The sequence below is a fragment of the Pseudonocardia lutea genome, assembly GCF_042658055.1.
Taxonomy (GTDB): Bacteria; Actinomycetota; Actinomycetes; order Mycobacteriales; family Pseudonocardiaceae; genus Pseudonocardia; species Pseudonocardia lutea.
Genome location: NZ_JBHSQK010000032.1, coordinates 54459 through 109904, shown reverse-complemented (window position 1 = coordinate 109904; position 55446 = coordinate 54459). Strand labels below are relative to the sequence as shown.

51 protein-coding genes (2 of these 51 running past the window's edge) are annotated in these 55446 nt (G+C 74.8%); 24 read left to right on the top strand and 27 right to left on the bottom strand.

Going from position 1 to position 55446, the window contains the following annotated elements:
* The 3 genes in view from folP to ftsH are tightly spaced (each overlapping or abutting the next) and all read right to left on the bottom strand, a layout consistent with a single transcriptional unit that may run on beyond the window.
* Positions 1-343: the 5' end (the start) of a dihydropteroate synthase gene (folP, locus tag ACFQH9_RS14230; protein WP_379566534.1), read on the bottom strand. 548 nt of this gene lie to the left of the window's left edge; only the first 343 of its 891 coding nucleotides appear in the window; its start codon is at positions 341-343; the stop codon falls past the left edge of the window.
* A complete protein-coding gene (folE, locus tag ACFQH9_RS14225; RefSeq protein ID WP_379566594.1) occupies positions 343-975 on the bottom strand; it encodes a GTP cyclohydrolase I FolE in 633 nt (210 codons plus the stop codon). Before folE ends, folP begins: the two co-directional genes overlap by 1 nt.
* Complete coding sequence (gene ftsH / locus ACFQH9_RS14220; RefSeq protein WP_379566533.1) at positions 972-3476, bottom strand: ATP-dependent zinc metalloprotease FtsH; 2505 nt, start codon at positions 3474-3476, stop codon at positions 972-974. Before ftsH ends, folE begins: the two co-directional genes overlap by 4 nt.
* 397 nt (positions 3477-3873) lie before the next feature.
* Between ftsH and ACFQH9_RS14215 the strand changes: the two genes are divergently transcribed.
* A complete protein-coding gene (locus ACFQH9_RS14215) occupies positions 3874-4845 on the top strand; it encodes a serine protease (protein ID WP_379566592.1) in 972 nt (323 codons plus the stop codon).
* Positions 4846-4858: 13 nt separating this feature from the next.
* On the opposite strand, the gene hpt is transcribed toward ACFQH9_RS14215, so the two are convergent.
* From hpt to dacB, 4 genes are all read right to left on the bottom strand, one after another.
* Positions 4859-5422, bottom strand: a complete 564-nt coding sequence (gene hpt / locus ACFQH9_RS14210) for a hypoxanthine phosphoribosyltransferase (RefSeq protein ID WP_379566532.1) — start codon at positions 5420-5422, stop codon at positions 4859-4861.
* Between the two features lie 48 nt (positions 5423-5470).
* Positions 5471-6418 (bottom strand): tRNA lysidine(34) synthetase TilS, encoded by a 948-nt coding sequence (tilS, locus tag ACFQH9_RS14205; RefSeq protein ID WP_379566531.1) that lies wholly within the window; start codon positions 6416-6418, stop codon positions 5471-5473.
* Positions 6419-6518: 100 nt separating this feature from the next.
* Entirely contained in the window at positions 6519-7517 is a 999-nt protein-coding gene (locus ACFQH9_RS14200; protein ID WP_379566591.1) for a zinc-dependent metalloprotease, read from the bottom strand.
* A gap of 105 nt (positions 7518-7622) precedes the next feature.
* Positions 7623-9074: a D-alanyl-D-alanine carboxypeptidase/D-alanyl-D-alanine endopeptidase gene (gene dacB / locus ACFQH9_RS14195; protein WP_379566530.1), complete on the bottom strand. Its 1452-nt coding sequence runs from the start codon at positions 9072-9074 to the stop codon at positions 7623-7625.
* A gap of 174 nt (positions 9075-9248) precedes the next feature.
* Between dacB and ACFQH9_RS14190 the strand changes: the two genes are divergently transcribed.
* Positions 9249-9767: an inorganic diphosphatase gene (locus ACFQH9_RS14190; RefSeq protein ID WP_379566529.1), complete on the top strand. Its 519-nt coding sequence runs from the start codon at positions 9249-9251 to the stop codon at positions 9765-9767.
* Positions 9768-9792: 25 nt separating this feature from the next.
* Here ACFQH9_RS14190 and ACFQH9_RS14185 read toward each other — a convergent pair whose 3' ends face one another.
* The 4 genes from ACFQH9_RS14185 to ACFQH9_RS14170 all read right to left on the bottom strand — a co-directional run bounded on the left by ACFQH9_RS14185 (position 9793) and on the right by ACFQH9_RS14170 (position 12695).
* Complete coding sequence (locus ACFQH9_RS14185; RefSeq protein ID WP_379566528.1) at positions 9793-10257, bottom strand: MarR family winged helix-turn-helix transcriptional regulator; 465 nt, start codon at positions 10255-10257, stop codon at positions 9793-9795.
* Between the two features lie 7 nt (positions 10258-10264).
* Positions 10265-11476: an acetyl-CoA C-acetyltransferase gene (locus tag ACFQH9_RS14180; protein ID WP_379566527.1), complete on the bottom strand. Its 1212-nt coding sequence runs from the start codon at positions 11474-11476 to the stop codon at positions 10265-10267.
* Between the two features lie 82 nt (positions 11477-11558).
* Positions 11559-12014, bottom strand: a complete 456-nt coding sequence (locus tag ACFQH9_RS14175; protein ID WP_379566526.1) for a MaoC family dehydratase — start codon at positions 12012-12014, stop codon at positions 11559-11561.
* A 126-nt stretch (positions 12015-12140) separates the two neighbouring features.
* Positions 12141-12695 (bottom strand): hypothetical protein, encoded by a 555-nt coding sequence (locus tag ACFQH9_RS14170; RefSeq protein WP_379566525.1) that lies wholly within the window; start codon positions 12693-12695, stop codon positions 12141-12143.
* A 493-nt stretch (positions 12696-13188) separates the two neighbouring features.
* Here ACFQH9_RS14170 and ACFQH9_RS14165 point away from each other — a divergent pair, with 493 nt between their 5' ends.
* The 3 genes from ACFQH9_RS14165 to surE are packed head-to-tail and all read left to right on the top strand — an operon-like array spanning position 13189 to position 15724.
* Positions 13189-14148, top strand: a complete 960-nt coding sequence (locus tag ACFQH9_RS14165; RefSeq protein WP_379566524.1) for an ATP-binding protein — start codon at positions 13189-13191, stop codon at positions 14146-14148.
* Between the two features lie 21 nt (positions 14149-14169).
* Complete coding sequence (locus ACFQH9_RS14160; protein WP_379566523.1) at positions 14170-14934, top strand: SirB1 family protein; 765 nt, start codon at positions 14170-14172, stop codon at positions 14932-14934.
* 22 nt (positions 14935-14956) lie between these two features.
* Positions 14957-15724: a 5'/3'-nucleotidase SurE gene (gene surE / locus ACFQH9_RS14155; protein ID WP_379566522.1), complete on the top strand. Its 768-nt coding sequence runs from the start codon at positions 14957-14959 to the stop codon at positions 15722-15724.
* Positions 15725-15837: 113 nt separating this feature from the next.
* Here the strand turns inward: surE and ACFQH9_RS14150 are convergent, their stop codons facing one another.
* The 4 genes from ACFQH9_RS14150 to ACFQH9_RS14135 form a co-directional block, all read right to left on the bottom strand.
* Entirely contained in the window at positions 15838-16227 is a 390-nt protein-coding gene (locus ACFQH9_RS14150; protein WP_379566521.1) for a hypothetical protein, read from the bottom strand.
* Between the two features lie 77 nt (positions 16228-16304).
* Complete coding sequence (locus ACFQH9_RS14145) at positions 16305-17450, bottom strand: acyl-CoA dehydrogenase family protein (protein WP_379566520.1); 1146 nt, start codon at positions 17448-17450, stop codon at positions 16305-16307.
* Entirely contained in the window at positions 17440-19446 is a 2007-nt protein-coding gene (locus ACFQH9_RS14140; protein ID WP_379566519.1) for an acetyl/propionyl/methylcrotonyl-CoA carboxylase subunit alpha, read from the bottom strand. Before ACFQH9_RS14140 ends, ACFQH9_RS14145 begins: the two co-directional genes overlap by 11 nt.
* Before the next feature lie 5 nt (positions 19447-19451).
* Positions 19452-21089 carry a carboxyl transferase domain-containing protein gene (locus ACFQH9_RS14135; protein ID WP_379566517.1) on the bottom strand — a complete coding sequence of 546 codons (1638 nt, stop codon included), beginning with the start codon at positions 21087-21089 and terminating at the stop codon, positions 19452-19454.
* Positions 21090-21211: 122 nt separating this feature from the next.
* Here ACFQH9_RS14135 and ACFQH9_RS14130 point away from each other — a divergent pair, with 122 nt between their 5' ends.
* Entirely contained in the window at positions 21212-21886 is a 675-nt protein-coding gene (locus ACFQH9_RS14130; protein ID WP_379566516.1) for a response regulator transcription factor, read from the top strand.
* A 12-nt stretch (positions 21887-21898) separates the two neighbouring features.
* Here ACFQH9_RS14130 and ACFQH9_RS14125 read toward each other — a convergent pair whose 3' ends face one another.
* A complete protein-coding gene (locus ACFQH9_RS14125; protein ID WP_379566515.1) occupies positions 21899-23773 on the bottom strand; it encodes an ATP-binding protein in 1875 nt (624 codons plus the stop codon).
* A 99-nt stretch (positions 23774-23872) separates the two neighbouring features.
* Between ACFQH9_RS14125 and ACFQH9_RS14120 the strand changes: the two genes are divergently transcribed.
* The gene (locus ACFQH9_RS14120; RefSeq protein ID WP_379566514.1) at positions 23873-24445 is read left to right on the top strand and encodes an SACE_7040 family transcriptional regulator; all 573 of its coding nucleotides are present in this window, start codon (positions 23873-23875) and stop codon (positions 24443-24445) included.
* On the opposite strand, the gene ACFQH9_RS14115 is transcribed toward ACFQH9_RS14120, so the two are convergent.
* Entirely contained in the window at positions 24374-26320 is a 1947-nt protein-coding gene (locus ACFQH9_RS14115) for a heavy metal translocating P-type ATPase (protein WP_379566513.1), read from the bottom strand. The two genes, ACFQH9_RS14120 and ACFQH9_RS14115, sit on opposite strands and share 72 nt — an antisense overlap.
* Positions 26321-26418: 98 nt before the next feature.
* On the opposite strand from ACFQH9_RS14115, the gene ACFQH9_RS14110 reads away from it, so the two are divergent.
* Positions 26419-26736, top strand: coding sequence for an ArsR/SmtB family transcription factor (locus ACFQH9_RS14110; RefSeq protein ID WP_379566512.1), 318 nt, complete (start codon positions 26419-26421; stop codon positions 26734-26736).
* Positions 26737-27344: 608 nt separating this feature from the next.
* On the top strand, positions 27345-27650 hold the full coding sequence (locus ACFQH9_RS14105; RefSeq protein ID WP_379566511.1) for a WhiB family transcriptional regulator: 306 nt from the start codon (positions 27345-27347) through the stop codon (positions 27648-27650).
* A gap of 147 nt (positions 27651-27797) precedes the next feature.
* Here the strand turns inward: ACFQH9_RS14105 and ACFQH9_RS14100 are convergent, their stop codons facing one another.
* Positions 27798-29435, bottom strand: coding sequence for a phosphoenolpyruvate--protein phosphotransferase (locus tag ACFQH9_RS14100; RefSeq protein WP_379566509.1), 1638 nt, complete (start codon positions 29433-29435; stop codon positions 27798-27800).
* Between the two features lie 119 nt (positions 29436-29554).
* Here ACFQH9_RS14100 and ACFQH9_RS14095 point away from each other — a divergent pair, with 119 nt between their 5' ends.
* From ACFQH9_RS14095 to ppc, 6 genes are all read left to right on the top strand, one after another.
* The gene (locus ACFQH9_RS14095) at positions 29555-30316 is read left to right on the top strand and encodes a DeoR/GlpR family DNA-binding transcription regulator (protein ID WP_379566508.1); all 762 of its coding nucleotides are present in this window, start codon (positions 29555-29557) and stop codon (positions 30314-30316) included.
* A gap of 42 nt (positions 30317-30358) precedes the next feature.
* A complete protein-coding gene (pfkB, locus tag ACFQH9_RS14090; protein WP_379566507.1) occupies positions 30359-31294 on the top strand; it encodes a 1-phosphofructokinase in 936 nt (311 codons plus the stop codon).
* Positions 31291-31743 carry a PTS sugar transporter subunit IIA gene (locus tag ACFQH9_RS14085; protein WP_379566506.1) on the top strand — a complete coding sequence of 151 codons (453 nt, stop codon included), beginning with the start codon at positions 31291-31293 and terminating at the stop codon, positions 31741-31743. Before pfkB ends, ACFQH9_RS14085 begins: the two co-directional genes overlap by 4 nt.
* On the top strand, positions 31740-33206 hold the full coding sequence (locus ACFQH9_RS14080) for a PTS fructose transporter subunit IIC (RefSeq protein WP_379566505.1): 1467 nt from the start codon (positions 31740-31742) through the stop codon (positions 33204-33206). The genes ACFQH9_RS14085 and ACFQH9_RS14080 overlap by 4 nt, the downstream gene beginning before the upstream one ends.
* A gap of 23 nt (positions 33207-33229) precedes the next feature.
* Positions 33230-33508 (top strand): HPr family phosphocarrier protein, encoded by a 279-nt coding sequence (locus ACFQH9_RS14075; protein ID WP_379566503.1) that lies wholly within the window; start codon positions 33230-33232, stop codon positions 33506-33508.
* A 206-nt stretch (positions 33509-33714) separates the two neighbouring features.
* Complete coding sequence (gene ppc, locus ACFQH9_RS14070; RefSeq protein WP_379566501.1) at positions 33715-36498, top strand: phosphoenolpyruvate carboxylase; 2784 nt, start codon at positions 33715-33717, stop codon at positions 36496-36498.
* A 36-nt stretch (positions 36499-36534) separates the two neighbouring features.
* Here ppc and ACFQH9_RS14065 read toward each other — a convergent pair whose 3' ends face one another.
* The 4 genes from ACFQH9_RS14065 to ACFQH9_RS14050 form a co-directional block, all read right to left on the bottom strand.
* Positions 36535-38070, bottom strand: a complete 1536-nt coding sequence (locus ACFQH9_RS14065; RefSeq protein ID WP_379566499.1) for an adenylate/guanylate cyclase domain-containing protein — start codon at positions 38068-38070, stop codon at positions 36535-36537.
* Between the two features lie 31 nt (positions 38071-38101).
* Positions 38102-38920, bottom strand: a complete 819-nt coding sequence (locus ACFQH9_RS14060; RefSeq protein ID WP_379566590.1) for a MaoC family dehydratase — start codon at positions 38918-38920, stop codon at positions 38102-38104.
* Complete coding sequence (locus ACFQH9_RS14055; RefSeq protein ID WP_379566497.1) at positions 38920-40284, bottom strand: 3-oxoacyl-ACP reductase; 1365 nt, start codon at positions 40282-40284, stop codon at positions 38920-38922. Before ACFQH9_RS14055 ends, ACFQH9_RS14060 begins: the two co-directional genes overlap by 1 nt.
* A gap of 106 nt (positions 40285-40390) precedes the next feature.
* Complete coding sequence (locus tag ACFQH9_RS14050; protein WP_379566496.1) at positions 40391-41731, bottom strand: acetyl-CoA C-acetyltransferase; 1341 nt, start codon at positions 41729-41731, stop codon at positions 40391-40393.
* A gap of 90 nt (positions 41732-41821) precedes the next feature.
* Between ACFQH9_RS14050 and ACFQH9_RS14045 the strand changes: the two genes are divergently transcribed.
* The 4 genes from ACFQH9_RS14045 (at position 41822) to ACFQH9_RS14030 (ending at position 46587) form a co-directional block, all read left to right on the top strand.
* Positions 41822-42562: a TetR/AcrR family transcriptional regulator gene (locus tag ACFQH9_RS14045; RefSeq protein WP_379566495.1), complete on the top strand. Its 741-nt coding sequence runs from the start codon at positions 41822-41824 to the stop codon at positions 42560-42562.
* The gene (locus ACFQH9_RS14040) at positions 42559-44508 is read left to right on the top strand and encodes an acyl-CoA dehydrogenase family protein (protein ID WP_379566494.1); all 1950 of its coding nucleotides are present in this window, start codon (positions 42559-42561) and stop codon (positions 44506-44508) included. Before ACFQH9_RS14045 ends, ACFQH9_RS14040 begins: the two co-directional genes overlap by 4 nt.
* A gap of 172 nt (positions 44509-44680) precedes the next feature.
* Positions 44681-45646, top strand: coding sequence for a glycoside hydrolase family 18 protein (locus ACFQH9_RS14035; protein ID WP_379566493.1), 966 nt, complete (start codon positions 44681-44683; stop codon positions 45644-45646).
* Positions 45643-46587, top strand: a complete 945-nt coding sequence (locus ACFQH9_RS14030) for a hypothetical protein (RefSeq protein WP_379566492.1) — start codon at positions 45643-45645, stop codon at positions 46585-46587. The genes ACFQH9_RS14035 and ACFQH9_RS14030 overlap by 4 nt, the downstream gene beginning before the upstream one ends.
* A 141-nt stretch (positions 46588-46728) precedes the next feature.
* Here ACFQH9_RS14030 and ACFQH9_RS14025 read toward each other — a convergent pair whose 3' ends face one another.
* Positions 46729-47082, bottom strand: a complete 354-nt coding sequence (locus ACFQH9_RS14025; RefSeq protein ID WP_379566491.1) for a tetratricopeptide repeat protein — start codon at positions 47080-47082, stop codon at positions 46729-46731.
* Between the two features lie 903 nt (positions 47083-47985).
* On the opposite strand from ACFQH9_RS14025, the gene ACFQH9_RS14020 reads away from it, so the two are divergent.
* Positions 47986-48639, top strand: a complete 654-nt coding sequence (locus ACFQH9_RS14020; protein ID WP_379566490.1) for an HAD-IA family hydrolase — start codon at positions 47986-47988, stop codon at positions 48637-48639.
* A gap of 103 nt (positions 48640-48742) precedes the next feature.
* Here the strand turns inward: ACFQH9_RS14020 and ACFQH9_RS14015 are convergent, their stop codons facing one another.
* The 3 genes from ACFQH9_RS14015 to ACFQH9_RS14005 all read right to left on the bottom strand — a co-directional run bounded on the left by ACFQH9_RS14015 (position 48743) and on the right by ACFQH9_RS14005 (position 52756).
* Positions 48743-50281 (bottom strand): acyl-CoA synthetase, encoded by a 1539-nt coding sequence (locus tag ACFQH9_RS14015; protein WP_379566488.1) that lies wholly within the window; start codon positions 50279-50281, stop codon positions 48743-48745.
* Positions 50282-50359: 78 nt separating this feature from the next.
* Positions 50360-51967, bottom strand: a complete 1608-nt coding sequence (locus ACFQH9_RS14010) for an acyl-CoA synthetase (protein ID WP_379566487.1) — start codon at positions 51965-51967, stop codon at positions 50360-50362.
* Between the two features lie 144 nt (positions 51968-52111).
* Complete coding sequence (locus ACFQH9_RS14005) at positions 52112-52756, bottom strand: TetR/AcrR family transcriptional regulator (protein ID WP_379566486.1); 645 nt, start codon at positions 52754-52756, stop codon at positions 52112-52114.
* Between the two features lie 58 nt (positions 52757-52814).
* Here ACFQH9_RS14005 and ACFQH9_RS14000 point away from each other — a divergent pair, with 58 nt between their 5' ends.
* On the top strand, positions 52815-53231 hold the full coding sequence (locus ACFQH9_RS14000) for a hypothetical protein (RefSeq protein WP_379566485.1): 417 nt from the start codon (positions 52815-52817) through the stop codon (positions 53229-53231).
* 97 nt (positions 53232-53328) lie between these two features.
* Here ACFQH9_RS14000 and map read toward each other — a convergent pair whose 3' ends face one another.
* Positions 53329-54096 (bottom strand): type I methionyl aminopeptidase, encoded by a 768-nt coding sequence (gene map, locus ACFQH9_RS13995; RefSeq protein ID WP_379566484.1) that lies wholly within the window; start codon positions 54094-54096, stop codon positions 53329-53331.
* Positions 54097-54128: 32 nt separating this feature from the next.
* On the opposite strand from map, the gene ACFQH9_RS13990 reads away from it, so the two are divergent.
* From ACFQH9_RS13990 to ACFQH9_RS13980, 3 genes are all read left to right on the top strand, one after another.
* Complete coding sequence (locus ACFQH9_RS13990; protein WP_379566483.1) at positions 54129-54395, top strand: helix-turn-helix domain-containing protein; 267 nt, start codon at positions 54129-54131, stop codon at positions 54393-54395.
* 5 nt (positions 54396-54400) lie between these two features.
* Complete coding sequence (locus tag ACFQH9_RS13985) at positions 54401-54853, top strand: hypothetical protein (RefSeq protein ID WP_379566481.1); 453 nt, start codon at positions 54401-54403, stop codon at positions 54851-54853.
* A 63-nt stretch (positions 54854-54916) separates the two neighbouring features.
* Positions 54917-55446: the 5' portion of an FdhF/YdeP family oxidoreductase gene (locus ACFQH9_RS13980; RefSeq protein WP_379566480.1), read on the top strand. The gene runs 1765 nt beyond the window's last position; only the first 530 of its 2295 coding nucleotides appear in the window; it begins with the start codon at positions 54917-54919; its stop codon lies off the right edge, out of view.

The following is a 55446-nucleotide window of genomic DNA, read 5'->3' as shown; positions in this document are numbered from 1 at the left end:
CGTTGACGACCTCGGCGCCGGCCTCGACCGCCGCCTCGGCCACCTCGGCGCGAGTGGTGTCGACGCTGACCCGCACGCCCTCGGCGACCAGCTCGCGGATCACCGGGACCACGCGCTCGCGCTCGGTGGGCGCGTCCACCCGGCCGGCGCCCGGCCGCGTGGACTCGCCCCCGACGTCGACGAGGTCGGCCCCGGCCTCCCGCATGGCGACCCCGTGCGCGACCGCGTGCTCCCGGTCGACGTACCGGCCGCCGTCGGAGAACGAGTCCGGGGTGACGTTGAGGATGCCCATCACGACGCAGCGGCCGGGGTGCGGGACGCGCGCCTCCGCCGGGCCGGCCATCACGTGCCCCGGATCAGCGACAGCGCCTCCGCGCGCGAGGACGGGGAGGTCTGGAAGAGCCCCCGGACGGCGGAGGTGGTCGTGCGCGAGCCCGGCTTGCGGATGCCGCGCATCGCCATGCACAGGTGCTCGGCGTCGATCACGACGATCACGCCGCGCGGTTCCAGCTTGCGGACCAGCGCGTCGGCCACCTGCCCGGTCAGCCGCTCCTGCACCTGCGGGCGCTTCGCGTAGAGGTCGACCACGCGGGCGATCTTCGACAAGCCGGTGACCCGGCCCTCGACGGACGGGATGTAGCCGACGTGCGCGACCCCGTGGAAGGGGACGAGGTGGTGCTCGCAGGTGCTGTACAGCGGGATGTCCTTGACCAGTACGAGCTCGCCGTGGCCCTCGTCGAACGTCCGCTCGAGGACCGTCGCCGGGTCGACGTACAGCCCGGCGAAGATCTCCTCGTAGGCACGCGCGACGCGGCCGGGGGTGTCCCGCAGGCCCTCGCGGTCGGGGTCCTCCCCGAGCGCGATCAACAGCTCGCGGATCGCGGCCTCGGCGCGCGCGTGGTCGACGCCCGCCGCGGCCCTCCGCTCCGCCGTCGTGTAGGCCGGTGCCTCGCCGTCGGTGGTTCCGGTGCTCAGTTCCTGCTCCCTGCGTCGGGGCCCTGCGTGCCCGGCGCGTCCGGGCCCTCGGGGGCGGGGCGCGGCGCGGGCGGTTCCTGCCCGAGCTGCTGGGTCGGCTGCTCGGCGGAGGCCTGGTAGCCCTGCTCCCGACCGTAGCCCTGCTGCGCCTGGGCCGCCGGGTCGCCCTGGTGCGGCGCCCAGTTCGGCGGCGGCCAGGTCTGCCCGGCCGGGGTGGTCGCGGGCCGCCAGTCCGGCGGCGCGCCGTAGTTCGGCGCGACGGCGTACGGCGGCTGCGGGGCCGCGTGTCCGCCGGCCGGCTGCGGGCCCTGGCCGTGGCGGCCGTTGGCGGCACCGTTGGTCGGGGCACCGCCGCCCTGCACTCCGCCCTGGACCCCGCCCTGGACCCCGCCCTGGCCGTGTCCGACGCCGTTGCCCGGGGCGGACTCGGCCGGGAACCCGCCCGGGTAGCCGCCGCCGTTGGGGCCGGGGTTGGGCAGCGGGCCGGGGCCGCCGTTCGGGCCCGGCGTCGGGACGCCGTTGCCGCCGCCCGGGTACGACCCGACCGGGGCCGGCTCGCGCTCGGTCTCCGGCGGCCAGGTCTCGCCGCGCTCCCGGGCCAGCTCGGCCCGCGTCTTGATCGGCGGCTTGTCCGACGGGGTGCGCTCGCCGAAGTCGTTGAACGCGGTGATCCGCGGCCGCTTCTCGACGTCGCCGAAGATCCGCTCCAGGTCCCGGCGGGTGAGCGTCTCCTTGTCCAGGAGCTCGACGACCAGGTTGTCCAGGACGTCCCGGTAGGTGTTGAGGATCTCCCACGCCTCGGTGTGCGCCGCCTCGATGAGCTTGCGCACCTCCTCGTCGATCTCGTGGGCGACCTCCAGCGAGTAGTCCGCCTGGTTGCCCATCGAGCGGCCGAGGAACGGGTCGCCCTGCTCGCGGCCGTAGCGGACCGCGCCGAGCCGGGCGCTCATGCCGTACTCGGTCACCATCGCGCGGGCGATCTTCGTGGCCTGGTCGATGTCCGACGACGCGCCGGTGGTCGGCTCGTGGAACACGAGCTCCTCCGCCGACCGGCCGCCCATCGCGAACACCAGCCGCGCGATCATCTCGGAGCGGGTCATCAGGCCCTTGTCGTCCTCGGGAACGACGAGCGCGTGGCCGCCGGTGCGCCCGCGCGGCAGGATCGTGAGCTTGTAGACCGGCTCGAGGTCCGGCATCGCCCACGCGGCCAGCGCGTGCCCGCCCTCGTGGTAGGCGGTGATCTTCTTCTCCTGCTCGGAGATGATCTTGCCCTTGCGGCGCGGGCCGCCGACGACGCGGTCGACCGACTCCTCGAGCGCGGCGCCGTTGATCAGCGACCCGTTCTCGCGGGCGGTGAGCAGCGCGGCCTCGTTGATGACGTTGGCCAGGTCGGCGCCGGACATCCCGACGGTCCGCTTGGCCAGCCCGTCGAAGTCGACGTCCGTGGCGAACGGCTTGCCCTTGGCGTGCACCGCCAGGATCGCGCGGCGGCCGGCGAGGTCCGGCGCGCCGACCGGGATCTGCCGGTCGAAGCGGCCCGGGCGCAGCAGCGCCGGGTCGAGGATGTCCGGCCGGTTGGTGGCCGCGATCAGGATGATGCCGCCGCGGGCGTCGAACCCGTCCATCTCGACGAGGAGCTGGTTCAGCGTCTGCTCGCGCTCGTCGTGCCCGCCGCCGAGGCCGGCACCGCGCTGGCGGCCGACCGCGTCGATCTCGTCGACGAAGATGATGCACGGCGAGTTCTGCTTGGCCTGCTCGAACAGGTCCCGCACCCGGGACGCGCCGACGCCGACGAACATCTCGACGAAGTCCGAGCCGGAGATCGTGTAGAACGGCACGCCCGCCTCGCCCGCGACCGCGCGGGCCAGCAGCGTCTTACCGGTGCCGGGCGGGCCGTAGAGCAGCACGCCCTTGGGGATCTTCGCGCCGAGCGCCTGGTAGCGGCCCGGGTTCTGCAGGAAGTCCTTGATCTCGTAGAGCTCCTCGACCGCCTCGTCCGCGCCGGCGACGTCGGCGAAGGTGGTCTTGGGCATGTCCTTGGACAGCTGCTTGGCCTTCGACTTGCCGAAGGACATGACCCGGTTCCCGCCGCCCTGGGCGTTGTTCATCATCCAGAACAGGACGAGGAGCACCAGGCCCAGCGGGATCAGGTAGATCAGCATCGTGGTCAGGAACGAGTCCTGCCGCACGATCGTGTTGTAGTTCGCGACCCCGGCGTCCTGGAGCTTCGTGAAGATCGCGTTCGACGACGCCGCCGGGTACTGCGTGATGATCTTGGTGCTGCCGTCGACCGGGTTGGTCAGGTCGAGGCGGAGCCGCTGCTCCTTGTCCTCGATCGTGGCGTCCGCCACGTTCCGGGCGTCGATCTGCTGCAGTGCCGTGGAGGTCGGGACCTGCGTGTAGCCGCGGGTGTCGTCGAAGAGCACGGAGAACGCGAAATAGACCAGGACCACGACGAGGATCCAGATCAAGGGGTTGCGGAGCAGGCGCTTGCGGTCCATGCAGCTTCGGCCCTGGTGGCCTTCACCTTCCCGAGTGTGCTTTCCGGTCCCGCGCTGGCGGCGACGCGCCGACCGGCCTGATCCGCCAGGATAGCTTCCGCGGGCCGGGCACGCGCCACCGCGCCGGTCGCGGACCGGCGGTGATCGTGTCCGTACAACGATCGACGGCCGGGCGGTGTTCCCGGGATCCGTGCAGGCCGCACGCGGGTGCCGCCCCGCGGGATCCGGGGCGGGCGCGGGAGCGTCTCGGACCGGCACCCGGCTCGTCCCGGATGTTCACGTGATGGTGGGGTATCCGCGCGGGCCAGGTGTCGTTGGACCCTGGCGTCGGGTACTCGCGGGGCCGAATCGTGGCGGGCGGACGTCGCGACGGGTGGGGAAGCAGGGGGACGTGCGGATGCAGGTGCGGTCGGGTGGTGGCGGTCGGGGACCGGGTTCGTGGGCCCGGCGGACGGCGGTCGCCGCCGCGGTGGCGGGTGTGGCCGCGGCCGCGGTGCTCCTGCCCTCGACGGCGAGCGCCCGCCCGGCCCGGAGCGCCCCGGCGGCCGCCCCCGCGCCGTCCTGGGCCGCCCGGGACGCCGCCGCGGTGCACCCCGGCGTGGGCACCACCACGCAGGGCGGCGGCACCTGCACCAGCAACTTCGTCTTCCGCGGCGGCGACGGCACGGTCTACCTCGGACAGGCGGCACACTGCGCGGGCACCGGGCAGTCCACCGAGACCGACGGGTGCACCTCGGCCACCATGCCCGTCGGTACGGCGGTGACCGTCCGCGGTGAGCGCGGCTTCACGGTGACCGGGACGATGGCCTACAGCTCCTGGGTCACCATGCAGCGCCGCGGCGAGACCGACCCCGACACCTGCGCCTACAACGACTTCGCGCTGGTGAAACTGCCGCCGGAGGCGGTGGCCGCGACCAACCCGACCGTGCCGTGGTTCGGCGGCCCCACCGGCGTCTCGACCTCCGGGCTGCCGGAGGGCGCGCAGGTTTTCGGGTACGGCAACTCGCCGGTCCGCGGCGGTGTGAGCGCGCTGAGCCCGAAGGCGGGCGTGAGCGCCGGCGACGTCGGCGACGGCTGGGGACACACCGTCTACACGGTCAGCCCGGGCGTGCCCGGCGACTCGGGCAGCGGGTTCCTCGACTCCTCCGGCCGGGCGATCGGCCTGCTGTCCACGCTGAACCTGGCCCCGCTGCCGGTCAGCAACGGCGTCTCCGACCTGTCCAGGGCGCTGGCGTACGCCGACACCCACGGCGAGCTGGGCGACCTCGCGCTGGTCGACGGCACGGCGCCGTTCACGTCGACCCCGCCCGGGGTGCCGGCGGAGGACCTCGCCCCGCCGGCCGGCCCGCCGGTGGGCGCGGCCTCCTGAGCGCGGGCGCCGTTCAGGCGTAGACGGCGGGGTCGAGCGTGCCGATGTAGGGCAGGTCCCGGTAGCGCTCGCCGTAGTCCAGCCCGTAGCCCACGACGAACTCGTTGGGGATGTCGAAGCCCACGTACCTCACGGGCACCTCGACCCGCACCGCGTCGGGCTTGCGCAGCAGCGTGACGACCTCGAGCGAGGCCGGCTGCCGCGACTCCAGGTTCTTGAGCAGCCAGGAGAGCGTGAGCCCGGAGTCGATGATGTCCTCGACGATCAGCACGTGCCGGCCCGCGATGTCGCGGTCGAGGTCCTTGAGGATCCGCACCACGCCCGAGGACGAGGTCGACGAGCCGTAGGAGCTGACCGCCATGAACTCCAGCTGCACGGGCAGCGGCACGGCCCGGGCGAAGTCGGTCATGAACATCACAGCGCCCTTGAGGACGCCGACCAGCAGGAGGTCGGAGTCGCGGCCACCGGGAGCGCAGAGATCGGCGTAGTCCTTGCCGATCTGCTCGGCGAGCTCGGCGGTCTTCTCGCCGATCTGCTGCTCGGTGACCAGGACGGACGCGATGTCCTCGTCGTACACGGGGTGGGACCTCTCGCTCGGCGATCGTTCTGCGGGCGCGGGCCGCACTCATCCCGGCCGTGCCGCCACGAGCCTTCCATGCTCGCGGACGACGTCCAACCCGCCGGGTAGCCGCGGGCCGCCCTGCCCGCGCCACGCACCGACGAGGGCGTCGGCGGCGCGCAGGTGGGCGTCGGTGACGGCGGTCGCACCGGACCCGAGGAGCCACTCGCGCAGCACCCGCCGCCGGACCGCGGCGGGCACCCCGTGCAGGACGTCCACCCGCAGGGCGTTCCCGTCCCGCGCCTCGGCACTCACCCGGTCCGCCCACACGGCGAGCGCCTCCTCGTCCTCCCGGAGCTGTGCGGCCGTCCGGGCGAGGGCCTCGGCGACCCCGCCGGCCAGCACGTCGTCGAGCAGCGGGAGGACCTCGCCCCGCAGCCGCGCGCGGACGAACCGCCGATCGGTGTTGTGCGGGTCCTCCCAGGGCACCGGGCCGTCGGCGCAGGCCTCCCGGACCCGGGCCCGGCGCAGGCCGAGCAGCGGACGCAGCCACGGCTCGTCCCACTCCCGCATCCCGGCGAGCGAGCGCGCCCCGGAGCCCCGGCCGAGCCCGAGCAGCACGGTCTCGGCCTGGTCGTCGAGGGTGTGGCCGAGCAGGACCGGGGAGCAGGGGTGCGGCCGGGCCGCGGCCAGGGCGGCGTAGCGGGCCCGGCGCGCGGCGGCCTCGGTACCGCCCGGACCGTCGACGGTCACGGGGTGCACCCGGGCCTCGATCCCCCGCGCGCGCAGCGCCTCGGCGAGGGCGTGCGAGCGCTCCCCGGACCCCTCCTGCAACCGGTGGTCGACGATCGCGGCGCAGACCTCGCCGGGCCGCTCGGCCTGCGCGGCGAGCAGCAGGGCCAGCGAGTCCGCCCCGCCGGAGCACCCGACGACGAGCGGGGCGCGGCGGACCTCGTCGGGCAGCCGCGCGAGCGCCCCCCGCACCGCCCGCCGCACCGCGCCCGGCGCCTGCACTAGGGAGCCATGACGCGGTCAGCAGGCCGACGACGTCGCATCATGGTTCCACGACGCGCACACTCCGGGCCGAGTTGCGCATCGTGGTTCCGAAGTGCGGTCATGCCACGCGGGCGAGCCACTGGTCCGGGGCGGCGAGCTCGGCCCGGGTGGGCAGCGTGTTCGGCGAGTTCCACACCTTGTTGAACCCGGCCATGCCCGCCTCGCCGACCACGTGCTTGGTGAAGGCCGAGCCCACGGCGTACTGCTTGACCTTGGCCTCGACGCCGAGCAGCGCGCGCAGCACCCGGTCGACGATCCCGCCGCCGCGGCGGCGCACGGTGAACCGCGCCCGGATCGTCTCGACGGTGGGGACGACCTCGGGGCCGGCCGCGTCCATGACGTGGTCCGCGTGCCCCTCCAGCAGCGTGGTCAGCGCGATCAGCCGGTCCAGCACCGCGCGCTGCTCCGGACCCTGCAGCAGCTCGACGAGCGCCAGCGAGTCCCCCTTGGCCTCCTTGAAGGCCCGCACCGCCTCGGGCAGCCGCTCGAGCATCGCGGAGCCGTTGCCCGTGCTGATGGACAGGAACCGGCCGACCTCGGCGGCGAAGTGGTCGCGCAGCCAGGGCACGGCGGTGAACTGCAGCCGATGGGTGGCCTCGTGCAGGCAGACCCACAGGCCGAAGTCCTCGGACGGGACCTCCAGCGCCTGCTGGGCGGCGTAGACGTTGGGCGCGACGAGCAGCAGCCGGCCGTCCTTCGCCGGCCCGCCGAAGGGGTCGTACTGGCCCAGCACGCGGGCCCCGACGAAGGCGAGCACCCCGCCGATCTGCAGGCCTGAGGTGGTGGCGGTGACCGCGCGGGCGGCGCGGGCGGTGCGCGGCAGCCGGGCGCCGGCGGTGAGCTCGGCCATCCCGTCGACGGCCGCGGCGGCCCAGGCCGGCCGGTCGACGACGTCCGCGGGCAGCAGCGGCAGCCCCTCGCCCAGCCCGGTCACGGCGCGGACGTGCCCCTCGGCGACCGCCGCGTCCTTGCGCAGCCGCTCGACCAGCTCGGTGGCGACCGCGCTGCTCACCGGCGGCCCGGCCGGGACCAGGCGCGCGGCCGTGCGCCGGGCCAGGCCCCAGTTGACGGGGAGGCCGAGGACGGTGTCGGGGGCGGCCGACGTGTCGGGGCCGGGGGCGGACCCGGTGGGCGCGTTCACCTTCGCCACGCTACGCGGGAGTCAGCGGCACCCGCAGCGGCTCAGGGTGGCCGCGATGGTGTCCAGCCGCGGCCGCACCGTGGCCGGGGACTGCCCGTTGGACATCAACGCGAACACCAGCAGCCGGCCGTCGACGTCCGTGACCACGCCGGCCAGCGCGCTCACCCCGGTGAGGGTGCCGGTCTTGGCCCGCACCACGCCCCGGCCCGCGGACGCGGTGCCGCTGGCGAAGCGGTCGTCGAGCGTGCCGTCGCCGCCCGCGACCGGCAGCCCGGAGACGATGGGGCGCAGGAACTCGGTGCCCTCGCCCGGGCCCGTGGGTGCGGCGGCCGCGGCCAGCAGCGCCCCGAGCAGCCGGGGCGGGACGCGGTCCTCGGTGGAGAGGCCGCTGCCGTCGACCATGTGCGCGCCGGTGACGTCGAAGCCGGACTGCGCCAGCGCGGCCAGCACCTGCTCGGAGGCCCCGGCGAACGAGGGATCGCCCTTGCGGCTCAGCGCGACGTCCCGGGCGAGGCTCTCGGCGAGGACGTTGTCCGACGTGGTCATCAGGTGCTCGACCAGCGACGACACCGGCGCCGAGTAGACCTGGCCGAGCGGCTTCGCGTTCGCCGGGGCGGTGCCCTCGGTGACCGCCGACGACGGCACGCCGAGCTTCTTCGCGAAGGCCTCGCCCGCGTCGACCGCCGGCGTGGTGCTGCGCGGGCCGTCCTGCAGCGACGGGTCGAGCCGGCCGCCGTCGAGCATCAGCGGCACGATCGGGGTGACGTTGCCGGCCGGGACGTCCGCCGGGTCCCAGCCGGGCGCGAGCACCGGCCCGGTCCACGCACTCGTGTCGATCACCACGGAGGTGACCTTCTGCCCGTTCACGGCCTTCTGCACCGCGGCCACCAGGTCGTCGAGCCGGGCGGGCTCGGGGTAGGTGCCGGTGCGGCCCTCGGGCAGCGCGGTCAGCGTGGGGTCGCCCCCGCCGACGAGCACGACCTGTCCCGGTTCGGCGCCCGCGACCGCGCGGGTGACGAGCCGGTCCGTGGGGTCGAGGGTCAGCAGGGTGGCCGCGGCCGTGAGGAGCTTGCCGGTACTGCCCGGAACGAGAGGCTCCTCCGGTGATTGCTGCCACAGCGGCGCGGACGGGGCCCCGGCGGCGGGCTGCGCGGCCGGGTCGAGGACGACGCCGGCGAAGTCCCCGAGAGCGCTGGACCCGGCGAGCGGGTCGAGCACCGAGGCGAGCCCGGCGGCGCTCGGGACGGGGGCGTCCGCACGCAGCCCGGTCAGCTCGGGGACGGGGGCGGGTAGGTCCTCGTCGGACCGTGCGGCGCTGACGAGCCCCAGGTCGGACAGCACGTTCGGGGCCTGGACGGCGATCGCGCCGCCCGCGCCGGCGGCGAGCGCCAGGACGACGAGGACCACCAGGACGATGCGCCCCGGCTTGGTCGGCAACCTCAGGGTGTCGCCGATCCGGCGGCCGAGTCCCACCTGCCCACCGCTCCCTCCGCGCGCTGACACCGACGGCGTCGACACCGGTTCCGGCCCCGGCCGGTCACGACCGGCCCGACGCGGTCCCCCACACTAGAGGTAGACGCCGCGCCGGCACCGGCGCGGCCTGCACGAGCACGACCGACACGCACGACCGACCACAAGGAGCATCCCGTGGACTTCGACGTTCTCATCGAGATCCCGAAGGGCGGCCGGAACAAGTACGAGGTGGACCACAAGACCGGCCGGCTCCGCCTCGACCGGACGCTGTTCACCGCCACCCAGTACCCGGCGGACTACGGCTTCATCGAGGACACCCTCGGCGAGGACGGGGACCCGCTCGACGCGCTGGTCCTCGTGCAGGAGCCGACCTTCCCGGGCTGCCTCATCCGGTCGCGCGCGATCGGCATGTTCCGGATGAAGGACGAGAAGGGCGGCGACGACAAGGTCCTCTGCGTCCCGGCCGACGACCCGCGCCAGGAGCACCTGCGCGACATCCACCACCTGCCCGAGTTCGACCGGGCGGAGATCCAGCACTTCTTCGAGATCTACAAGACCCTCGAGCCGGGCAAGAGCGTCGAGGGCGCCTCGTGGGTCGGCCGGGCCGACGCCGAGCGCGAGATCAAGGCCTCGTGGGAGCGGGCGCGGCAGGCCGCCGAGGCCGAGGCCGAGGGCGAGTCGGCCGAGCACTGAGCGGGGACCGGGAGGGTCGCGGCCGCTACGGCCGCGACCACTGCTCCTCCATGCCGGTGGTGAAGCGGCCGAGCAGCCGGGTGAGGGTGCTCCGCTCCTCCGGTGTCCAGTCGGCCATGATCGCCGCGATCCGCTCGTTGCGGAGCCGCCGGTTCTCCGCGAACACCCGCTCGCCCTCCTCCGTCGCGGCGACGAGGAAGGCGCGCCCGTCCTCCGGGTCCGGGGTGCGCGCCACGTAGCCCAGCCGGACGAGCTGCGCGACCTGCCGGCTCACCGTGGAGGGGTCGGAGTGCACCGCCTCGGCGAGCGCGCCGGTCCGCCGCGGCCCGCCCTTCACCAGGTGCACCAGCAGCAGGTACGCCGCGCGGTCGACGGCCGCGGGGTTGGCCGCCTGGTGCTGCGCCTGGGCGCGGTCGACCAGCCGGATGAGGCGGACGAGCTGGGTGCCCAGCTCGTCCGCCTCGTCGACCTCGTGGGGGTCGAGACCCACCGGCGTCTCAGACCCGCTCGAACAGCGCGGCGAGGCCCTGCCCGCCGCCGATGCACATCGTCTCCAGGCCGAAGCGGGCGTCGCGACGGACCATCTCCCGGGCCAGCGTGGCCAGGATCCGCCCGCCGGTCGCGCCGACCGGGTGGCCCAGTGAGATGCCCGAGCCGTTGACGTTCATCCGGTCGAAGTCCGACGGGGTGAACCCCCACTCCCGGGTGCACGCGAGCACCTGGGCGGCGAACGCCTCGTTCAGCTCGATCAGGTCGACGTCCTTGAGCGCGACCTCGGCCTGGTCGAGGGCCTTGGCCACGGCCGGGACCGGGCCGATGCCCATGGTCTTGGGCTGCACGCCGCCCACGCCCCAGGAGACCAGCCTGACCAGCGGGCGCAGGCCCAGTTCGGCGGCCTTCTCGGGGCTGGTGACGATGCAGATCGCGGCGCCGTCGTTCTGCCCCGACGCGTTGCCCGCGGTCACCGTGGCCTCGGCGTCCTGCTTGCCCATGATCGGGCGCAGCTTCGCCAGCGTCTCCACGCTCGAGTCGGGCCGGATGTGCTCGTCGGCCTCGACCACGGTGTCGCCCTTGCGGCCCTTCACCGTGACCGGGACGATCTCCTCGGCGAAGCGGCCCTCGGCCTGCGCCGCCGCCGCCCGCTGGTGGGACCTGACCGCGAACTCGTCCTGCTCCTCGCGCGGGATCGAGTACTCCTTGCGCAGGTTCTCCGCGGTCTCGATCATTCCGCCGGGCACCGGGTAGTTGTCCCCACCCGCCGTGACCCGGCCGCGGGCCAGCGAGTCGTGCAGCATCACGCCCGGCCCGCCCTTGGCGCCCCACCGCATCGCCGTGGAGTAGAACGACGCGTTGGACATCGACTCCGCGCCGCCGGCCAGCACCACCTCCGACGCCCCGGTCTGCACCTGCATCGCGGCGTAGAGCACCGCCTGCAGCCCCGACCCGCAGCGCCGGTCGATCTGCAGCCCCGACGCCGTGACCGGCAACCCCGCGTCCAGCGCGGCCACGCGGCCCAGCGCGGGCGAGTCCATCGTCGGGTAGCAGTTGCCCAGCAGCACGTCGTCCACCGACTCCGGCGGCAGCCCCGTGCGCTCCATCAGCGCCGCGATCACGGTCGACGCCAACGTCTTCACCGGCACGTCGCGCAGCGACCCCCCGAAACCCCCCACCGGGGTCCGCAACGGCTCGCAGATCACCGCGTCGCGCATGATGTCCCTCCTCTCCCGGCCGCCCGGCTCAGCGCCCGGTGTTCGCTCCGCGAGCTCCGCTCGGTACGGACGCTCGCTCCGCTCAGACGTACTGGCGGGTCAGCCACTCGGCGACGACCGCCGGACGGTCCGAGCCCTCCAGCTCGACCGTGACCTTGGTGGTCAGCTGGACGGCGCCGTCCTTGGTGTCCTCGACGTCGACGAGCTCGACGACCCCGCGGACCTTGCTGTCCACGGGCACCGGGGCGGTGAACCGCACCTTGTTCAGGCCGTAGTTGATGCCCATCCGGACGCCCTCGATCGAGTACACGTCCTTCACCAGCACCGGCAGCAGCGACAGGGTGAGGAAACCGTGCGCGATGGTCTTGCCGAACGGGCCCTCCGCGGCCTTCGCCGCGTCCACGTGGATCCACTGGTGGTCGCCCGTGGCCTCGGCGAACCGGTCGATGTGCTGCTGCTCGACCGTGACCCACTCGGACTCCCCGAGCCGGGTGCCCTTGGCCTCGCGGACCTCGTCCACACCGTTGAAGACGCGCATCGAACCACCTCGTGAAGTGCGTGCAGTACCTGCCTGGTTACCGCCGCAACCCTGCCACATCGGAGAGGGCACGGAGCGCGTCCGTGGCCGACCCCACGGCCCTCCCGCGGTGGCCCCGTGCAGGTGTCAGCGCGCGAACGTGCCGCGCAGCTCGAGACGGGCCGGCGCCCCCGTACCGGGCTCCACGCCGCCGGCCGGGGCGAGGGCCGCGGCCAACCGGATCTCGACCCTCCGGCCGGGCAGCGGCCGCACGCGGAACACGCCCTGCACCCGGTGCGCCGCACCCTCCGGCGGGGGCGCCGGCTCGCCGGGCGCGGCCAGCGCGGTCCCGGCGCGCAGCAGCCCGCGGACGGCCACGACGTCGTGCCGGACCCGGCGCAGGTCGGCGCAGGCGAGCCAGCGGGGGCCGGGCGGGGCCTCGTCCGGCGGGGCCGTCCCGGTGCTCCCCGGTCCCGGGTTCCCGGGCTCGACGTCCTCCTCCCGGTGACCGGTGAACTCGACGCTCAGCTCGGGATCGGCGCCGAAGACCGGCAGCACCAGCACCCCCCACCCGACGGCGGCGGGCAGGTCCCCGGCGCCCGGGCGGCGGATCAGGGCGGAGGCGGAGGCGACGTCGAGCAGGTGCACCGCGGACGCGCCGGGGTCGGGCGAGCGCGCGGGATCGGTGAGCTCGGCCGTCATGCGGCCACCTCCTCGCCACCCGTACGGATCGCCTTCCCCGCCGGGCGACGGGCCGATCGCACTCCCGGGCGGACAACGACGGTGCGGGGCCGAGGATTTCCTCCGGAATCGACGGGAAAGGGCGTCTCCTCGCATTCCGTGACCGTTCTCCGACGGAATCGCACCCGATCGTGCGGCGCGGCCGCGCCACGGCCGCGTCCTCGCCACCTGCGCCTCCGCCGGCACGGCCGCGTCACCCACCCGACCGAGCCATGACCGCCCCGCTTTCGAGTCACGCCCGGCGCCGGTGACTTCTCCGGCGGCGGCGGCGATCTCGGGAGTGCGTGGCCGGAAACACGAGCTCGTCCATTCTCCGCGGTTCCCGCGGCCGCGCGCACGCGCCCGGTGGCTCCGTCACGCACACGCTCCGCACACGGGTGTGCTCCGTTCGGCGTGCCCGCCTGGTCCGCACTACTCTGCGCTCCGTACCGTTCGACCGGGGGTGGGGCAGGGCATGGACCAGCAGACGGTCCAGGGCGCGGCCCGGCAGCAGCCCGACGGCATGGTCCACGAGGGCGTTCCCTACCGCGAGCCGGCGCTCCTGGCGCGCGAGCTGCGCGCGCCCGTCGACCGGGCCCTCCGCGAGGGCGGCCGGGTCGTCGCCGTGCTCGACGACCCGAACCGCCACGCGCTCGAGGACCTCCTGGGATCCGCCGCCGAGGCGATCGAGTGGCGGGACCCCGCGGAGGTGCACCGGGTGCCGGCGTTCACCGTCGCGACCCGCTGGGCCCGGCTGACCCGCCGCAACCCCCGCCCCGAGGCCCGCACCACGGTGATCGCGCAGCACCTGGACCTGCCCGGCGTCGACCTGGCGCACTGGATCCGGCTCGACGCGGCCCTGAACGTGGCGCTCGACGGCCTCCCGGTGACCATGCTCTGTCCCTGCCGGGCCGACGCCGACCTCGAGCTCCTCCTCCGGGTCTCGCACCCCGCGCTGCGGGTCGACGGGCAGAGCCTGCCGACGGGCACCCTGCGCGACCCGACGGAGCTCGTCGCCGAGTACCCCCCGCCCCCGCCCGCGGACCTCGGCCCGCCGGTCGCCGAGCTGGCCGTCGCGCTCGACACGCTCCCGGCCGTCCGCCACCTGGTGGCCGAGACCGCGCCCCGGGCCGGCCTGGACCCCGAGCGCACCGCGGACCTGGTCCTCGCGGTCAACGAGATCGCCACGAACAGCGTCGAGCACGGCCCCGGGCACGGGCGACTGCGGCTGTGGACCCGGGACGGGCTGGTGGCGGAGGTGTACGACGTCGGCCGGATGGCCGTGCCCTTCCCGGGCATCGTGGCGCCCCCGGCGGCGGGTGCGCGCGGGCGCGGGCTGTGGCTCGCCTCCGAGCTCAGCGACGTGCTGCAGGTGTGGAGCGACGAGTCCGGCACGACCGTCCGGCTGCTGGCCGAGGCCGGCAGGGCGGGCTGAGCGGTGGAGCGGGACGGGCCGGTGGCCCGGTTCGTGGCCCTCGTCAGCGGGCCCGAGCCGCCACTCGACGAGGCGGCCCTGGCCCTGGCCGCCGGGGCCGACCCCGGGCTCGACCCGGCGCCCTGGCTCGCGGAGCTGGACCGGTTGGCCGAGGGCGTCGACTCCGTTCCCGCGCTCGTGCGGCGGCTCTTCGTGGAGGAGGGCTTCACCGGCAACAGCACCGACTACACCGACCCGCGCAACTCGCTGCTGCCGCAGGTGCTCACCCGCCGCACCGGCATCCCGATCACGCTCGCGGTGGTCGCGATCGAGGTGGCGCGGCGCGCCGGGATCCGGCTGGAGGGCGTCGGTATGCCGGGGCACTTCCTGGTGCGGGTGGCCGACACCGAGCAGTACCTCGACGTGTTCGACGGCGGCCGGCGGCTGGACCGCGCGGGTTGCGAGGAGCGTTTCCGGGCGGTGACGGGGTCGGCCGCCCCCTTCGGCCCGGACCTGCTGCCCCGCACCTCGACCCGCGACATCCTGGTGCGGATGCTGGAGAACCTGCGCGCGGTCTACCGCACCCGCGGCGGCCCGGCGGACCGCGAGTGGGTGCTGCGGATGCGGCTGGCGGTGCGCCCGGACGAGGACCCGCTCGTGGAGCTCGGTGAGGTCCTGGGGGCGCAGGCGCGCTGGGACGAGGGCGCGCGGCTGATCACCGCCTACCTGGCGAGCGGCACGCACCCGCCGGAGCGCACCGACCGGCTGCGCCGCACCGCGCGGTCCCTGCTCGCGCACCTGAACTAGCGGCTCAACTACCGTCGACGACGTGCGCGCCCTGATCACGAACGACGACGGCATCGCCTCCCCCGGCCTCCACGCCCTCGCCCGCGGCGCGCTGGCGGCGGGCTTCGACGTGACGATCGCCGCGCCGCACGTCGACTCGACCGGGGTGGGCGCCTCCGTCCACGCCGTGGCCGAGGACCGGCGGGTGAAGGTGCACCCGCAGGTGCTGCCCGGGCTCGAGCAGGTCCCGGCCTTCTCGGTCGAGGCGCACCCCGCGTTCATCGTGCACGCCGCCGGCGACGGCTGGTTCGACCCGCGGCCGGACCTCGTGTTGTCGGGCATCAATGTCGGCGCCAACGTCGGGCACGCGGTGATCCACTCCGGGACGGTCGGGGCGGTGCTCACCGGCGCCCTCAAGGGGTGGTCGGGGCTCGCGACGTCGCTGGACTGCGGGCTGCGGGGCCGGGACGGCGCGCACTGGGAGTCCGTCGTGGAGCTCCTGCCGGAGGTGCTCGAGGTGCTGCTCGCGCGCCCGCGCGGGACGGTGCTCTCGCTGAACGTGCCGGACCGGCCGTCGGCGGAGATCGGCCCGCTGCGGGAGGCGGAGCTGGCGGACTTCGGCGCGGTGCAGGTGCGGGTGGAGCACGAGTCGGGCGTCGACGGGGCGCCGGGCACGCTGCGGACCACCCTCTCCGAGCCCGACGAGGTCGCCCCCGAGGGCACGGACGTCGCCCTGCTCGCCCAGGGGCACCCGACCCTCAGCGAGCTGCGGTCGATCTCCTCGGTGCCCGGCCTGCTGTCCGGCCGCTGAGCACGCTCCGTCACGGCCGAGCGGCGCCCTCGCCTGGGCCGAGGCCGATCAGCTCCTGGCCCGGCCGCGCATCGTCGTCGAGCAGGCGCTCGAACCGCAGCCGGTCGGCTGACTCAGTTCTCGTCCCGCCCGGTCAGCAGCTCCTCGAGCTGGTCCGCGACCTGCACGACGAGCCGGAAGGGCCGGTCGAAGGCCGTGACCTCGCCCTCGTGCAGCGGGATGGAGTGCCGGAACACCACCACGCCCTCCTGGGCCGCCACGCCGCCGACCACCGACTCGCCCGCCTTCTGCAGCAGGGTGGGCAGGTCGAGGTCGCCGAGCTTGCCCACCGGGGACGCGATCTGCGCCCACGGGTGGTCGTCCTCGCCCGTCACGCTGCGGACGACCACCAGCTGTGTGCGCTCGTCCGTGGTCGGCAGGTTGAACCACAGCTCGGTGTCGGTCGAGCGCATCACCTCGTACCGCACCCGCACGTAGGACACCAGATCGGTCCAGCTGGCCACGTCGGCTCCTCCCCCGCTCCGCCGGGCCCGTCCGCGGGTCCGGCGCGAGGGCAACCTACCGCGTCCCGGACGGGCGCCTACAGACCCAGGTGCCGGGCGATCAACATGCGCTGGACCTCGGAGGTCCCCTCGCCGATCTCCAGGATCTTGGCGTCCCGGTAGAACCGGCCGACGGGGTACTCGTTCATGAAGCCGTAGCCGCCGAAGATCTGCGTGGCGTCCCGGGCGTTGTCCATCGCGGCGTTGGAGGACACCAGCTTCGCGATGGCAGCCTCCTTCTTGAACGGCTCGCCCCGGAGCATCTTCGCCGCGGCCGCGTAGTAGGCCAGCCGCGCCGTGTGCGCCCGCACCTCCATGTCGGCGATCTTGAACTGGATCGCCTGGTAATGGCCGATCGGGTGGCCGAAGGCCTCGCGCTCGTGGGCGTAGCGCAGCGACTCGTCGACGCAGCCCTGCGCCAGCCCGACCGACAGCGCGGCGATCGCGATGCGCCCCTCGTCCAGGATCGAGAGGAACTGGGCGTAGCCGCGGCCGCGCTCGCCGAGCAGGTTCTCCGCCGGCACCCGGACGTCGTCGAAGAACAGCTCGCGGGTGTCCGAGGCCGACCAGCCGACCTTGGAGTACTTCTCGCTCACCGTGAACCCGGGCGTCCCGGAGGGCACGACGATCGCGGAGATCTCCTTCCTGCCCTCCCGCTCGCCGGTGACGGCGGTGACGGTGACGATCTCGGTGATGTCGGTGCCGGAGTTGGTGATGAAGCACTTCGACCCGTTGATCACCCACTCGTCGCCGTCGAGCTCGGCGGTGGTGCGGGTGGCGCCGGCGTCCGACCCACCGCCGGGCTCGGTCAACCCGAACGCGCCCAGCTTCTCGCCCGCGGCGAGCTGCGGCAGCCACTTGGCCTTCTGCTCCTCCGTGCCGAAGCGGCTGATCGGCATGGCGCCCAGCGAGACGCCCGCCTCCAGGGTGATCGCGACGGAGGAGTCGACCCGGGCCAGCTCCTCGAGCGCGAGGCAGAGGGCGAAGTAGTCGCCGCCCATGCCGCCGTGCTCCTCGGCGATCGGCAGGCCGAACAGGCCCATCGCGCCCATCTTGCGCACCAGGTCGTACGGGAACTCGCCGCGCTCGTAGAACTCCCCGATGACCGGGGCGACCTCCTTCTGCGCGAAGTCCTCGACCGTCGCCCGCAGTGCCGCGTGCTCCTCGGACAGCTCAAGATCCATCGATGTCTCCTTCGACGACGAGGAGGACGGCGTCCTTCGCGACCGTCCCGCCCGGGCGGGCACGCAGCTCGCGCACCGTCCCGTCGACGGGCGCGGTGAGCACGTGCTCCATCTTCATGGCCTCGACCACGACGAGCGTCTGCCCGGCCGTGACCTGCTGGCCCTCGGTGACCTCGACGACGGTCACGGTGCCGGGCATCGGGGAGAGCACGGGACCGCCCGCCCCGGCGGCGGCCTGGTCGGCCGCGGCCTCGAGGGCCTCCTGTTCGCGCACGGCCCAGGCCAGGCCGTCGCGTCCGATCCAGTGCACCCCGGACTCGTCCCGGGCGACCGCGTACTGCCTGGTCACGCCACCCTGCGCGTGCGTGACGCCGATGCCGGCGAGCCGGGTCGAGGTGCGGAAGGGCTCGCCGCCGTCGACGGACAGCTCGGCGTCGGCGGCGCGGCCGCGGGAGCGGACCTCGACCGGGTCGTGCCCGGCCACGACCAGCCGCCGCGAGGTCCAGGCCGGCTCGCCGACGCGCCAGCCGCCGGGGATGTCGAACGGGTCGACCACCCCGCCGGTGCCGTCCCCGGCCGGTTCGAGGTCGAGCAGGGCCAGCCCGGTGGCCACCCCGACGACGTCGGCCGGCAGGTCGTGGGCGGTCAGGGCCTCCAGGCGCCGGCCCACCAGCCCGGTGTCCAGGTTCCCCGCCCGGACGTCGGGGTCGGCGAGCAGCGCGCGGAGGAACCCGATGTTGGTGCCCAGCCCGAGCAGCACGGTCTCGCCCAGCGCGGCGTCGAGCCGGCGCAGCGCCTCGGCCCGGTCGGCCCCGTAGGCGATGATCTTCGACAGCATCGGGTCGTAGTCCGAGCCGACGACCCCGCCCTCGGCGATGCCCGAGTCCACCCGCACCCCGGGCAGCCCGGTCGGCTCGCGCAGCGCCAGGATCCGCCCGCCGGTGGGCAGGAACCCCGACGCCGGGTCCTCGGCGTAGACCCGCACCTCGACCGCGTGCCCGCGCGGGACCAGCTCGGCCGGCCACGGCGCGCGCTCGCCCGCGGCCACCCGCAGCTGCGCCTCGACCAGGTCGACCCCGTAGACCTGCTCGGTCACCGGGTGCTCGACCTGCAGCCGGGTGTTCATCTCCATGAAGAACCACTCGTCCGGCCGGTCCCCGGCGACGATGAACTCCACGGTGCCCGCGCCGACGTAGCCGCAGGCGCGGGCGGCCTCGCACGCGGCCTGGCCCATCGCCTCGCGCTGCCCGGCGCTCAGCAGCGGCGACGGGGCCTCCTCGACGATCTTCTGGTGCCGGCGCTGCAGCGAGCACTCCCGCTCGCCCAGGTGCACCACGTTGCCGTGGGCGTCGGCCAGGACCTGGATCTCGATGTGCCGCGGGGTGGTGATCAGCCGCTCGACCAGCAGGGTGTCGTCGCCGAACGAGCCACGCGCCTCACGCCGGGCCGAGGCGATCGCGTCGGTGAGGTCCTCGCTGCGATGCACCTCGCGCATGCCCTTGCCGCCGCCACCGGCGGAGGGCTTGAGCAGCACCGGGAACCCGATCTGCTCGACGGCCAGGGCCAGATCGGCGTCGGACAGCCCGACCCCGTCGGAGCCCGGGACCACCGGAACCCCGGCCTTCGCCACGGTCTGCTTGGCGCGGATCTTGTCGCCCATCGCCTCGATCGCGCTCGACGGCGGGCCGACGAACACGATCCCCGCCGCCTCGCAGGCCGCGGCGAACGCGGTGTTCTCGGACAGGAAGCCGTAGCCGGGATGGATCGCCTCCGCCCCGGTGGCCTTCGCCGCCTCGATCACCGTGTCGATCGCCAGGTACGACTCCGCCGCGGCGGCGGGCCCGAGCCGCACCGCCACGTCCGCCGCGGCCACGTGCGGGGCGCCAGCGTCGGCGTCGGAGTACACGGCCACGGAGCGGATGCCGAGGCTGCGCAGGGTGCGGATCACGCGCACCGCGATCTCGCCGCGGTTGGCGACCAGAACTGTGGAGAACATGCTGCTCACATCCGGAAGACGCCGAAGGCCGGCTCGCCCAGCGGGGCGTTCGCGGCGATCGACAGCGACAGGCCCAGGACCGTGCGGGTGTCGGCGGGGTCGATCACGCCGTCGTCCCAGAGCCGGGCGGTGGAGTAGTAGGGGTGCCCCTGGGTCTCGTACTGCGCGCGGATCCGCTCCTTGAGCTCCTCCTGCGCCGCCGGGTCCCCGTTGCCCGCACCCGAGCCGACGGTCCCGAGCACCGTGGCGGCCTGCTCGCCGCCCATGACCGAGATCCGGGCGTTGGGCCACATGAACAGGAACCGCGGCGAGTAGGCCCGCCCGCACATCGCGTAGTTCCCCGCGCCGAACGACCCGCCGATGACCACGGTCAGCTTCGGCACCCGGGTCGAGGCCACCGCGGTGACCAGCTTGGCGCCGTTGCGGGCGATCCCGCCGGCCTCGTACTCGCGGCCGACCATGAACCCGGTGATGTTCTGCAGGAACACCAGCGGGATCCCGCGCTGGTCGCACAGCTCGATGAAGTGCGCGCCCTTCATCGCCGACTCCGAGAACAGGATCCCGTTGTTCGCGATGACCCCGACGGGGTGACCGTGGATGTGCGCGAAGCCCGTGACCAGCGTGGTGCCGTACTCGGCCTTGAACTCGTGGAACCGCGATCCGTCCACGACCCGCGCGATCACCTCCCGCACGTCGTAGGGGATCCGCGAGTCCGTCGGCACCGCCCCGTACAGCTCGCCCGGGTCCACCACCGGCGCCTCGGTCGGCTCCCGCTCCCACGGCGGCGCCACGCGGCCAGATCCACGCGGCCCGAGCGTGCCGACGATCGACCGGACGATCCGCAGCGCGTGCGCGTCGTCGTTCGCGAGGTGGTCGGTCACCCCGGAGACCTTGGAGTGCAGGTCCCCGCCGCCGAGCTCCTCGGCCGTGACCACCTCCCCGGTCGCCGCCTTCACCAACGGCGGCCCGCCCAGGAAGATCGTCCCCTGGTTGCGGACGATCACCGCCTCGTCGCTCATGGCCGGCACGTACGCCCCGCCCGCGGTGCACGAACCCAGCACCGCCGCGATCTGCGGGATCCCCTTCCCGGACATCTGCGCCTGGTTGTAGAAGATCCGCCCGAAGTGCTCCCGGTCCGGGAACACCTCGTCCTGCGCCGGCAGGTACGCCCCGCCCGAGTCCACCAGGTACACGCACGGCAGCCGGTTGTGCAGCGCCACCTCCTGCGCGCGCAGGTGTTTCTTCACCGTCATCGGGTAGTAGGTGCCGCCCTTGACCGTGGCGTCGTTGGCCACGATCACGCACTCCCGCCCGGCGACCCGCCCCACCCCGGTGATCATCCCCGCGGCCGGCGCGTCGCCCCCGTAGAGCCCGTGCGCCGCCAGCGGCGAGAGCTCCAGGAACGGCGACCCCGGATCCACCAGCGAGTCCACCCGGTCCCGCGGCAACAACTTGCCCCGCTCCACGTGCCGCGCCCGTGAACGCTCCGGGCCACCCAGCCGCGCCGCCGCCAGCTGCGCGTTCAGGTCCGCCACCAGTGAGCGGTGCGACTCCGCGTTCCGGGCGAACTGCTCGGACCCCGGGTCGACCCTGCTGCCCAGCACCGGAGCTGCCGCGCCGGCCCGCCTCGCCACTCCCTGCATCTGCCGTCCCTCGTCGGATCGGTTAGCGATTGTTAACAACGTTAGCGCTCGTTAACACGAAGCGCCAGTCCCCGTGTGGTCCCCTCAGGAAGGTCACAGCCACGGCCCCTACGGTGCTCCTCGTGCGCCTGCTGCTGGTGGAGGACGAGCGCCCGCTGGCCGAGATGGTCCGCCGCGGCCTGGCCCGCGAGGGCCACGCGGTCGACGTCCGGCACGACGGCCCCTCGGGCCTCGACGCCGCCGTCCAGGGTGGCTACGACGTCGTCATCCTCGACATCATGCTCCCCGGCCTGTCCGGGTACCGGATCCTGCAGCAACTCCGGGCCGCCGGCGTGTGGACCCCGGTGCTGATGCTGACCGCGAAGGACGGCGAGTACGACGAGGCGGACGCCTTCGACCTGGGCGCCGACGACTACCTCACCAAGCCCTTCTCCTTCGTCGTGCTGCTGGCCCGGCTGCGCGCGCTGCAGCGGCGCGCCGGCGACGCCCGCCCGACCGTGCTGTCCGTCGGCGACCTGCGGCTCGACCCGGCGCGGCACCGGGTGCACCGGGGCGACACCGAGATCACCCTGACCCCGCGCGAGTTCGGCGTGCTCGAGCACCTCATGCGGCACGCGGGCGAGGTCGTGACCAAGACGGACATCCTGCGCGCGGTCTGGGACGCCCACTACGAGGGCGAGGTCAACGTCGTCGAGGTGTACGTGGGCTACGTGCGGAAGAAGATCGACGCGCCGTTCGGCACCCAGACCATCGAGACGCTGCGCGGCGTCGGGTACCGGATGGTCGAGCCGGCCTGACCGGCGCCGACGTCAGCGCGCCGGCGGCCGGACGACGGGGATCGGCGCCGTCGGGTTGACGTCCGCGGGCGAGCGGGCGTCGCCGAGCCGGATCGGGACCGAGGTCGCCGGCCGGACGCGCTCGTCGGTGCGGGTCCCGCGCGGGACCGGCGACGGACGCGGGACCGGCGCGGTCTCCTGCTCGGGCGGGAGGGGCGAGGGGCGGATGTGCCCGTCATGCGTCACCGGCGCGGTCTCCTGGTCACGGGGCGGCGGGGCGAGCACGGGCAGCGGGCCGGTCGGGCGGTCGTCGCGCAGCTCGGCGTCGCCGATCTCGGCCGCCGACGGCTCGGGGGTCTCGGCGACGCCGGTCGGCGGGGGACCGGACGGGTCCGCCCCGGTCGCCCCGCCGGCCTCGGCCAGGGGCAGGCGCAGCCGGAACAGCGCCCCGCCCAGCGGCGAGTCCCGCACCTCGACACTGCCGTGGTGCGCCGCGACGATCTCCCGGACGATGGCGAGCCCGAGCCCCGCGCCGCCGTCCGACCGGGCCCGGGCCTCGTCGAGCCGCACGAACCGCTCGAAGACGCGGTCGCGGTCGGCGGGCGGGACGCCGGGGCCGTCGTCGGCGACGTCGACCACCGCGTCGGGGCCCTCGGCCCGCAGGGTGACCAGGACCCGGGAGGCGGCGTGCCGGCGCGCGTTGTCGACCAGGTTCCGCACCGCCCGGACCAGCTGCGCGCGGTCGCCGGAGACCCGCACCGGCTCGGCGCGCACCTCGGGCGCCACCCCGCCGACGTCGGAGGGGCGGCCGCGCTCGGCCTCCACGATCTCGTCGAGGTCGACGTCCTCGCGGCGGGGCTGCAGCCCGCGCTCGTCGGAGCGGGCGAGCAGGAGCAGGCCGTCGACCAGCCGGTCGAGTCGGCTCGCCTCCCCCCGCAGGGTCCGGACCGTCGACGCGTCGGCCTCGGCCACCGACCCGGCCAGCAGCTCCAGGCCGGAGGCGATCGTGGCCAGCGGGCTGCGCAGCTCGTGGCTGGCGTCGGCGACGAACCGGCGCTGGGTGGTCTGCGCGTTCTCCAGCCGGCCGAGCATCTGGTTCATCGTCTCGGCGAGGCGGCCGACCTCGTCCCGCGCCGGCGGGACGGGCACGCGGGTGCCGAGGTCCCGGTCGCTCATCCGCGCCACCCGCGCCCGCATCGCCTCCACCGGGCGCAGGGCGCGCCCCGCGAAGAAGTAGGTGAAGCCGCCGACCAGCACCACGAGCACCGGGATGCCGACCAGCACCATCGCCAGCACCGTGTCCACCGCGCGGTGCAGGAAGTCCAGCGGCTGGGCGGCGAGCACCCAGTAGGGCTGGCCGGTGGGCGGGAACTCGTAGCCCTTGACGACGACCAGCACCTCCTCGTGCTTGCCGTCGTCCAGCGTGATCCACGTGGAGTGGACGACCTCGACCTCGTCCGGCGCGGCCCGCACGTCCGTCATGAGCGGGTACTCCGGCAGCGGGTCGGAGGAGCCGATGTTCTGGACGTCCGGCGGGCGGTCGGGGTCGCGGTTGTAGTCGGTGACCACCTCGACGAGGTCGGACCGCTTCCCCGTGGCCTGGATGGCGTTGCGCTTGACGTCCTCGGTGTCGGCGAAGTTCGCCGCGACCCGGTCGCCGAGCTGGGTGGCCTGCTGGTCGGCGGCGTTGACCAGCTGCATCCGCAGCAGCGCGTTCAGCCCGAGGACCAGGATCGCCCCGGCCACCAGCAGTACGACCCCGACGGTGAGCGCGGCGGCCAGCGCGGTCGTGGTGCGGACCCCGAGGCGGGCGCGGAGCCGGTCCCGCAGGCCCCGGACCAGGCCCGACGGCCGCTCCGGGGCAGCACCGGACCCCGCGGCGGGGTCCGGGTCCGGGTCGCGGGCCATGGGACCAGGGTAGGTGCCGCGTCCTGTGCCGCGGCTGAGACGCGGCGGTCCGCCGGCGGCGGTTAGCGGACGTTAACCCGAAGGCGCTACGCTGGCCCGATGGCGGCGCCGCGGGTCGACAACGCACCCTCCCGGCGCGAGCAGATCCTCCGCACCGCCGCCGTCCTCTTCGCCCGGCACGGGTTCCACGGCGTGAGCATCGCCGAGCTGGGCGCCGCCGTCGGGATCAGCGGGCCGGCGCTCTACCGGCACTTCCCGGGCAAGGAGGCGCTGCTCGCCGAGCTGCTCGTGGACATCAGCGAGCGGCTCCTCGCGGGCGGCCGGGAGCGGGCGACGGGCGAGCCGCACGAGGTGCTGGCCGCGCTGGTGGACTTCCAGCTGGACTTCGCGCTGCACGAGCCGGAGCTGATCGTGGTGCAGGACCGCGACCTCGACAACCTGCCCGAGGCGGACCGGCGGCGGGTCCGCCGGCTGCAGCGCACCTACGTCGAGATCTGGGTCGACACGCTGCGCCGCCTGCACCCCGGGCTCGACCCCGACGCCGCGCGCGTCGCCGCGCACGGCACCTTCGGCCTGCTCAACTCCACCCCGCACAGCGGCTCACGCGCGGCTCCCGACGAGGTCGCCGGGCTGCTCCGCCGCATGGCGCTCACCGCGCTCACCGCGCTCTGACCCGACCGGCCAGCCCGGCCACAGCAGCAGCCGCAGCCCGTTCAGGCAGACCAGGACCGTGGACAGCTCGTGCCCGGCCACGCCCAGGGCCAGCGGCAGCGTGCCGACCAGGTCCCAGGTCACCAGCCCGACGATCACCAGCGCGGCGAACGCCAGATTGGCCCGGGCGATCCGGCGGGCCCTCCGCGCGAGGCCGGCCAGCGGGGCGAGCGCGCCGAGCGGGTCGCGCAGCAGCACGCCGTCCGCCGCCTCGACCGACAGCGTCCCGGCCCCCTCCCCGACGGCCAGCCCGACGTGCGCGGTCGCGAGCAGCGGGGCGTCGTTCAGGCCGTCGCCGGCGGCGAGGTCGCGGCCGCCGTCGCGGTCGAGCTCCTCGACGGCGGCGGCCTTGGCGGCGGGCAGCAGCCCGGCGCGGACCTTGCCGATCCCGATCCGGTCGCCGACCCGGCGGGCCGGCCCCTCGGCGTCGCCGGTCAGCAGGAGGGGCGGGGCGACGGCGGCGCCCACCGCCGCGACGGCCTGCGCGGCGCCGGGACGGACCTCGTCGGCGAGCACCAGGAGCCCGACGGGACGGTCGCCCTCCCGCACGACGACGGCGGTGTGGCCCTCGCGCTCCGCCTCGGCCACGATCCCGCTCCCGCGGGGGTCCAGGTCGGCGCCGGGCCGCCCGACCGTGACCGTGGGCCCGGACCGGCCGGGCGCGGCGAGGCGCACCGCCCGGACCCCTTCGCCCGGCAGCGCCGCGAAGTCCCGCATCTCGGGCAGGCGCAGCCCGCGGCGGCGGGCCTCGGCGACCACCGCCCGGCCCAGGACGTGCTCCGACCCCTCCTCGACCGCGGCGTCGAGGGCGCGCAGAGCGTCGGCCGGGCGGCCGTCGAGGGGCTCGACGGCGCGGACCTCGGGCCGTCCGCGGGTGACCGTGCCGGTCTTGTCCAGGGCGACCGCGTCGACCTCGGCCAGCGCCTCGACCACGCCGGCGTCCTTGAGCAGCACGCCGCGCCGGCCCGCGACGGCGACCGCGGCGAGCAGCGGCGGCATCGTCGCGAGCACCACGGCGCAGGGCGAGGCGACGATCATGAACGTCATCGCGCGGAGCAGGGTCTCCCGGAAGTCCGCGCCCGCGAGCAGCGGCACGACGAGGAGCGCGAGCGCGGCGACCACCACGACCACCGAGTAGCGCTGCTCCACCCGCTCCACGAACAGCTGCCGCCGCGACCTGGTCTCCGCGGCGCGCTCGACCTGCGCGGCGATCCCGGCCACCACCGTGTCCGCCGGGTCGCGGTCGACCCGCACGCGGACCGTCCCCGTACCGTTCAGCGTGCCCGCGAAGACCTCGTCGCCCGGGCCGCGGCGGACCGGGAGCGGTTCGCCGGTGAGGGTGGAGGCGTCGACCTCGGTCGCACCCTCGCGGACCGTGCCGTCGGCCGGGATCTTCTCCCCGGGCCGCACGACGACCTCGTCCCCGACCACCAGGTCCGCGGCCCGGACCTGCTCCTCCCGGCCGTCGGCGAGGCGCCGGGCGGTCTCCGGGGCGAGGTCGAGCAGTCCGGTGATGCTCGCGCGGGTGCGGGCGGTCATCACCGCCTCGAGCGCGCCCGAGCTCGCGAAGATCACGATCAGCAGCGCCCCGTCGAGGTGCTGGCCGATCGCCGCGGCACCGAGCGCGGCCACGATCATCAGCAGGTCGACGTCGAGCGTCCGCCCGCGCAGCGCCTGGAGGCCGGACCGCGCCGGCTCCCACCCACCCGTCACGTAGCAGGCGAGGTAGAGCAGGGCGACGAGCGGCCACGGAGCGCCGAGCAGGTCGGCGGGCACGGCCGCGGCGAAGGACAGCAGGGCCAGGGCGGCGCTCCGCACCTCGGGCAGGGACAGCATGCGTGAGAACGTACCTGCGTAGACACGAAGATGCGCAGTCAGCTGGTGAGTGAGCCGGACACCTGCACGGCCGCTCAGATGTTCGCTAGACTCCCGGCGTGCACGAGGGCATCCCGGACTTCGCGATGCCGTCCGAGCAGGAGGTCCGCCGGGCGGCCGACTCGCTGCGCCTGCTCGCCGACCCCACCCGGATCAAGATCCTCTGGGCGCTCCTGCAGGGCGAGACCTCGGTGGCCTGCCTCGCGGAGCTGGTCGGCGCGGCGCCCACGGCGGTGAGCCAGCACCTGGCCAAGCTGCGGCTGGCCGGGCTGGTCGAGGGGCGGCGCGAGGGCACGTTCGTCTACTACACCGCGGAGAGCGCCCACGTCCGCGCGCTGCTCACCGAGGCGCTGGGCCAGGCGGCGGTCAGCGGCTGAGCGCTCGCCGGCGTTCGAGCGCGCCGAACGCGCCGCCCACGTCGGGATCGAGCACGGGGTGCGGGCGATGCGGCCGCCCCCGCGTCGTCGTGACGCACGGTCCCGACGGATCTCGCGACCGTGATCACCATTCGGGACCCGGGGCGGCCGCTCACGGCCCGGATCGGTCCGGAACAGCGATCAGGGCCGGGGCGAGGGACGCGGCCCTCGGGCCGTCGCCGACTGATCACCGCTCGTGGACCCGAACGGTCGATTTCCGACCGCGCCGGTCCACGCGTAGTGATCACGAACGAGCGAGCCGGCGTCAACGCGGCGCCGGATGCTGCGACCCAACGACGCACGAACCCGGGGTAAGCCGCGGGGACCCCTAGGGGGCGTCTGGCGACGGGTTGGGGACTTTCCCGGATCCCCGCGGCGGCGCCGGGCGGCAGGGTGGACCCCGTGCTGCTGCGCCCCTCGCCACCGGTTGCGGTGGACGGTGGGGCCGTCCGGGAGGCGCCGTTCGACGGGTGCGCGCCCGGTCCCACCGCCGGGGGGAGGGCGACGGGCGCGGCGGACACTCCGGCCGGGGGGCCGGAGCGCCGGCGATCGTGGGGGGGTGCATGGGGGTGAGGACGATCGCGGGCGCGCTCGCGGGACCGGCTGCCGGGGGGACGGCAGCCGGGCCCGCGGAACTCCTCCCCACCGAACTCCCCTGCCACGGCGCGGACGCCGGGCTGTGGTTCGCCGACGACCCCACTGATCTCGACCGCGCCAAGGTCGCCTGCGCCGGCTGCCCGATGCGCGCCGAGTGCCTGGCCGGGGCGCTGCGCCGGCGCGAGCCGTGGGGCGTGTGGGGTGGCGAGATCTTCCGGGACGGCGAGGTCGTGCCGGTCAAGCGCGGCCCCGGCCGCCCGCGCAAGCACCCGCGCTGACCCGGTCGTCGCGGCGGCCGGCGCGGTCCCGCTGTGGCAGCGCGAACCGAGCCCGGCCCGGCGCCGCGGCGTTCTCTGCCGGACACCGTTCCGACCGCCCCCCGGCTCACCGGGGGTCGTGCGTGCGCAGTGCCCCTCCAGCGGCAGTCACGGAGTGGCCACGGCCCGGCGAGCGCCGACGGGGTCCGGGGCGGCGCAGGCGGCGTCGGCCTTGGCGCGGCACTGCTCCAGGGTGAGGCCGGCGAGCGAGGCGCCGACAGCGGCCAGCGCGCCGGAGCCCATCGACAGCGTCGCGACGCCCAGGCCCACCAGCACCGGGGCGAGGGCCGGGTCGGCCGCGGCCTCGCCGCACACCCCGACCGGCACGCCGGTCTCCGCGGAGGCCTCGCCGAGCATCCGGATCAGCCGGAGCAGCGCGGGCTGCCACGGGTCGTTGAGCGCGGCGACCGGCCCGGACTGGCGGTCCGCGGCGAAGAGGTACTGGGCCAGGTCGTTGGTGCCCACGGACACGAAGTCCACCTCGGCCATGATCTCCCGCGCGACCAGCACGGCCGCCGGGATCTCGATCATCACGCCCGCGCTGGTGATCCCGTGCGCCCGGCAGCGCTGCACGAAGAACCGCGCCTCCTCGGCGGTGGCGACCATCGGCGCCATCACCTTCAGCTCGGCGCCGGTCTCCTTCGCCGCCGCGGCGAGCCCGGCGAGCTGACGCTCCAGCACGTCGGCCCCGATCCCGGGCACGCGCGCGATCCGCAGGCCCCGCACGCCCAGCGCCGGGTTGGGCTCGCCGTCGAGGGTCAGGAACGGCAACGGCTTGTCGGCGCCGGCGTCGAGCGTCCGGGCCGTGACCGGCTTGCCCGCGAAGGCGCCCAGCACGCCGTCGTACACCTCGCGCTGGCGCTTCTCCGAGGGCTCCTCGGTCGCGGACAGGAAGGCGAGCTCGGTCCGGAACAGGCCCACGCCCTGCGCCCGGCGCTCGGCCGCGGCCGCGGCGCCCTCGGCGTCGCCGACGTTGGCCAGCAGCGGGACGAGGTGCCCGTCGGCGGTCCGGCCGGTGCCGTCCCACTCCACCGCCTCGACCGCGTCGACGATCACGGCCGCCTCCTCGGCCGAGTCGACCTCCTCGACGGAGCCGGTGGTCCCGTCGACCACGGCGAAGCCGCCCTCGACCAGCTCCCGCGCCCCCGCACACCCGACGACGGCCGGGATGCCGAGCGAGCGGGCGAGGATCGCCGTGTGGCTGGTCGGCCCGCCCTGCTCGGTGACCAGGGCGAGCGCGATGCCCGGGCGCAGGCCGGCGGTGTCGGCGGGCGCCAGGTCGGCGGCCACGAGGACCGCGGGCTCGGCGAGATCGGCCACGCCGGGCGCGGGCAGGCCCTGCAGCTCGGCGACGATCCGGTCGCGGACGTCGCGGACGTCCGTCGCGCGCTCGCCCATGTAGCCGCCCATCGCGGCGAGCATGTCGGCGAAGGTGTTCGCGGCCTCCCACACCGCCCGCGGCGCCGGCCGGCCCGCGCGGACCAGGTTCTCGGCGTTCTCGAGCAGGGCCGGGTCGCCGACCATCGTGATCGTCGCCTCGAGGACGTCCTTCGCGTCGCCCGTCGCGGCGTCGGCGCGCGCCTGCAGGCGGGCGGACACGAGCTCCATCGCGGGTCCGATCCTGCCCGCTTCGGTGTCCGGGTCGGTGGGAACGGGCCCGACCGGGGGCTCGCCGGGGGCGTCGGCGACGCGCACGACGCGTCCTCCCGCACGCCCGGGACTGGCAGGGATGCCGTTCAGCTGCATTGCGAACTCCCTCGCTCCGTTCGGATGACTTCGTCGTGACCCGTTGACGAACACCAGTAAAACCCACATACTCGGAAACAAGCAAGCCGATTCGGGCACCGATCCGGGAGCGAACGAAGATGTACGCAGCGGAACGACAGCAGTGGCTCCTCACCCGTACCCGCGACGCCGGCCGGGTGGACGTCGGTGCCGTGGCCGAGGAGCTGCAGGTCACGCCGGAGACCATCCGGCGCGACCTCGGCACCCTGGAGCGTCAGGGCCTCGTCCGCCGGGTGCACGGCGGCGCCATCCCCGCCGACCGCCTCGACTTCGAGCCCGCCATCGGCCAGCGCGACACGGTGGCCGGCCCGGAGAAGGAGCGCATCGCCAAGGCCGCCCTGACCGAGCTCGAGGGCTGCCTGACCGTCCTGCTCGACGCGGGCACCACCACCGCCCGTCTCGCCTCGGCCCTGCCGACCGACCGCGAGCTGACCGTCGTCACCAACTCCCTGCCGATCGCCTCGATGCTCGCCACCAGGCCGAACGTCGTGCTGCGGCTGCTCGGCGGCCGCGTCCGTGGCACGACCATGGCGGCGGTCGACGACTGGGCGACCGACACCCTGGCCACCCTCACCGTCGACGTCGCGTTCCTCGGCACCAACGGCTTCTCCCCGGAGCGCGGGCTCACGACGCCCGACCCGGCCGAGGCCGCCGCCAAGCGGGCCATGATCGCCGCCGCCCGGCGTGCCGTCGTGCTGGCCGACGCGGCGAAGTACGGCACCGACCAGTTCGTCCGCTTCGCCCGGCTGGACCAGGTCGACGCCCTGGTCACCGACACCGGGCTCGACGACGCCGCCACCGCCGCCATCGAGGCCGCGGGCCCGCGCGTCGTCCGGGCCTGACCCGAACTCCCGTCCCCACCGACTTCACGAGGAGGTGAAGCGTTGATCGTCACCGTCACCCCCAACCCCAGCCTCGACCGGACCGTCGAGCTGGCCGGGCTGGTCCGCGGCGAGGTGCACCGCGCCCTGTCCGTGCGGCTGGACCCGGGCGGCAAGGGCGTCAACGTCGCTCGCGCGCTCACCCGCGCCGGCGTCGACGCGCTCGCGGTGCTGCCCTCGGGCCGCGCCCCGGGCGGGCGGCTCAACGGCCTGCTCGACGCCCTGGGCGTCCCCGCCGTCACCGTCCCGATCCACGGCGCCACCCGCTCCAACATCACCCTCGTGGAGCCGGACGGCACCACGACGAAGATCAACGAGAGCGGCCCGGTGCTGACCGCCGAGGAGGTCGACGAGGTCACCGAGCAGGCCGTGGCCCGCGCCCGCGGCGCGGACTGGCTGGTGACCTGCGGGTCGCTGCCCGAGGGCATGCCCGTGGACTTCCACGCCGCCCTCGTCCGGCGGGCCGGCGCGCGGACCGCCGTGGACACCAGCGGGGCCCCGCTCGCCGCCGCCGTCGCGGCGCGGCCGGACCTCGTCAAACCCAACCACGAGGAGTTGGCCGAGCTGGTCGGCCGGCCCCTCGCCAGCCTCGGCGACGTGCTCGCCGCGGCCCGTGAGCTCCGCGCCGCCGGGGTCGGCGCGGTCCTCGTCAGCCTCGGCGCCGGCGGCGCCGTGCTGGTCGAGGAGTCCGGCGAGTACCACGCCGCGACCCCGCCCGTGACCGTGCGCAGCACGGTCGGCGCCGGCGACGCCACCCTGGCCGGGTTCCTGGCCGCCGGGGGCGCCGGGCCGGACGCCCTGGCCCGCGCCGTCGCGTACGGCGCCGCGGCCTGCCGCCTGCCGGGCAGCGAGATGCCCGGCCCCCACGAGCTCCCGCTCGCCGACGTCCGCGTCGGGATCCCGCACGCCGACCTCGTCCTCACTGGAGACGCCGCATGACCGACCAGCTGATCACCGCCGATCTCGTCGACCTCGACCTGCCCTCGACCGACCGCCGGGCGGCGGTCCAGGCGCTGGCCGAGCGGCTGCAGAAGGCGGGCCGGGTGACCGACCTCGCGCAGTTCCTCGCCGACATCGAGGCCCGCGAGCAGCAGATGCCGACCGGGCTCGAGGGCGGGATCGGCATCCCGCACTGCCGGTCCGCCGCCGTCACCGTGCCGAGCCTCGCGTTCGGCCGCAGCACCGCAGGTGTCGACTTCGGCGCCGAGGACGGGCCGGCCCGGCTCGTCTTCATGATCGCCGCTCCCGAGGGCGGCGACACCGACCACATGACGGTGCTGGCCGCGCTGGCCCGCCGGCTGGTCCGCAAGGCGTTCAAGGACGAGCTCCTCGGCGCGACCGACGCCGGCCACGTCGCCGACTACATCCGGAAGGAGGTCGGGGCGTGAAGCTGCTGGCCGTCACCGCGTGCCCGACGGGCATCGCACACACCTACATGGCCGCCGAGGCCCTCGAGGTCGCGGCCGAGGAGGCCGGGCACGAGATCGTCGTCGAGACGCAGGGCTCGGCCGGTTCCACCCCGTTCACCCCGGAGCAGCTCGCCGAGGCCGACGCGATCATCCTCGCGGCCGACGTCGAGGTCCGGGACAAGGACCGCTTCGCCCACCTGCCCACGGTGACCGCCGGGGTGAAGAAGGCGATCGGCGGGGCGCCGGGGCTGATCGAGCAGGCGGTCGCGGCCGCCGAGGCGGCCCCGGAGGGGACGGCCGCGGCACCCGCCGAGCCGCAGCTCGCGGTCAAGCAGACCGGCCCCGGTGTCGGGTCGAAGGTCCGCGGCTGGCTGATGACCGGCGTCTCGTACGTCATCCCGTTCGTCGCCGCCGGCGGGCTGCTGATCGCCCTGGGCTTCGCCCTCGGCGGCTATCAGATCAGCGACGCCCCGTCGGTCACCGAGAGCTTCTCCTGGACCTCGCACACCAGCTGGGCGGCCCTGCTGTTCCAGCTCGGCTCGCTGGCCTTCGGTCTGCTGGTGCCGGTGCTGTCCGGCTTCATCGCCTACGCGATCGCTGACCGGCCCGCGCTCGTGCCGGGCTTCGTCGGCGGGCTGGTCGCCGTCGAGGTCCACGCCGGGTTCATCGGCGGCCTCGCCTCCGGTCTGCTCGCCGGTGGCCTCGTCTTCTGGATGAAGAAGTGGAAGGCCCCCAAGGCGATCGCCGGGATCATGCCGGTGCTGGTGCTGCCCCTGGTCGGCACGGCGGTCATCGGCGGGATCATGTTCGTGGTGATCGGACAGCCGCTCGCCGCCGTCACGACCGGCCTCACCAGCTGGCTCAACGGCCTGTCCGGCAGCAACGCGATCCTGCTCGGCGCCCTGCTCGGCCTGATGATGGCCTTCGACATGGGCGGTCCGGTCAACAAGGCCGCCTACGCCTTCGCCGTCGCCGGGCTGTCCACCAACTCGCAGACCGCGCTGCTGATCATGGCCTCCGTGATGGCCGCCGGGATGACCCCGCCGTTGGCCATGGCGCTGGCCACCACCGTCCGCAAGAAGCTGTTCACCGAGGCCGAGCGCGAGAACGGCCGGGCCGCGTGGCTGCTCGGGGCCTCCTTCATCACCGAGGGTGCGATCCCCTTCGCCGCCGCCGACCCGCTGCGCGTCATCCCGTCGCTCATGGCCGGGTCCGCCGTGACCGGTGCCCTGTCGATGGCCTTCGGCTCCACGCTGCGGGCCCCGCACGGCGGCATCTTCGTGGTCCCGCTGATCGGCAACCCGTTCGGCTACCTGGTGGCGATCGTCGCCGGGACGCTCGTCTCCGCCGCGATCGTGATCGTCCTCAAGTCGGTGGGCCAGAAGAAGGCCGCCGCCACCACCGAGTCCACGTCGGCGCCCCGCGCCGCCGCCCACGCCTGATCGTCGTCGAGGGAGAGATCGTCATGGCCGAGCGCCGCGTCAAGGTCGGATCGTCCGTGGGGCTGCACGCCCGCCCCGCCAACCTGTTCTGCAAGGCCGCCGGGCAGCAGCCCGCGAAGGTCACCATCGCCGCGGGCGACCGCGGCCCGGTCGACGCCCGCAGCATCCTCTCGGTGCTGGGGCTCGGCGTGAACTCCGGTGAGGAGGTCGTCCTGACCAGCAGTGACGACGCCGAGGGCGAGGCCTCGCTCGACGCGCTGGCCGAACTGCTGGCCACCGACCTGGACGCCGTCCCGAGCTGACGTCCGCGCCCCGACCCGGCGGGCGGCCCCACGCGGGGCCGCCCGTCCGGCGTTCTCGGGGCTCCGGCGTGAGGACCCGGATGTCAACGGCGGGTTACGGCCTGCCGTCAGCGATGGCCCCGTCCCGGCGCGGGCGCGACGATGGCGGTCGTCCCGCCGTTCCCGACGCCGCGAGCGGCCCCTCCCGTGAACGGAGCCCCAGCACGGTGACCGCGAGCGCCCACCGCACCGAACTCCTCGCCCCGGACTCCCTGGCCGCGCACTCCGGCGTCGTCTCCGAGACCGAGCACAGCGCCCTGCGCGCCGACATCCGCAGGCTCTCGACGATGCTCGGCCGGACGGTCGCGCTGCAGGCCGGCGACGAGGTGCTCGAGCTCGTGGAGGAGGTCCGCAAGCTCGCCCGGGAGGCGGGCGGGGAGGGCGGCGACCCGGACGCCGTGACCCGCCGGCTGTCCGGCCTGGACACCGGCACCGCCGTCGTCCTGGCCCGGGCCTTCTCGCAGTACTTCCAGCTGGCCAACGTCGCCGAGCAGCTGCACCGCTCCCGGGAGCTGCGCAACCTGCGTCCGACCGACCGCCGCCCGCTGCACACGGTGCTGGAGCGGCTGGCCGCCGAGGCCGACCGCGGCGCGGTGCAGGAGGTCCTGGCCCGGGCCCAGCTGCGGCCCGTGTTCACCGCGCACCCCACCGAGTCCTCCCGGCAGTCCGTCCTCGCGATCCTCCGCCGGGTGGCCGAGGGACTCGACCACGGGGCGTCGGACGACGAGCTGGGCGCGCTGGTCGACCTGCTCTGGCAGACCGACGAGATCCGGCCCGGCAAGCCCACCGTCACCGACGAGGCCCGCGGTGTCGCCTGGTTCATGGAGCAGCTCGGCACCCGGACCGTGCCGGACCTGATCGGGGAGTTCGAGGCCGAGGTGCGCGCGCACGGCTTCGAGGTCCCGCCGGGCTCGCGCCCGCTCAGCCTGGGCTGCTGGGTCGGCGGCGACCGGGACGGCAACCCGAACGTCACGCCCGAGGTGACCCGCGAGGTCCTGGAGCTGTACTCGGACCGCGCGCTGCGGATCCACGGCGCGCTGGTCGATCAGCTGATCCAGGAGCTGTCGATCTCCACCCGGGTGATGGGCGTGTCCGAGGAGCTGCGCGGCGCTCTCGCCCGCGACCGCCGGTCGCTGCCCGAGGTGCACGACCGGTTCATCCGGCTCAACGCCCACGAGCCGTACCGGCTCAAGCTGTCCTACGTCCGGGCGCGGCTGGACAACACCCGGGCAAGGATCGCGAACCACGGCCCGCACGTCGCCGGGCGGGACTACCTGGGTGTGGCCGAGTACGTCGCCGACCTGGGGATCCTGGACCGCTCGCTGCGCGGGCACCTGGGCGCGCGGATCGCCGGCGGCACCCTCGCCCGCGCGATCCGCGCGGCCCGCGCGCTCGGCCTGCACCTCGCCGAGCTGGACATCCGCGAGCACAGCCAGAAGCACCACGACGCCCTCGGCGCGATCTACGACGAGCTCGGTGAGCTCGACAAGCCGTACGCGGAGCTGACCCGCGAGGAGCGCCGGGAGCTGCTGTCGCGGGAGCTGCAGGGGCACCGGCCGCTGATCCGCCGGCACTACGGCGTGCCCGAGGCCGCGGCACCGGTCATCGCGACCTTCGACATGCTGCACGAGGTCCAGCACGAGTTCGGCCCGGAGGTCGCCCGGACCTACATCGTGTCGATGGCCCGGGACGTCGACGACCTGCTCGCCGTCGCCGTCCTCGCCCGCGAGTCGTACATGGTGGAGCTGAACTCGAACCCGCGCTCGTCGGTGGACCTGGTGCCGCTGTTCGAGACGGTCGAGGAGCTCTCCCAGGCGGGCCCGCTGCTCGAGGGACTGCTCTCCGATCCCGGCTACCGGCAGCAGGTGCGCAACCGCGGCGACCTGCAGGAGATCATGCTGGGGTACTCGGACTCCAACAAGGGCGCCGGCATCACCAGCTCGCAGTGGGAGATCCACCGGGCCCAGCGGCAGCTGCGGGACGTCGCCGCGAGACACGGCGTGACGCTGCGGCTCTTCCACGGCCGCGGCGGCTCGGTCGGCCGCGGCGGCGGGCCCGCGGGCGAGGCGATCGCGTCGGCCCCCTACGGCAGCGTCGACGCCGCGATGAAGCTCACCGAGCAGGGCGAGGTCATCTCGGACAAGTACTCGCTGCCCTCGCTCGCGCACGACAACCTGGAGATCCTGCTCGCCGCGATGCTCGACGCGAGCGTGCTGCACAAGGCCTCCCGCTGGCCGGACGAGACCCTGGCCCGCTGGGACGAGGTCATGACATGCGTGTCCGAGGCGGGCAAGAAGGCGTACCGCGAGCTGGTCGGCGACCCGGCGCTGCCGGAGTTCTTCACCGCCGCGACCCCGGTCGACGAGCTGGGCCGGCTCAACGTGGGCTCCCGGCCGTCGAAGCGCCCCGGCAAGGGCACCCCGTCGCTCGACGACCTGCGCGCGATCCCCTGGGTTTTCGGCTGGACCCAGACCCGGATGGTCGTGCCCGGCTGGTACGGCCTGGGCAGCGGCCTGAAGGCGGCCCGCGAGGCGGGCTACGGCGAGGTCCTCGACGAGATGCGCGAGTGGGCGTTCTTCGCCAACCTGCTCGGCAACGTGGAGATGACGCTGGCCAAGACGGACCTGCGGATCGCCTCCTACTACGTCTCGACGCTGGTCGACCCGGGCCGGCAGGAGCTGTTCGAGCTGGTCCGCGCCGAGCACGGGCGCACCCTGCGCGAGGTCCTGGCGCTCACCGGCGACCCGGTGCTGCTCGACCGGCACCCGGTGCTGCGCAACACCCTCGCGGTGCGCAACGGCTACCTCGAGCCGCTGCACCACCTGCAGGTCGAGCTGCTCGACCAGCGCCGCCGCCGGGGCGGTGCCGACGGTGGGGAGGACCCCGACCTCGAGCGCGCCCTGCTGCTCACGATCAACGGCATCGCGGCGGGGATGAAGAACACCGGCTGATGCGCGAACGGCCCGCCGCGTGCGGCCGCTCGACGGTCAGTCCGCGCTCACCACCGGCTCGGAGCTGCGGGAACGGGGGACGGCGACGTCCGTGGGCACCCCGCGCCCGCGCAGCACCACGGCCTCGCCGACCTGCCAGTGCCGCGCCTCCTCGGGGTCCGCGAGGGCGACCGCCGCCCCGGAGGCCGCGATCCCGCCGCGCGACTTGGCCAGGTCGGTGAGCCGCGCCGCCTCGTTCACCGGGTCGCCGATCACGGTGTACTCGTAGCGCCGGGGGTCGCCGACGTTGCCGGCCACGGCGTCGCCGGCCGACACCCCGATCCCCGCCGAGAGCTCGGGCAGCTCGTCGCCCAGCCGGTCGCACAGCACGCGGGCGGCCGCCAGCGCGCGACCCGCCGGGTCGTCGACCGTGACCGGCGCGCCGAACACGGCGAGCGCGGCGTCGCCCTCGAACTTGTTGATCCAGCCGCCGTGCTCCTCCACCACGCCGACGACGACGGCGAAGAACTCGTTGAGCACCTCGACGACCTCGGCGGGCGGCCGCTCCGCCGCCATCCTGGTGGAGCCGACGAGGTCGACGAACAGCACGGCCACCCGGCGGACCTCGCCGCCGAGCTCGACGTCGTCGGACGCGGCGGCGGCCCGGGCCACCTCCCGCCCGACGTGCCGGCCGAACAGGTCGCGGATCCGCTCCCGCTCCCGCAGCCCCTCGACCATCGTGTTGAACCCGGCCTGCAGCCGGCCGAGCTCGGTGTGGTCGTAGACCGGGACCGCGACGTCGAGATCGCCCTTCTCGACGCGCTGCATGGCCCGCCGCACCGCGATCACGGGGTCGGCGGTGGACCGGGCGGCGCCGATCGTGGTGAGGAAGCCGGCGAAGAGGGCGGCGGCACCGATCCCGAGGATCATCACGGCCAGCCGGTCCACCGTGACGTCCCGGAACACCAGCGCCGTGGTCCCGGCGAGGAGCAGCCCGAACACCGGGACGGCGGTGCCCAGCGCCCAGAACAGCACCGGCCGCAGGAGCACGCCCGGCAGCGCCCGGCTCCGCGGCGGCACGCCGGCCAGGACGACCGACGCCGGTCCGCGCAGGATCCGTTCGCCCAGCAGGTAGGACAGCGAGCAGGTGGCGACCCCGCCGATGGTGATCGTGGCGGCGACCGAGAAGGCCAGCCGGGGCGAGAACTGCAGGTTGAGCAGCGCGAACAGCACGACGGCGCCGGCCCAGAGGACGGCGAGCACCACCACCAGCCGCAGCGGGCCGTGGAGCACGAGGCGCCGCGCACGCCGCTCCGGGTCGACCCGGGCACCGCGGCCGCGCAGCCGGAACAGCGCCCGCCCGACCACCAGCCCCAGCGGCGTGACGACGACGAGATAGCCCGCGAACACCGCGATGTTGACCAGCCGGACCTGCCCCGGATCGGCGACCCGCCCGTCCGGCACCACCCACGCGGCCAGCACGAACACGACGGCCGCGCCACCGAGGTTCGCCAGGGCGACCGCGGCGCTGAGCAGCAGCCGGACCGGCAGCCCCAGGACGAAGCCACCGGGCCGCAGCTGACGGTCCGCCATGGGCGGAGTCTAGGCCGAACGGGGGAGCGGCTCAGGCGGGGCGGACCGTCCCGGTCAGGTGCACCGCGCCCTTCCGGTTCCGGACGGCCAGGTCCCAGCCCTCCTCCGCCGGCTCGGTCACCAGCTCGACCATGGACGGCAGGAGCAGCGGCCTGCGGAAGCCCACCTCAAGTGTCGCCGCCTCCGGCACCCGACCCTGCAGCGCGGCGAGCGCCCGGGCGGCCGTCCACATCCCGTGCGCGATCGCCCGCGGGAACCCGAAGGCCTTGGCCGTGACCGGGTTGAGGTGGATCGGGTTCACGTCCCCGCTCACCGCCGCGTACCGGCGCCCGGCGTCGGCCGGCACCCGCCACACCGCGGCCGCGGGACCGTCGACCTCGGGCAGGTCCGGCAGCTCGCCGGCGAGGCCGGTCGGGGCCTGGGCGCCGCGGGCCAGGTAGGTGCTGCGCCCGTCCCAGACCCGGGCGCCGTCGACGGACACCTCGGCCACCAGATCGACCTGGGCACCGCGGGGGTGCGCGGCGAACCGCTCGGCCCGCACCCGGAGGTCCAGCCGCTCACCGAGCCCGACCGCCCGGTGCACGGTGATCCGGTTGGCGACGTGCACGAGCCCCGGCAGCGGCAGCGGGAAGGACCGCGCGGCCATCAGCCCGATCTGCAGCGGGAAGGCCAGGACGTGCGGGTAGGTGAGCGGCAGCGCGTCGCCCAGCGGGAACCCGCACACCCGCGCGTAGTCCGCGAGGTGCCCGACCTCCGGCGTGACCGTCCGCTCGAGGACCGTGTCCGGCAGCGTGCGGGCCCGCCCGGGCAGGACCGCGCCGACCGCCGCCTTCGCGTAGAGGCCGATCATCACGCCCCCAGCATCGACTGGCCGCACACCCGCACGACCTGCCCGTTGACCCCGCCGGAGTCGGCCTGGCCGAGCCAGCCGATCGTCTCGGCGACGTCGACCGGGAGCCCGCCCTGGCGCAGCGAGTTGACCCGCCGGCCGGCCTCGCGGGTGCCGAGCGGCATCCTCGCGGTCATCTCGGTCTCGATGAAGCCGGGCGCGACCGCGTTGATCGTCACCCCCTGCTCGGCGACGACGGGCGCGAGCGCGCGGACCATGCCGATGATCCCGGCCTTGGAGGCCACGTAGTTGGCCTGCCCGCGGTTGCCGGCGATGCCGCTCTGCGAGGACACGCAGACGATCCGCGAGCCGTCCTGCAGCAGGGTGCCGTCGGCCAGCAGCGCCTCGGTGATCCGCAGCTGCGCGCGCAGGTTGACGTTCAGCACCGCGTTCCACCGGTCCGGGTCCATGTTGGCCAGCAGCTTGTCCCGGGTGATGCCGGCGTTGTGCACCAGCAGGTCCACCCGGCCGTGCCGCTGTTTCAGGTGCGCGATCAGCCGCTCCGGCGCGTCGACGGCGGTGATGTCGAGCTGCAGCGCCGTGCCGCCGGTGCGGTTGGCCACCGCCGCCAGGTTCTCCCCGGCCGCCGGGACGTCGACGACGACGAGGGCGGCCCCGTCCCGCGCCAGGGTGTCGGCGATCGCCGCGCCGATGCCCCGGGCCGCCCCCGTGACCACGGCGACCCGCCCGACCAGCGGCTTCTCCGGCAGGGTCGGGCTGTCCATCGCGGCCGGGTCCCGCGGCGTCCCGACCGGCGCGCCGATCCGCACGACCTGCCCGTCGACGTAGGCCGAGCGGGCGGACAGGAAGAACCGGACCGAGCTGTCGACGGCCGCGGGCGGCGCGTCGGCCGCCACCACCAGCAGGTTCGCGGTCGCGCCCGCGCGCAGCTCCTTGGCGATCGTGCGCACCAGGCCGTCGAGCGCCTGGGCGGTCGCGGCCGCCTCGACGCCGGACCTCGCCGACGCCTCCGCCGGCTCCGCACCGAGCAGCAGCAGCCGCCCGGACGGGGCCAGCTTGCGCACGGCCGGGGTGAGGATCGCGCGGGCCGCGGCGAGGTCGTCGAGCGTGGTGGCCGCCGTCAGGTCGACGACGACCGCGGCGAGCTTCTGCTCCCCCACCGCGTCGACCACCTGCTGGCCGGACTCCTCGACCAGCGCCGTGATCGGCTTCGCGAAGCGGCCGGCGCCCACCGAGGTGACCAGCGCGGGCCCGGGCAGCAGCGCCTGGCCGGGTTCGTAGCGGCGCAGCAACGGCACCCGCGGCACGCCGAGCCGGCCGGCGAGGGCGGTGTTGGAGAGGTCCCGGAAGCGGTCGGTGCTCATGTCTCCTCCGCGGGAGAGAGTGCTGTGCTGATCGGGCCGGTGCTGGTCGGGCCGGTGCTGATCGGGCCGGTGCTGGTCGAGCCGGCGCTCGTCGGGCCGGTGCGCATCAGGCCGCCTCGAGGATCGCGACGACGCCCTGGCCGCCGGCGGCGCAGATCGAGATCAGCCCGCGCGCCTTCTTCCCGTCCCGGCCGGTGCCCTTCTCGTGCAGCAGCTTCGCCAGGGTGGCGACGATGCGGCCGCCGGTCGCGGCGAACGGGTGCCCGGCGGCGAGCGACGAGCCCGTGACGTTGAGCTTCGACCGGTCGATCGAGCCGAGCGGGGCGTCGAGGCCGAGCCGGTCCTTGGCGAACTCGACGTCCTCCCACGCCTTGAGGGTGGCGAGCACCGTCGAGGCGAAGGCCTCGTGGATCTCGTAGAAGTCGAAGTCCTGCAGGGTGAGCCCGTTGCGCTCGAGCAGCCGCGGCACGGCGTACACCGGCGCGGTCAGCAGCCCGTCGCGCCCGTGCTCGTGGTCGGCTCCGCGAGCTCCGCCGCCGTGCACGTAGTCGACGGCGGCGGTCTCGGCGTCGACGAAGTGGGCCAGCACCGGCAGCTTGTGCTCGGCGGCCCACTCGTCCGAGCCGAGCAGGGCGAGCGCGGCGCCGTCCGTCAGCGGGGTCGAGTTGCCCGCGGTCATGCTGGCCTCGTCGCCGAACTGCCTGCCGAACACCGGCTTGAGCTTCGCCAGCTTCTCCACCGACGAGTCCGGGCGGAGGTTGTCGTCCCGGGTCAGCCCCAGGTAGGGGGTGACCAGGTCGTCGAAGAAACCGCGCTCGTAGGCGGCGGCGAGGTTGCGGTGGCTGGCGGCCGCCAGCTCGTCCTGCGCCTCGCGGGAGACGCCCCACTCCCGGGCGGTGATCGCCGCGTGCTCGCCCATGGACAGTCCGGTGCGCGGCTCGGAGTTGCGCGGGATGTCCGGCACGATCTGCCCCGGCCGGAGCTTCGCGAGCAGCGCCAGCCGCTGCTGCACCGTCTTCGCGCCGTTCAGCGCGACGAGCACCTTGCGCAGGTCCTCGTTGACCGCGATCGGGGCGTCGCTCGCGGTGTCGACCCCGCCCGCGACACCGCTCTCGATCTGCCCCAGCGCGATCTTGTTCGCCACCAGGATCGTGGCCTCGAGCCCGGTCCCGCATGCCTGCTGGACGTCGTAGGCCGGGGTGGAGGGGGCCAGCCGCGACCCGAGCACCGCCTCGCGGGTGAGGTTGAAGTCGCGCGAGTGCTTGAGCACGGCCCCGGCGACCACCTCGCCCAGCCGCTCGCCGGCCAGCCCGTGGCGGGCGACCAGCCCGTCGAGCGTGGTGGTGAGCATGTCCAGGTTCGACGCGCGGGCGTAGCGCCCGTTGGCACGCGCGAACGGGATCCGGTTGCCCCCGATGACGGCGGCGCGCCGCGGTGTGGACGGCATGGCGTTCCCTTCTCGAGCGGATGGGCCCTGCGGTGTCGCGGTGTTACCCACGAGTAGCCAGAACTCAGAGTACCCGGTACCGTCGGTTTCATGAAGGCGGAGGCGAAGCTCGCGCGCGACCGGCGCGACTCCCGGTGGGACGCCCACCGCGAGCAGCGCCGTGCCGAGCTCGTCCGTACCACCGTCGCGGCCATCCGGCAGCACGGGGCCGGGGTGGGGATGGACGAGATCGCCGCCGCCGCGGGCACGTCCAAGACCGCCGTCTACCGGCACTTCCGCGACCGTGCAGGGCTCTACACCGCGGTGTGCGAGGCCGTCGCGCGGCTGCTCACGGGCCAGATCCGGCGCGCCACCGACCGGGCGCTCGCCGCGGGCGCCGGTCCGCACGCCGCCGTCGCCGCCGGGATCGACGCGTACCTGCGGCTGATCGAGTCCGACCGCGAGGTGTACCGGTTCGTGGTACAGCGCCCGCTGCTCGGGGCCGCCGTCGCCGGCGCCGACCCCGTCACCGATCTCGTGACCGTCATCGGCGACCAGGTCGCCGAGGTGATCGGGACCTACCTGCCCGACGCGCCCGCGGCGCGCACCTGGGGCCACGCCCTCGTCGGGCTGGTCCGCGGGGCCGCCGACGACTGGCTCGCCCGGCCCGCCGGCACCACCCGGGACCAGCTCACCGCCCGTCTCACCGACCTCGCCTGGACCGGCCTCGCCGGCCTGGCGACCACCTCCGGCTCCGCCGCGAGCACCGGCCCGAGCGCAGCCCGCGCGGGCGACACCGGCTCGGGCGCGGCGCGCGGAGCCACGACCAGTACCGCAGGAGGCACCGCATGACCCCGTCCGTGGACGCGCTCCGCTCCACCCTCGACGGCCGCTGGGCGGACGTCCGGAGCTCGGTCCGGGAGCAGATGGCCCGGTTCCGCCCGGTCGATCCCGACCTGTCGGTCGAGGAGTACCGCGCCAGGGTGCTCGAGCTGGTGCACGAGCTCGCCTCGACGGGCCAGCCGCACACCGGGTTCTCGCCCGAGTACGGCGGCAAGGGCGACGTCGGCGGTGTCGTCACCGCCTTCCAGGCACTGGGCTACGGCGACCTCTCGCTGCTGGTCAAGGCCGGGGTCCAGTGGGGCCTGTTCGGCGGTGCGGTGCAGGTGCTGGGCACCGAGCGGCACCACGAGCGGTACCTGCGGCAGATCATGGACGGCGAGCTGCTCGGGTGCTTCGCGATGACCGAGACCGGCCACGGGTCGGACGTCCAGCACCTGCGCACCACGGCGACCTACGACCCGGTCGCCGAGGAGTTCGTGATCGACACCCCGGAGCCGGGGGCGCGCAAGGACTACATCGGCAACGCCGCGCGGGACGGCCGGATGGCGGTGGTGTTCGCCCAGCTCGTCACGGGCGGGCAGGGCCACGGCGTGCACGCCTTCCTGGTCCCGATCCGCGACGACGCGGGCGCCCCGATGCCCGGCGTCGAGATCGGCGACTGCGGGCACAAGGCCGGGCTCAACGGCGTCGACAACGGGCGGCTGACCTTCCGCTCGGTCCGCGTGCCGCGCGAGGCCCTGCTCAACCGGTTCGCCGACGTCTCGCCGGACGGCACCTACACCAGCTCGATCGAGAACGAGGGACGCCGCTTCTTCACGATGCTCGGCACGCTGGTCCGCGGCCGGATCAGCGTCGCGGGCGGGGCCGGCAGCGCCGCGCAGAAGGCGTTGGCCCTCGCGATCCGCTACGGCGAGCGCCGCCGGCAGTTCGCCGACCCGGGCACCGGTCAGGAGACCGCGATCCTCGACTACCGCGCCCACCAGCGGAAGCTGCTGCCCGCGCTGGCCACCACCTACGCGCTGCAGTTCGCGCAGGACGACCTCGTGGCGGAGATGCACCGGCTGCAGGCGCCCCGGAGCGACCGGCCCGACGCCCAGCCGGACGAACAGGCGCAACGCGCGCTGGAGAGCCGCGCCGCGGGCGTCAAGGCGATCGGCACCTGGCACGCCACGCGCACGATCCAGACCTGCCGCGAGGCCTGCGGCGGCGCGGGCTACCTCTCGGTGAACCTGCTGCCGCAGCTCAAGGCGGACACGGACGTCTTCACCACCTTCGAGGGCGACAACACCGTCCTGCTCCAGCTGCTCGCGAAGAACCTGCTGGCGGACTACGGCAAGCGCGTGCAGAAGCTCTCGCCGCTCGGGCTGGCCCGGTTCGTCGGCGGGCAGGCCCTCGACGCGGCCGCCGAGCGGACGGGCGCCAACAAGCTGCCGCGCCGGCTCCCCGGCCGCGGCTTCCGTCCGCGCGACCGCGCCGAGCAGCGCCGGCTGATCGCGGACCGGGCCGAGCACCTGCTGGCGGGCGTCGCGCGGCGGCTGCGCCCGGCGCTGAAGAAGGGCGCCGACCAGTTCGCGATCTTCAACGCGGCCCAGGACCACCTGCTCGACGCCGCCCGCGCGCACGTCGACGTCCTGGTGCTCGACGCGTTCGTGGCCGGGATCGAGCGGGCCGCCGACCCCTCGGTGAAGGCGCTGCTCGAGACGGTGTGCGATCTGCACGCGCTCGCCACGATCGAGCGGGACCGGGCCTGGTACCTCGAGCACGGCCGGCTCACGGCCGCCGAGACCCGCGCCGTGGTCGCCGCGGTCAACGAGCTGTGCGGGGAGCTGCGCCCGCACGCGCGGCTGCTCGTCGACGCCTTCGGCATCCCCGAGGGCTGGATCGCCTGCCCGCTGCTGGAGGACCCGGCCGCGGAGAGCGGGGCGACCGCGTCGGTGCCCGAGATGGTCGGGTGAGCCCGGGAGGTTGCCTCGAAGGGCCGAGCGTCACAGGTCGTTCGGCGCCGTAACGGTCTCCGTCACTCCTTCGATGGACGGGTAGCACGGCGGTCGCCCGTGCGGCTCCCCGAAGCCGCGCGGAGTAGCCGTCGCCCGCTCCCTGTTGGTCCATCCGGTGGAGGACGCGCCGATGCGGCGATCCCGCGTGCGCCCGGTTGCGCTGCTCGCGCTGCCGTTCGCCCTGGGAGCCGTGCTGCTCGCGTGCGCCGCCCCCACCACGGACCCGGCGCCGGCGCCGCGGGCGGCTCCCGAGGTGCTGCCCTACGTCGACGTCTCGCTGCGGCCCTCCCCGCTGCCCGACATGGTCGCGCAGACCGGGGTCCGCTCGGCCGTCCTCGCCTTCGTGCTCTCCGCCGACGGGAGCTGCACGCCCTCCTGGGGCGGCCAGACGCCGATCACCGACCCGGTGGTGGTCGAGGCGGCGGGCTCACTCGAGCAGGTCACCGTCGCCACCGGCGGCGCGACCGGCACCTACCTGGAGAACGCCTGCCCCGACGCCGAGTCCCTGGCCGGGGCGTACCGCACCGCACTCGCGTCCGTCGGGGCCACCCGGCTCGACGTCGACGTGGAGACCGGGATCGACGCCGCGAAGGTCGCCGGCGCGCTCGCGCTGCTCGAGGGCGTCGACGTCACCCTGACCCTTCCCGTGCAGGACGCCGCGCACGGGCTGACCGCGGCCGCGCTCGACCTGGTCCGCACGGTCGAGGCCCGCGGCGTCGATGCCCGGGTCAACGCGATGGTCATGAACTTCCCCGACGGGGGCGACTGGTCCGGAACGATCCTGCGGGCCACGGACGCGATCGTCGGGCAGCTGGACCGCGACCCGTCGCGGACCGGCATCACCCTCATGCTCGGCCGGAACGACACCGGTCCGGTCACCACCCTCGCCGACGCCGCGCGCGTCGCCGGGGTCGCCCGGGACCGCGGCATCGGCGCCGTCGGCCTGTGGTCCGTGGGACGCGACAACGGCGACTGCCCCGGCAACGCCACCGCGTCCTACGCGTGCAGCGGGATCGAACAGACCCGCTTCGCCTTCACCCGGACGGTCCGCGACGTGAGCGCGGGCCTCGCTCCCCCGGAGGACGTCACCCCATGATCGACGACGAGACCCGCGCCCGGCGGTCCGTCCCGGTTCCCCGCCGGCCCCTCGACGACGTGGACCTCGACGACGCGCCGCTCGGGTCGCCGGCCGCGCCGCTGTTCACCCCGGTGGACCCGCCGCGGAGCGTGCCCGGAGCCTGGGACGCGGGACGGGCGCCGCGAGCGTGGGACGCGACCCGGGTGTCCGACGCGCCGGAGTGGCACGCGACCCGGGTCTCCGACGCCCCGGCGTGGGACGCGACCCGGGTCTCCGACGCGCCGGGGTGGGACGCGGACGCGACCCGCGTGTCGCCGGGGGCCTCGTGGGACGCGCCGGCCGACGCCACGGCCCTCGCCGGCACGCCGGCGATCGAGGCCACCACGGCGATCTCGGCGCGGCGCAGGGCGGAGCTGGCGGCCGAGTCGCCGATCGACGCCACCGCCGCGATCGCCTCCGTACGCCCGGTGTTCGTCGACGAACGGGGCCGTCGCACCCGCGGCATCAAGTTCGGCATCTACAGCGTGGTCGCCGTGTGCATCGTGTTCCTCGCCGTGGTCGGGATCAGCCTCGCCGCCGGGAACCGCGGACCGCTGATGGAGATCCCGCTGCTCGGGGGCGCGAGCCCCGCCGAGGCCAGCGACACGGTCGACACGAACGAGATCGCCCCGCCGCCGGAGCCGGTGGCCGAGGCCCCCGCCCCCACCACGGCCGCCCGGCCCGCGGCCACCACCACCCGCGCCCCCGCCCGGGCCGTCCCGGTCGCGCCGGTGCAGGTCACCACCACGGCCCCCGCCCCCACCACCACGGTCGAGCCCGCCCCGACCACCACGACCGCCCCGAGCCCCACGACTCGCACCCGTGGGCCGCGGAACACCAACTCCGAGGGGGGCGGCAACACCGGCACGGAGACGGCCACCGACCCCGCCCGGATCGCGGCGCCGGTCACCAACCCGTGAGCGAACGGCACTCTCGCTCATACCTGCTGAACGAGAGTGCCGCTCACTCCACCGTCCGCGATCGGTGAGGCACCTCGGCCCCGCTTCCCGAGAACNCTCACACCTGGTGAGCGAGAGCGCCGTTCGATCGGCGCGGAGCGATCAGCTCGCGATCCGCGCGGCGCACGCGTCCCGGTCCCCGGCGTAGGCGGGGTCCTGGGCCGCGGCCAGCCGCAGGTGCGGCAGGGCGTCGGCGTGCCGGCTCTGCCGCTGCAGCGTGCGCCCCAGCAGGTACCGGGCGTACGGGTCGCTCGGCGCGAGCTCGACCGCCCGGGCCAGCGTCTCCTCGGCCCGGCGCAGCTGCGCGGACCGGTAGTACGCCCGCCCGAGGAGCAGGGCCCCGGCCGCGGTGTCGCGCAGCTCGTCGACCAGCGGCGCCAGCAGCTCGAGGGCCTCCAGCGGACGGCCTGCCTCGAGGCTCCCCTCCGCCAGGCGGTAGATCAGTGCGTTCTCCATCGCAGCCTCCCTTCGCGCCGTCCAACCACATACCCCCTCCCCCTATTCCGGCGCCGTGCTCGACCCCTTGCCGCTCTGCTCCCCGGAGTCCCGCGTACCGGCGTCGCGCCCACCACGAGCCCAACGCCCCACACCCGTCGCGCCGCCGCACACCCACCCGATCCGGACCCCACACCGGAGGCGTTCGCGTCACACCTCGTCGACGGGTTGTGCGACGCACCGCCGGATGTGTCAGCTGGGACAGCGCCCACAGCGCCGGGCATTTCGTTCGCGGTGGCGCCCGAGCTTCGACCAACCCCCGCCGGATGTGCAGCCCGGGGAGCGTCCGGGCAGTTCGTTCGCGGCGGCGCCCGAGCTTCCGCCAGACCGCCCGGCGGATGTGCAGCCCGGGGAGCGTCCGGGCAGTTCGTTCGCGGCGGCGCCCGAGCTTCCGCCAGACCGCCCGGCGGATGTGCAGCCCGGGGAGCGTCCGGGCAGTTCGTTCGCGGCGGCGCCCGAGCTTCCGCCAGACCGCCCCTCCCACACCCGACAGAGCTCCGCACAGCTCGTCGACCGGATGTGCCACGAACCTCCTGGGTGTGCGCCAGGCCCACGCCAGGCGTGCGGCGCTCCACCCGTTGTGCGAGGGCCCCCGCCCGTTGTGCAGCGCCCCCGCCCGTTGTGCAACGCCCCCGCCCGTTGTGCAACGCCCCCGCCCGTTTGTGCGGCGCCTCGCCCGGTGCGTGGCGCCCCACCCGATGTGCGGCGCGCCGCCCGTTGTGCCAGGCCCCTCCGGTCGTGCTGCCCCACCACCGCGAGGAACCAGGAGGGAGCGATCACAACCTCCGCACGCCCACATCCGGTGCGCGCCACACCACGGCCCGGAGCTCCGGACGCTGCATCCGTCCCGGATACCGTGCGGGCATGGACCTGGACGACCTCCGCGCGGTGCTGTTCGACATGGACGGCACGCTCGTCGACTCCGACGCCGCGGTCGAGCGCGCCTGGCGGACCTGGTCGGCGGAGTACGGCGTGGCTCCCGGGCCCGTGCTGGCGGTGGCGCACGGCCGCCCGTCGACGCCCACGGTCCGCGAGGCCCGACCCGACCTCGACGAGGCGGGCGTGGCCGCGGCCGCCGCCCGTCAGCTCGAACTGCAGTACACCGATCTCGACGACGTCCGGGAGATCCCCGGCGCCCGCCGCCTGCTCGGCCTGCTCGACGTCCTCGGCCTGCCCTGGGCGGTCGTGACGAGCGCCGACCGCCGGCTGACCGACGTCCGGCTGCGCGCGGCCGGGATCACCCCGCCCCCGGTCGTCGTGACCAGTGAGGACATCACCACCGGCAAGCCGGACCCGGAGGGCTACCTGCGCGCCGCGAAGGCACTCGGCGTGGATCCCGCGGCCTGCCTCGTCGTCGAGGACACCGAGCCCGGGCTCGCCGCCGGGCGGGCCGCGGGCGCCCGCACCGCCGCGCTGCGCGGCCTGCGCGGCGACCTCTCACTCACCGGCCTCGACGACCTCGCCGACCTGCTCAGCGAGTGGGCGCCACCCCTCCCCGCCCGGGACCGCCGCGACTAGCGAGCCGGCGCCACCCCTCCCCGCCTCGGGACCGCCGTGACCAAGGAGTGTGCGTGGTCGTGAGTGGCGACGGCCGCCGGCGACCGTCGCCACTCCCGGAACGTCAGCGGTAGCGCTCCACGATCCGCCGCTTCACCAGCTTGCCCGTGGGCGTGCGGGGCAGGGAGTCGGTGAAGTCGACGGTGCGCGGGCACTTGTAGTGCGCGATCCGGGACCGGACGAACTCCAGCAGCTCGCGCTCCAGCTCCGGCCCCGGTGTCGCCCCCTCCGCGGGCACCACGACCGCCTTGACCTGCTCGCCCATCTCCTCGTCCGGCACGCCGATCACGCCGACGTCGTGCACCGCGGGGTGCAGGGCGAGCGCGTCCTCGATCTCCTGCGGGTAGATGTTCACCCCACCCGAGATGATCATGAAGGACTTGCGGTCGGTGAGGTAGAGCCAGCCGTCGTCGTCGACGTACCCGATGTCGCCGGTGGTCGCCCACAGTGGATGCTCCGGGTGCCGGGACTCGGCCGTCTTGCCGGGGTCGCCGTGGTAGGCGAAGGTCTCGATGTCCCGCTCGAAGTAGATGGTGCCGATCTGCCCGGGGGGCAGCTCCGCGCCGTCGTCGCCGCAGATCCGCAGGATCCCGACCTTGGCCTGGCCCACCGACCCGGGGTGCTCCAGCCACTCGGCCGAGCTGATCCGGGTGGCGCCCGGCGACTCGGTGGAGCTGTAGTACTCCTCGAGCACCGGCCCCCACCACTCGATCATCTTCCGCTTGACCTCGATCGGGCAGGGTGCCGCCGCGTGCACCGCGACCCGCAGCGAGGACAGGTCGTAGCGGTGGCGCACCTCGTCGGGCAGCTTGAGCATGCGGACGAACATCGTCGGCACCCATTGGCTGTGGGTGATCCGGAAGCGCTCGATGTCCGCGAGCGACCGCTCGGCGTCGAACCGGTCCGCGATCACCAGCGTGCCGCCGAGGGCGTGCACCATGGCGCCGAAGCGCAGGGGCGCGGAGTGGTACTGCGGCGCCGGCGAGTAGTAGACGGAGTCGCGGCCGAAGGCGTAGGCCTCGCCGAAGCCGGTGAGCATCGGGTCGCCGGGCTCGTCGACCTGCCGCTCCGGCAGTTCCCGCTTGATCCCCTTCGGGCGTCCGGTGGTGCCCGAGGAGTAGAGCATGTCCATGCCGCAGGGCTGGTCCTCGAGCGGGCCCGGCTCGTGCGCCGCGAGCGCCGCCTCGTAGTCCTCGTGCCCCGGGATCGGGCCGCCGACGGCGAGGCGCAGCTCGACCTTCGGCGTCTCGGCCACGATCTCCTCGGCCGTGCCGGACAACGCCGCCGAGACCACGAGGACCCGCGCCTCGCAGTCCGACACGATGTAGGCGACCTCGGCGGGCGAGAGATGGCTGTTCACCGCGGTGACGTAGAGCCCGCAGCGCAGCGCCGCCCAGTAGACCTCGAACACCTCCGGGCGGTTCTCCAGCACGAAGGCCACGTGGTCGCCCCGGCTCAGCCCCTGCGCGAGGAACACCCGCGCGAGCTGCCCGGAGCGGTCGTCGAGCTCCTTGTAGGTCTGGCGGAGCCCGTCGAGCGGGCCGCCGGACATGATGGTCGCGATGTCGTCCGGCGCCTGCCGCGCCCAGGTCCCGGGGTACATGTCAGCTCACCCTGCCGGCGGTGCCGGCCTGCCCGTCGTTGCGCACCCCTCGTTTCTAGCCGCCTGAACGAACGATCGCTAGACCTCGTTCGCCAGATCCGCGTGCTGCACCCGCAGGTCCTTCTTGAGGATCTTGCCGCTGGGGTTCTTCGGCAGGGCCTCGGCGAACACGACGTACTTGGGCCGCTTGTAGCCGGCGAGCACCTCGCGGGCGTGCGCGTCGACCTGCTCGCGGGTCAGTTCCACGCCCTGCTTGGGCACGACGACCGCGGTCACCGCCTCGATCCAGTGCGGGTGGCTGATGCCGAACACCGCCACCTCGGCCACGCCGTCGAGCAGGTAGAGCGCCTCCTCGACCTCGCGGGAGGCGACGTTCTCCCCACCGGTCTTGATCATGTCCTTCTTCCGGTCGACGACGGCGAGGTAGCCGTTCTCGTCGACCACGCCCAGGTCCCCGGAGTGGAACCAGCCGTTCCGGAAGGCCGCGGCGGTCTTCTCCTCGTCGTTGTAGTACCCGAGCGCGGCGTGCGGGGAGCGGTGCACGATCTCCCCGACCTGACCGGGAGGCACCTCGTTGTCCTCGTCGTCGACCACCCGGGTCTCCACGTTCAACGACGCCCGCCCGGCCGAACCGGCGTGCGGCAGCTGCTCGTGCGGGCGCAGGATCGTGGCCAGCGGGGACATCTCGGTCTGGCCGTAGAAGTTCCAGAACTGCACCTCCGGGAGCCGCCGCGACAGCTCGCGCAGCACCTCCACCGGCATCGCCGAGGCGCCGTAGTAGCCCTTGCGCAGCGACGAGAGATCGCGGGTGTCGAAGTCGGGGTGGCGCAGCAGCGAGATCCACACCGTGGGCGGGCAGAACAGCTTGGTGACCTTCTCCCGCTCGATGGTCTCCAGCAGCCGGGCCGGGTCCGGGCCGGGCAGGATGATCGAGGTGGCGCCCAGGTAGACGTCGACGGAGAAGAAGCAGTCCAGCTGCGCGCAGTGGTACATCGGCAGCGTGTGGACCTCGACGTCGTCGGCGCTCATCCCGCCGTCGACGATGCAGGACACGTACTGGGAGATCAGCGACTTCGACGACAGCATCACGCCCTTGGGCCGGGACTCGGTGCCCGAGGTGTACATCAGCCGCAGCGGGTCGTCGTCGGCCACCAGCACGTCGGGAGCCTCGGCGGAGCCGGAGTCGATCCAGGTGTCGACGTCCTCCCACTCCCCGGTCGGCGCCGCGCCGGACAGCGGGATCCAGCCGCGCACCCCGCCGGAGAGCCCGGCGCTCGCGAGCGCCTTCTCCGCGGTCGGGGCGAGCGCGTCCTCGGTGACCATGCCCGACGCACCGGAGTGACCGAGGATGAACGCGATCTCCTCGGCGTTCAGCATGAAGTTCACCGGGACCAGCACGACGCCGAGCCGGGCGGTGGCGAAGGCCAGCACCGCGAACTGCCACGAGTTGTGCGACAGCAGCGCCAGCCGGTCGCCCTTGCCCAGGCCCTTGCCGGCCAGGTTGTTGGCGCAGCGGTTCACCGCGGCGTCGAACTCGGCGAAGCTCACCCGGCGCTCGCCCGCGACCACCGCGAGCTTGTCCGGGTAGCGCAACGCCGTGCGGCGCAACAGGTCGCCGAGCGAGTGCTGACGGGCCCGGGCGATCGCCTCGGCGGTCTGCGGGGTGAACTGTGCGGCATCGGACACGGCACGCATCCTGCACGAACGGTCGCCGGGTCGACACCCCCGGGACTCACCGCGAGGTCAGTTTCCTCCAGACCGAACCGGTGCGCCGGCGTTGCGGCGACCTCGTCGGGCATCCCTCTCGGCAGGCCGAGCAGGGCGGGCCGCTCACTCGACGCAGCCCAGCCGGGCGGCGCCCGCGACCATCGCGCGCGTCAGGGCCTCGGGGGTGAGCCCGGGTGGCGCGGGCGCGGTGGCCGCGGTGGTGCGGAGCCCGTCGAGCACGAACGCGGCCATCCGCTCCCACGCGTGCGGCGCGGCCTCGGCCGTGCGGTGCACCAGCCCGGCGTTGGCCATCAGGAGCAGTCCGAGGTCCTCGGGGGTGACGTCGGTGCGCAGGTCGCCCGACCGCTGCGCCCGGTCCACGAGCTCGGTCAGCCCGGCCACGACGCGCCCGCGCAGGGCCTCCAGCTCGGGCTCGGTCGGGACGCTGAGCGTCAACAGGTCGGCGAGGCCGCGGTCCGCGGCCTGCATGCGCAGCACCGTCAGCACGTAGGTCCGGAACCCCGTCCACGGATCGGGCTCGGCGAGCGCCTCCTCGGCCGCGCGGGCGAAGTCGCCCAGCCGCTCCGCGAACACCGCGGCGGCCAGCGCGCGGCGGCTGGGGAAGCGCCGGTAGAGGGTCGCGTTGCCGACGCCGGCCCGGCGCGCGATCTCGTCGAACGGCGCCTGCAGGCCCTGCTCGCCGAACACCGCGCGGGCCGCCGCGACGAGGGCGCGACGGTTGCGCTCGGCGTCGGCGCGCAGGGTCACGCCGCACACCGTAACGGACCAAACGGGGAGCACTCCCCACTTGTGTTAGCGTCCGGGCATGGCGTTGGCGAAGCTCCGGGAGCTCCCCGGACGGATCAGCAGCGGCGGTTTCGTGCTCCACTCCGGGCTGGAGAAGTGGAAGGCCGGCCCGGAGCAGGCCGCGGGCGTGTACGGCATGGCGACCACCGCCTACCCCTTCCTCAAGCGGGTCCCGCAGGAGCAGTTCATGAAGGCGCTCGCCGCGGGCGAGATCGCCACCGGCGTCGCACTGCTCGCGCCCTTCGTCCCGGCCGCGGTCGGCGGGGCGCTGCTCACCGCGTTCGCGGGCGGCCTGCTCGGCCTCTACGTCCGGATCCCGGGCCTGCGACGGCCGGGCAGCATCTGGCCGAGCCAGCAGGGACTGGGGATCGCGAAGGACGTCTGGCTCGCCGGGATCGGCGTGGGCCTGCTGGCCGACGGCATCACCCGCGACTGACCCCACCTCGCGAGTCGGCGCTCCCGGGCGACCGAACCCCACATCCCGGGACGTCCCGGGAGGTGCAACTCGGTCGCGCGAGAGTGCCGACTCGCGGTCAGGGCAGGGTGAGGATCCGCGGGCCGTTCTCGGTGATCGCGATCGTGTGCTCGGCGTGCGCGGCACGGCTGCCGTCCGCGGTGCGGATCGTCCAGCCGTCGCGGTCGTGCCGGTAGGAGTCCTTCCCGCCGGCGTGCAGCATCGGCTCGATCGCGATCACCAGCCCGGGCCGCAGCTTCAGTCCCCGGCGGGGCTTGGCCTCGTTGGGGACGTGCGGCTCCTCGTGCATCGACCGGCCGACGCCGTGGCCGCCGTGGTCGGCGAGCATCCCGTAGCCCGCCCCGCGCGCGACCTGACCGATCGCGTACCCGACGTCGCCCATCTGGGCGCCCGGCTGCGCGGCCGCGATGCCGGCGTCGAGGGCCGCCTCCGTGGTCGCGATCAGCTTCTCGTCACCCGGGTCCCCGTTCCCGACGACGACGCTGAAGGCGGCGTCGGCGCACCAGCCGTCGAGGTGGACGGCGAAGTCCACGCTGAGCAGGTCCCCCTCGCGTAGCTTGGTGCGCGACGGGATCCCGTGCACCACCGCGTCGTTCACGCTCACGCACAGCACGCCCGGGTACGGCCCCGGCGCCCAGCGCGGGTGGTAGCCGCGGAAGCTCGACACGGCCCCCGCCTCGGCGATCATGTCGGAGGCCAGCGCGTCCAGCTCGCTCGGCCGGACACCGGGCGCCGCCCGCTCGCGGATCGCGGCGAGGATGCGGGCGACCACGGACCCGGCGGCATCGATCGCGTCGATCTCCCCGGGCGTCTTCAGCTCGATCACGCTGATAACTATACCGGTATTAGTATGACGGCATGGTGCGCGTCCCCCTGACCCCCGAGGACCGCGAGCGCGGCGAGCGGCTGGGCGCCCTGCTGCGCGCCGCCCGGGGCGAGCGCAGCATCGGCGACGTCGCCGCGGCCGCGGACATCTCGCCGGAGACGCTGCGCAAGATCGAGACCGGGCGGATCCCGACACCCGCGTTCTTCACCGTCGCCGCGCTGGCCGCGGAGCTCGGCCTCGGGCTCGACGCGCTGGCCGCCTGCGGCCGGAGCAGCGCCGACGCCTCCCCCGCGGCCTGACGCGCATGGCGAACGACCCGGCCGCGCTGCTCGCGCGGGTCCGCAGGGCCGCGAAGGGCACGCCGTACACCGTCACCGCCACCGCCGCGGGCTTCGAGCTGGTCGCGGAGGTGAGCAGCCCGCCCGGGGCGCGCGGTCGCCGTCGTCGCGAGGTCCTCACCCACCGGGTCGCGCTCGACGCGGTCACGGGCACCTACCGGGTCACCGACTCGCGGGCCCCGGTGCCCGGCGCGGCGGAGGAGTCCGGCGACTCGCGCTCGCTGCTCGCCGGCTTCGGCCGGCGCCCCGACTCCGCCGAGCAGGTGGGTACCGACGGCCACCGGATCGTCGACGACGCGGCCGCGGCCCTGGGCTGGACCCGGCTGCGGTCCCCGCTGGAGCGGCCGGGTGTGGTGCTCGTCGCGCTCCTCGGCTTCTGCGTGCTGCTGCTCGTGGTCGCGCTCGTCCTGTTGCTCTGAGGCCTCGATCTAGACTCGGGTCGCCGGCTCCCCACCGGCCCGCACGATCGCCGGAGGTTCCCCGTGTCCACCACGCCCGACGCCACCCCTGCCCCCGCCACGAGGGTCGACGCCGAGGAGTCGCACCTGCGGGTGGGTCGGCCGGCCACGCATGCGGCGGGGTTGAAGGCGGTGCGGGTGTCGATGTCGCGGGCGCTCAAGCAGATGGGGCCGGTCAAGTCGGCGCGGAACCTGTTGACGCTCAACCAGGTCGACGGGTTCGACTGCATGTCCTGCGCCTGGCCGGACCCGACCGATCATCGGCACACCGCGGAGTTCTGCGAGAACGGCGCCAAGGCCGTGTCCTGGGAGGGCCAGCGGGACACGGTCGGGCCGGAGTTCTTCGCCGCGCACCCGATCTCCGAGCTGGAGCGCCAGTCCGACCACTGGCTCGAGAAGCAGGGCCGACTGACGCATCCGATGGTGCGCCGGGCCGGGGCCGACCACTACCAGCCGATCTCCTGGGACGCGGCGTTCGCGCTGGTCGCCTCGCACCTGCAGGCCCTGTCCAGCCCGGACGAGGCGGTGTTCTACACCTCCGGGCGGGCGTCGAA

What these genes read in the sequence shown, in the direction of transcription:
- ftsH (WP_379566533.1), bottom strand. Translation starts at nt 3,476, where the DNA reads ATGGACCGCAAGCGCCTGCTCCGCAACCCCTTGATCTGGATCCTCGTC.
- ACFQH9_RS14215 (WP_379566592.1), top strand. Translation starts at nt 3,874, where the DNA reads ATGCAGGTGCGGTCGGGTGGTGGCGGTCGGGGACCGGGTTCGTGGGCC.
- ACFQH9_RS14180 (WP_379566527.1), bottom strand. Translation starts at nt 11,476, where the DNA reads ATGCGCGACGCGGTGATCTGCGAGCCGTTGCGGACCCCGGTGGGGGGT.
- ACFQH9_RS14175 (WP_379566526.1), bottom strand. Translation starts at nt 12,014, where the DNA reads ATGCGCGTCTTCAACGGTGTGGACGAGGTCCGCGAGGCCAAGGGCACC.
- ACFQH9_RS14170 (WP_379566525.1), bottom strand. Translation starts at nt 12,695, where the DNA reads ATGACGGCCGAGCTCACCGATCCCGCGCGCTCGCCCGACCCCGGCGCG.
- ACFQH9_RS14165 (WP_379566524.1), top strand. Translation starts at nt 13,189, where the DNA reads ATGGACCAGCAGACGGTCCAGGGCGCGGCCCGGCAGCAGCCCGACGGC.
- ACFQH9_RS14145 (WP_379566520.1), bottom strand. Translation starts at nt 17,450, where the DNA reads ATGGATCTTGAGCTGTCCGAGGAGCACGCGGCACTGCGGGCGACGGTC.
- ACFQH9_RS14140 (WP_379566519.1), bottom strand. Translation starts at nt 19,446, where the DNA reads ATGTTCTCCACAGTTCTGGTCGCCAACCGCGGCGAGATCGCGGTGCGC.
- ACFQH9_RS14135 (WP_379566517.1), bottom strand. Translation starts at nt 21,089, where the DNA reads ATGCAGGGAGTGGCGAGGCGGGCCGGCGCGGCAGCTCCGGTGCTGGGC.
- ACFQH9_RS14125 (WP_379566515.1), bottom strand. Translation starts at nt 23,773, where the DNA reads ATGGCCCGCGACCCGGACCCGGACCCCGCCGCGGGGTCCGGTGCTGCC.
- ACFQH9_RS14120 (WP_379566514.1), top strand. Translation starts at nt 23,873, where the DNA reads ATGGCGGCGCCGCGGGTCGACAACGCACCCTCCCGGCGCGAGCAGATC.
- ACFQH9_RS14115 (WP_379566513.1), bottom strand. Translation starts at nt 26,320, where the DNA reads ATGCTGTCCCTGCCCGAGGTGCGGAGCGCCGCCCTGGCCCTGCTGTCC.
- ACFQH9_RS14100 (WP_379566509.1), bottom strand. Translation starts at nt 29,435, where the DNA reads ATGCAGCTGAACGGCATCCCTGCCAGTCCCGGGCGTGCGGGAGGACGC.
- ACFQH9_RS14095 (WP_379566508.1), top strand. Translation starts at nt 29,555, where the DNA reads ATGTACGCAGCGGAACGACAGCAGTGGCTCCTCACCCGTACCCGCGAC.
- ACFQH9_RS14085 (WP_379566506.1), top strand. Translation starts at nt 31,291, where the DNA reads ATGACCGACCAGCTGATCACCGCCGATCTCGTCGACCTCGACCTGCCC.
- ACFQH9_RS14075 (WP_379566503.1), top strand. Translation starts at nt 33,230, where the DNA reads ATGGCCGAGCGCCGCGTCAAGGTCGGATCGTCCGTGGGGCTGCACGCC.
- ACFQH9_RS14065 (WP_379566499.1), bottom strand. Translation starts at nt 38,070, where the DNA reads ATGGCGGACCGTCAGCTGCGGCCCGGTGGCTTCGTCCTGGGGCTGCCG.
- ACFQH9_RS14060 (WP_379566590.1), bottom strand. Translation starts at nt 38,920, where the DNA reads ATGATCGGCCTCTACGCGAAGGCGGCGGTCGGCGCGGTCCTGCCCGGG.
- ACFQH9_RS14055 (WP_379566497.1), bottom strand. Translation starts at nt 40,284, where the DNA reads ATGAGCACCGACCGCTTCCGGGACCTCTCCAACACCGCCCTCGCCGGC.
- ACFQH9_RS14050 (WP_379566496.1), bottom strand. Translation starts at nt 41,731, where the DNA reads ATGCCGTCCACACCGCGGCGCGCCGCCGTCATCGGGGGCAACCGGATC.
- ACFQH9_RS14045 (WP_379566495.1), top strand. Translation starts at nt 41,822, where the DNA reads ATGAAGGCGGAGGCGAAGCTCGCGCGCGACCGGCGCGACTCCCGGTGG.
- ACFQH9_RS14040 (WP_379566494.1), top strand. Translation starts at nt 42,559, where the DNA reads ATGACCCCGTCCGTGGACGCGCTCCGCTCCACCCTCGACGGCCGCTGG.
- ACFQH9_RS14035 (WP_379566493.1), top strand. Translation starts at nt 44,681, where the DNA reads ATGCGGCGATCCCGCGTGCGCCCGGTTGCGCTGCTCGCGCTGCCGTTC.
- ACFQH9_RS14030 (WP_379566492.1), top strand. Translation starts at nt 45,643, where the DNA reads ATGATCGACGACGAGACCCGCGCCCGGCGGTCCGTCCCGGTTCCCCGC.
- ACFQH9_RS14025 (WP_379566491.1), bottom strand. Translation starts at nt 47,082, where the DNA reads ATGGAGAACGCACTGATCTACCGCCTGGCGGAGGGGAGCCTCGAGGCA.
- ACFQH9_RS14020 (WP_379566490.1), top strand. Translation starts at nt 47,986, where the DNA reads ATGGACCTGGACGACCTCCGCGCGGTGCTGTTCGACATGGACGGCACG.
- ACFQH9_RS14015 (WP_379566488.1), bottom strand. Translation starts at nt 50,281, where the DNA reads ATGTACCCCGGGACCTGGGCGCGGCAGGCGCCGGACGACATCGCGACC.
- ACFQH9_RS14000 (WP_379566485.1), top strand. Translation starts at nt 52,815, where the DNA reads ATGGCGTTGGCGAAGCTCCGGGAGCTCCCCGGACGGATCAGCAGCGGC.
- ACFQH9_RS13990 (WP_379566483.1), top strand. Translation starts at nt 54,129, where the DNA reads ATGGTGCGCGTCCCCCTGACCCCCGAGGACCGCGAGCGCGGCGAGCGG.
- ACFQH9_RS13985 (WP_379566481.1), top strand. Translation starts at nt 54,401, where the DNA reads ATGGCGAACGACCCGGCCGCGCTGCTCGCGCGGGTCCGCAGGGCCGCG.